Origin of the sequence: Natrinema zhouii (genome assembly GCF_013456555.2) — an archaeon.
In the GTDB taxonomy this organism is placed as follows: domain Archaea; phylum Halobacteriota; class Halobacteria; order Halobacteriales; family Natrialbaceae; genus Natrinema; species Natrinema zhouii.
Window position 1 is genome coordinate 2195644 of sequence record NZ_CP059154.1, and the last position, 55995, is coordinate 2251638.

Annotated in this window: 53 protein-coding genes and 1 tRNA gene (1 of these 54 only partly in view); 24 read left to right on the forward strand and 30 right to left on the reverse strand. The window is 64.7% G+C overall.

Features of this window, described 5'->3' with window-relative positions; genetic code table 11:
* Together cysE and HYG81_RS29540 are read right to left on the reverse strand one after the other, a co-directional pair.
* Window positions 1–16: the start of a serine O-acetyltransferase gene (gene cysE / locus HYG81_RS29535; protein WP_180839682.1), read on the reverse strand. The gene continues 500 nt to the left of window position 1, outside the view; 16 of the gene's 516 nt are visible here — the first part of the coding sequence; its start codon is at window positions 14–16; its stop codon lies off the left edge, out of view.
* Between the two features lie 201 nt (window positions 17–217).
* On the reverse strand, window positions 218–886 hold the full coding sequence (locus HYG81_RS29540) for a metallophosphoesterase family protein (protein WP_180839683.1): 669 nt from the start codon (window positions 884–886) through the stop codon (window positions 218–220).
* Between the two features lie 250 nt (window positions 887–1136).
* Between HYG81_RS29540 and HYG81_RS29545 the strand changes: the two genes are divergently transcribed.
* Together HYG81_RS29545 and HYG81_RS29550 are read left to right on the forward strand one after the other, a co-directional pair.
* A complete protein-coding gene (locus HYG81_RS29545) occupies window positions 1137–1748 on the forward strand; it encodes a DUF1326 domain-containing protein (RefSeq protein ID WP_180839684.1) in 612 nt (203 codons plus the stop codon).
* Window positions 1749–1779: 31 nt separating this feature from the next.
* Window positions 1780–2571 carry a DUF2182 domain-containing protein gene (locus tag HYG81_RS29550; RefSeq protein WP_180839685.1) on the forward strand — a complete coding sequence of 264 codons (792 nt, stop codon included), beginning with the start codon at window positions 1780–1782 and terminating at the stop codon, window positions 2569–2571.
* Between the two features lie 143 nt (window positions 2572–2714).
* On the opposite strand, the gene HYG81_RS29555 is transcribed toward HYG81_RS29550, so the two are convergent.
* Complete coding sequence (locus HYG81_RS29555; RefSeq protein ID WP_180839686.1) at window positions 2715–3305, reverse strand: IMP cyclohydrolase; 591 nt, start codon at window positions 3303–3305, stop codon at window positions 2715–2717.
* A gap of 8 nt (window positions 3306–3313) precedes the next feature.
* On the opposite strand from HYG81_RS29555, the gene HYG81_RS29560 reads away from it, so the two are divergent.
* The 3 genes from HYG81_RS29560 to HYG81_RS29570 all read left to right on the forward strand — a co-directional run bounded on the left by HYG81_RS29560 (window position 3314) and on the right by HYG81_RS29570 (window position 5030).
* Window positions 3314–3985, forward strand: a complete 672-nt coding sequence (locus HYG81_RS29560; RefSeq protein ID WP_226375934.1) for a homing endonuclease associated repeat-containing protein — start codon at window positions 3314–3316, stop codon at window positions 3983–3985.
* 132 nt (window positions 3986–4117) lie between these two features.
* A tRNA-Gln gene (locus HYG81_RS29565) sits at window positions 4118–4190 on the forward strand.
* Window positions 4191–4319: 129 nt separating this feature from the next.
* Window positions 4320–5030, forward strand: coding sequence for a rhodanese-like domain-containing protein (locus tag HYG81_RS29570; RefSeq protein ID WP_180839687.1), 711 nt, complete (start codon window positions 4320–4322; stop codon window positions 5028–5030).
* Between the two features lie 2 nt (window positions 5031–5032).
* On the opposite strand, the gene HYG81_RS29575 is transcribed toward HYG81_RS29570, so the two are convergent.
* From HYG81_RS29575 to HYG81_RS29585, 3 genes are all read right to left on the reverse strand, one after another.
* On the reverse strand, window positions 5033–6409 hold the full coding sequence (locus HYG81_RS29575) for an oxidoreductase (protein ID WP_180839688.1): 1377 nt from the start codon (window positions 6407–6409) through the stop codon (window positions 5033–5035).
* Between the two features lie 99 nt (window positions 6410–6508).
* Window positions 6509–7015, reverse strand: coding sequence for a KEOPS complex subunit Cgi121 (gene cgi121 / locus HYG81_RS29580; RefSeq protein WP_180839689.1), 507 nt, complete (start codon window positions 7013–7015; stop codon window positions 6509–6511).
* Complete coding sequence (locus tag HYG81_RS29585; RefSeq protein WP_180839690.1) at window positions 7015–9375, reverse strand: ATP-dependent DNA helicase; 2361 nt, start codon at window positions 9373–9375, stop codon at window positions 7015–7017. The genes cgi121 and HYG81_RS29585 overlap by 1 nt, the downstream gene beginning before the upstream one ends.
* 420 nt (window positions 9376–9795) lie before the next feature.
* Here HYG81_RS29585 and HYG81_RS29590 point away from each other — a divergent pair, with 420 nt between their 5' ends.
* The gene (locus HYG81_RS29590) at window positions 9796–10245 is read left to right on the forward strand and encodes a universal stress protein (protein WP_180839691.1); all 450 of its coding nucleotides are present in this window, start codon (window positions 9796–9798) and stop codon (window positions 10243–10245) included.
* A 68-nt stretch (window positions 10246–10313) separates the two neighbouring features.
* Here HYG81_RS29590 and HYG81_RS29595 read toward each other — a convergent pair whose 3' ends face one another.
* Window positions 10314–11522 carry an inorganic phosphate transporter gene (locus tag HYG81_RS29595; protein ID WP_180843012.1) on the reverse strand — a complete coding sequence of 403 codons (1209 nt, stop codon included), beginning with the start codon at window positions 11520–11522 and terminating at the stop codon, window positions 10314–10316.
* 224 nt (window positions 11523–11746) lie between these two features.
* Here HYG81_RS29595 and HYG81_RS29600 point away from each other — a divergent pair, with 224 nt between their 5' ends.
* Complete coding sequence (locus tag HYG81_RS29600; protein WP_180839692.1) at window positions 11747–13312, forward strand: alkaline phosphatase; 1566 nt, start codon at window positions 11747–11749, stop codon at window positions 13310–13312.
* Window positions 13313–13375: 63 nt separating this feature from the next.
* Here the strand turns inward: HYG81_RS29600 and HYG81_RS29605 are convergent, their stop codons facing one another.
* The gene (locus HYG81_RS29605; RefSeq protein WP_180839693.1) at window positions 13376–14176 is read right to left on the reverse strand and encodes a class I SAM-dependent methyltransferase; all 801 of its coding nucleotides are present in this window, start codon (window positions 14174–14176) and stop codon (window positions 13376–13378) included.
* A 114-nt stretch (window positions 14177–14290) separates the two neighbouring features.
* On the opposite strand from HYG81_RS29605, the gene HYG81_RS29610 reads away from it, so the two are divergent.
* Window positions 14291–14536 (forward strand): ferredoxin, encoded by a 246-nt coding sequence (locus HYG81_RS29610; protein WP_180839694.1) that lies wholly within the window; start codon window positions 14291–14293, stop codon window positions 14534–14536.
* A 135-nt stretch (window positions 14537–14671) separates the two neighbouring features.
* Here the strand turns inward: HYG81_RS29610 and mdh are convergent, their stop codons facing one another.
* Window positions 14672–15586 (reverse strand): malate dehydrogenase, encoded by a 915-nt coding sequence (gene mdh, locus HYG81_RS29615; protein ID WP_180839695.1) that lies wholly within the window; start codon window positions 15584–15586, stop codon window positions 14672–14674.
* Between the two features lie 169 nt (window positions 15587–15755).
* Here mdh and HYG81_RS29620 point away from each other — a divergent pair, with 169 nt between their 5' ends.
* The 3 genes from HYG81_RS29620 (at window position 15756) to HYG81_RS29630 (ending at window position 18263) form a co-directional block, all read left to right on the forward strand.
* Complete coding sequence (locus HYG81_RS29620; protein WP_180839696.1) at window positions 15756–16214, forward strand: TIGR00725 family protein; 459 nt, start codon at window positions 15756–15758, stop codon at window positions 16212–16214.
* Window positions 16215–16285: 71 nt separating this feature from the next.
* A complete protein-coding gene (locus HYG81_RS29625; protein ID WP_180839697.1) occupies window positions 16286–17089 on the forward strand; it encodes an Sjogren's syndrome/scleroderma autoantigen 1 family protein in 804 nt (267 codons plus the stop codon).
* A gap of 310 nt (window positions 17090–17399) precedes the next feature.
* The gene (locus HYG81_RS29630) at window positions 17400–18263 is read left to right on the forward strand and encodes a phosphatase PAP2 family protein (RefSeq protein WP_180839698.1); all 864 of its coding nucleotides are present in this window, start codon (window positions 17400–17402) and stop codon (window positions 18261–18263) included.
* 18 nt (window positions 18264–18281) lie between these two features.
* On the opposite strand, the gene HYG81_RS29635 is transcribed toward HYG81_RS29630, so the two are convergent.
* Window positions 18282–20738 carry a DEAD/DEAH box helicase gene (locus tag HYG81_RS29635; protein WP_180839699.1) on the reverse strand — a complete coding sequence of 819 codons (2457 nt, stop codon included), beginning with the start codon at window positions 20736–20738 and terminating at the stop codon, window positions 18282–18284.
* 131 nt (window positions 20739–20869) lie between these two features.
* On the opposite strand from HYG81_RS29635, the gene HYG81_RS29640 reads away from it, so the two are divergent.
* On the forward strand, window positions 20870–21367 hold the full coding sequence (locus HYG81_RS29640; RefSeq protein ID WP_180839700.1) for a TspO/MBR family protein: 498 nt from the start codon (window positions 20870–20872) through the stop codon (window positions 21365–21367).
* Window positions 21368–21615: 248 nt separating this feature from the next.
* Here HYG81_RS29640 and HYG81_RS29645 read toward each other — a convergent pair whose 3' ends face one another.
* The 3 genes from HYG81_RS29645 to HYG81_RS29655 form a co-directional block, all read right to left on the reverse strand.
* On the reverse strand, window positions 21616–22200 hold the full coding sequence (locus HYG81_RS29645; protein WP_180839701.1) for a diacylglycerol/polyprenol kinase family protein: 585 nt from the start codon (window positions 22198–22200) through the stop codon (window positions 21616–21618).
* A gap of 174 nt (window positions 22201–22374) precedes the next feature.
* Window positions 22375–24159, reverse strand: coding sequence for a glycine--tRNA ligase (gene glyS, locus HYG81_RS29650; RefSeq protein WP_180839702.1), 1785 nt, complete (start codon window positions 24157–24159; stop codon window positions 22375–22377).
* Window positions 24152–25006: a CBS domain-containing protein gene (locus tag HYG81_RS29655; protein WP_180839703.1), complete on the reverse strand. Its 855-nt coding sequence runs from the start codon at window positions 25004–25006 to the stop codon at window positions 24152–24154. The genes glyS and HYG81_RS29655 overlap by 8 nt, the downstream gene beginning before the upstream one ends.
* A 133-nt stretch (window positions 25007–25139) precedes the next feature.
* Between HYG81_RS29655 and HYG81_RS29660 the strand changes: the two genes are divergently transcribed.
* Window positions 25140–25301: a DUF7556 family protein gene (locus HYG81_RS29660; protein ID WP_180839704.1), complete on the forward strand. Its 162-nt coding sequence runs from the start codon at window positions 25140–25142 to the stop codon at window positions 25299–25301.
* A gap of 338 nt (window positions 25302–25639) precedes the next feature.
* Window positions 25640–26146, forward strand: coding sequence for a hypothetical protein (locus HYG81_RS29665; protein WP_180839705.1), 507 nt, complete (start codon window positions 25640–25642; stop codon window positions 26144–26146).
* Between the two features lie 212 nt (window positions 26147–26358).
* Here the strand turns inward: HYG81_RS29665 and HYG81_RS29670 are convergent, their stop codons facing one another.
* The 6 genes from HYG81_RS29670 to HYG81_RS29695 form a co-directional block, all read right to left on the reverse strand.
* Entirely contained in the window at window positions 26359–26517 is a 159-nt protein-coding gene (locus HYG81_RS29670; RefSeq protein WP_180839706.1) for a hypothetical protein, read from the reverse strand.
* 206 nt (window positions 26518–26723) lie between these two features.
* Entirely contained in the window at window positions 26724–28076 is a 1353-nt protein-coding gene (locus HYG81_RS29675; protein WP_226375935.1) for an ABC transporter ATP-binding protein, read from the reverse strand.
* Complete coding sequence (locus HYG81_RS29680) at window positions 28069–29241, reverse strand: ABC transporter ATP-binding protein (protein WP_180839707.1); 1173 nt, start codon at window positions 29239–29241, stop codon at window positions 28069–28071. Before HYG81_RS29680 ends, HYG81_RS29675 begins: the two co-directional genes overlap by 8 nt.
* Window positions 29242–29243: 2 nt before the next feature.
* On the reverse strand, window positions 29244–30278 hold the full coding sequence (locus tag HYG81_RS29685) for an ABC transporter permease (protein ID WP_180839708.1): 1035 nt from the start codon (window positions 30276–30278) through the stop codon (window positions 29244–29246).
* 2 nt (window positions 30279–30280) lie between these two features.
* Complete coding sequence (locus HYG81_RS29690; protein ID WP_180839709.1) at window positions 30281–31282, reverse strand: ABC transporter permease; 1002 nt, start codon at window positions 31280–31282, stop codon at window positions 30281–30283.
* Window positions 31283–31392: 110 nt separating this feature from the next.
* The gene (locus HYG81_RS29695) at window positions 31393–32976 is read right to left on the reverse strand and encodes an ABC transporter substrate-binding protein (protein WP_226375936.1); all 1584 of its coding nucleotides are present in this window, start codon (window positions 32974–32976) and stop codon (window positions 31393–31395) included.
* Between the two features lie 309 nt (window positions 32977–33285).
* Here HYG81_RS29695 and HYG81_RS29700 point away from each other — a divergent pair, with 309 nt between their 5' ends.
* Both HYG81_RS29700 and HYG81_RS29705 read left to right on the forward strand, forming a co-directional pair.
* The gene (locus HYG81_RS29700) at window positions 33286–33750 is read left to right on the forward strand and encodes a PPC domain-containing DNA-binding protein (RefSeq protein WP_180839710.1); all 465 of its coding nucleotides are present in this window, start codon (window positions 33286–33288) and stop codon (window positions 33748–33750) included.
* Window position 33751: 1 nt separating this feature from the next.
* The gene (locus HYG81_RS29705; RefSeq protein WP_180839711.1) at window positions 33752–37411 is read left to right on the forward strand and encodes a DNA polymerase II large subunit; all 3660 of its coding nucleotides are present in this window, start codon (window positions 33752–33754) and stop codon (window positions 37409–37411) included.
* Between the two features lie 251 nt (window positions 37412–37662).
* On the opposite strand, the gene HYG81_RS29710 is transcribed toward HYG81_RS29705, so the two are convergent.
* A complete protein-coding gene (locus tag HYG81_RS29710) occupies window positions 37663–38574 on the reverse strand; it encodes an alpha/beta fold hydrolase (protein WP_180839712.1) in 912 nt (303 codons plus the stop codon).
* 414 nt (window positions 38575–38988) lie between these two features.
* Between HYG81_RS29710 and HYG81_RS29715 the strand changes: the two genes are divergently transcribed.
* The 3 genes from HYG81_RS29715 to HYG81_RS29725 all read left to right on the forward strand — a co-directional run bounded on the left by HYG81_RS29715 (window position 38989) and on the right by HYG81_RS29725 (window position 40713).
* Window positions 38989–39327, forward strand: a complete 339-nt coding sequence (locus HYG81_RS29715) for a DUF7130 family rubredoxin-like protein (RefSeq protein ID WP_180839713.1) — start codon at window positions 38989–38991, stop codon at window positions 39325–39327.
* Between the two features lie 105 nt (window positions 39328–39432).
* Window positions 39433–39726, forward strand: coding sequence for a DUF7130 family rubredoxin-like protein (locus HYG81_RS29720; RefSeq protein ID WP_180839714.1), 294 nt, complete (start codon window positions 39433–39435; stop codon window positions 39724–39726).
* A 78-nt stretch (window positions 39727–39804) separates the two neighbouring features.
* Window positions 39805–40713: a ketopantoate reductase family protein gene (locus tag HYG81_RS29725; RefSeq protein WP_180839715.1), complete on the forward strand. Its 909-nt coding sequence runs from the start codon at window positions 39805–39807 to the stop codon at window positions 40711–40713.
* A 114-nt stretch (window positions 40714–40827) separates the two neighbouring features.
* On the opposite strand, the gene HYG81_RS29730 is transcribed toward HYG81_RS29725, so the two are convergent.
* Entirely contained in the window at window positions 40828–41196 is a 369-nt protein-coding gene (locus tag HYG81_RS29730; protein WP_180839716.1) for a NifU family protein, read from the reverse strand.
* 80 nt (window positions 41197–41276) lie between these two features.
* The gene (locus HYG81_RS29735; RefSeq protein WP_180839717.1) at window positions 41277–41594 is read right to left on the reverse strand and encodes a DUF5783 family protein; all 318 of its coding nucleotides are present in this window, start codon (window positions 41592–41594) and stop codon (window positions 41277–41279) included.
* A gap of 267 nt (window positions 41595–41861) precedes the next feature.
* Between HYG81_RS29735 and HYG81_RS29740 the strand changes: the two genes are divergently transcribed.
* Entirely contained in the window at window positions 41862–42254 is a 393-nt protein-coding gene (locus HYG81_RS29740; RefSeq protein ID WP_180839718.1) for a hypothetical protein, read from the forward strand.
* Window positions 42255–42281: 27 nt separating this feature from the next.
* Here the strand turns inward: HYG81_RS29740 and HYG81_RS29745 are convergent, their stop codons facing one another.
* Window positions 42282–43091: a DUF7260 family protein gene (locus HYG81_RS29745; protein ID WP_180839719.1), complete on the reverse strand. Its 810-nt coding sequence runs from the start codon at window positions 43089–43091 to the stop codon at window positions 42282–42284.
* Entirely contained in the window at window positions 43088–44020 is a 933-nt protein-coding gene (locus HYG81_RS29750; protein WP_180839720.1) for a DUF7551 domain-containing protein, read from the reverse strand. The genes HYG81_RS29745 and HYG81_RS29750 overlap by 4 nt, the downstream gene beginning before the upstream one ends.
* 1190 nt (window positions 44021–45210) lie before the next feature.
* Here HYG81_RS29750 and HYG81_RS29755 point away from each other — a divergent pair.
* Window positions 45211–45966, forward strand: coding sequence for a PHP-associated domain-containing protein (locus HYG81_RS29755; RefSeq protein WP_180839721.1), 756 nt, complete (start codon window positions 45211–45213; stop codon window positions 45964–45966).
* Between the two features lie 439 nt (window positions 45967–46405).
* Here the strand turns inward: HYG81_RS29755 and recJ are convergent, their stop codons facing one another.
* The 5 genes from recJ to hemC all read right to left on the reverse strand — a co-directional run bounded on the left by recJ (window position 46406) and on the right by hemC (window position 52146).
* Window positions 46406–48010, reverse strand: a complete 1605-nt coding sequence (recJ, locus tag HYG81_RS29760; RefSeq protein ID WP_180839722.1) for a RecJ family nuclease — start codon at window positions 48008–48010, stop codon at window positions 46406–46408.
* 72 nt (window positions 48011–48082) lie between these two features.
* Complete coding sequence (locus HYG81_RS29765; protein WP_180839723.1) at window positions 48083–49189, reverse strand: CapA family protein; 1107 nt, start codon at window positions 49187–49189, stop codon at window positions 48083–48085.
* 242 nt (window positions 49190–49431) lie between these two features.
* Window positions 49432–50175: a uroporphyrinogen-III synthase gene (locus tag HYG81_RS29770; protein WP_180839724.1), complete on the reverse strand. Its 744-nt coding sequence runs from the start codon at window positions 50173–50175 to the stop codon at window positions 49432–49434.
* A gap of 4 nt (window positions 50176–50179) precedes the next feature.
* On the reverse strand, window positions 50180–50992 hold the full coding sequence (gene cobA / locus HYG81_RS29775) for a uroporphyrinogen-III C-methyltransferase (protein WP_180839725.1): 813 nt from the start codon (window positions 50990–50992) through the stop codon (window positions 50180–50182).
* Between the two features lie 14 nt (window positions 50993–51006).
* The gene (hemC, locus tag HYG81_RS29780) at window positions 51007–52146 is read right to left on the reverse strand and encodes a hydroxymethylbilane synthase (RefSeq protein ID WP_180839726.1); all 1140 of its coding nucleotides are present in this window, start codon (window positions 52144–52146) and stop codon (window positions 51007–51009) included.
* Between the two features lie 219 nt (window positions 52147–52365).
* On the opposite strand from hemC, the gene HYG81_RS29785 reads away from it, so the two are divergent.
* The 3 genes from HYG81_RS29785 (at window position 52366) to HYG81_RS29795 (ending at window position 54379) form a co-directional block, all read left to right on the forward strand.
* The gene (locus tag HYG81_RS29785) at window positions 52366–52731 is read left to right on the forward strand and encodes a group I truncated hemoglobin (protein ID WP_180839727.1); all 366 of its coding nucleotides are present in this window, start codon (window positions 52366–52368) and stop codon (window positions 52729–52731) included.
* 194 nt (window positions 52732–52925) lie between these two features.
* Window positions 52926–53093: a hypothetical protein gene (locus HYG81_RS29790; protein WP_180843067.1), complete on the forward strand. Its 168-nt coding sequence runs from the start codon at window positions 52926–52928 to the stop codon at window positions 53091–53093.
* Window positions 53094–53194: 101 nt separating this feature from the next.
* Window positions 53195–54379 carry an ATP-binding protein gene (locus HYG81_RS29795; protein ID WP_180839728.1) on the forward strand — a complete coding sequence of 395 codons (1185 nt, stop codon included), beginning with the start codon at window positions 53195–53197 and terminating at the stop codon, window positions 54377–54379.
* 5 nt (window positions 54380–54384) lie between these two features.
* On the opposite strand, the gene hemL is transcribed toward HYG81_RS29795, so the two are convergent.
* On the reverse strand, window positions 54385–55731 hold the full coding sequence (hemL, locus tag HYG81_RS29800; RefSeq protein ID WP_180839729.1) for a glutamate-1-semialdehyde 2,1-aminomutase: 1347 nt from the start codon (window positions 55729–55731) through the stop codon (window positions 54385–54387).
* Window positions 55732–55995 lie beyond the last annotated feature (264 nt).

The following is a 55995-nucleotide window of genomic DNA, read 5'->3' on the forward strand; positions in this document are numbered from 1 at the left end:
GGATGCGCCTAAACATCGCCCTCTGTCGTCACCCGCACGGAACCGGTCGCGACGCGACGCTGCGTTCGGGTCGACTGACCGGACGACCGACGACACCGGTCCACGGCGCGACGAGGATAGTTCCTGTCGGGGCACGCGGTGGAGCCGGTGGATACCATACCCGAACGTAGCAGTGGGGTGAGTGTAAAACGATTCGTTTCCGCGGTCTTCCGCTTGCTCACTTGCCACGAGCCAGTCGCGTCCCGATGCAGTCGGGCAGTCCGGCCTCGCTGACCGCCTCCTGTACCGCCTCGATATCGTACTCGACGCGGTGGGTCTCGACGGTCAACGCGTCGAGATCGACCACGGCGTAGCCCGCTCGCGGATCGCCGTCGCGGGGCTGGCCGACGCTACCGGGATTGACGACGATCCCCTCCGCGAACCGTTCGACGCCTTGCACGTGGGTGTGGCCGAGCACCAGGACGTCCTCCTCGCCGAGCAGCCGCGGCGAGAAGTCCCTCGGATACGTGTATCGCGTGTACCGGTCCGGATCGTCGGGATGTCCGTGGACGAGTTTCACTCGGTCGTCGCATGCGAGGCGCTCCGCTGGAAGCGACCCGAGCCACTCGAGCTGCTCGTCCGACAGCTCCCGTTTCGCGTATTCGACGCCTGCCTTGGCCATACCGTTGAATCGGAAGGGGGTGTCCGCGACGACGGCAGCGTCGTGGTTCCCCACCACCGTCGGCACGTCCCGCGCTCGCAACTCGTCGACGCAGTCGGCGGGCCAGGGGTTGTAGCCGACCACGTCGCCAGCACAGAGGAGCTCGTCGACCGGGGGCATGTCCTCGAGGACGGCCTCGAGGGCGACCCGGTTGCCGTGGACGTCCGAGATGAGTCCGACCTTCATGCTCGGGGATAACAGTCGCAAGCGGTATGTAGGTTATCCGGCGGCAACCGCTTCGTCGGTACTGGCTGGAGAGCCAGCGAACGCCCGGCCTGAGAAACGGTGTACTGCGTCAGTCACCGATATATCACTTGTCTCCTACAGATGGACACTAAATACAGAGAAGGGATTCAGCAAAAGGATGGATATACTACTCGTTCCGCGTAAAAGATTTATTATGTTATGTGTTGACACACTACATGGTAGTTTCGAAATGGCCGAACAATGGCAACTCGAGGGGGATTACGTCGAAGCCTGCAACTGCGACGTCACGTGCCAGTGCATCTGGCTGGAACCCCCCGACGATAACGTCTGTACGGTGTCGTTAGTGTGGCATATACGGGACGGGCGGTACGGGGACATCGACCTGAGCGATTTGTCCGTCGGTATGCTCGTCTCCACTGAAACTGGCGTCATGTTCGCTCCCGATACCGGGTGGAACGTCGTGCTCCTCATCGACGAGGCGGCCGACGACGACCAGCGGGCCGCACTCGAAGACATCTATTTCGGACGTGCCGGGGGTATCTTCGCCCCAGTCGCCGACACCCACGTGGAAAGCGCCGAGGTCGCAACCGTCCCCGTCACTTTCGACCGGAACGGTGCGGACCTCTCCGTGGAGATGGGAGACGTCGTCTCCATGGCGGTCGTCGGGAAGCGGGGCTTCAACGAGGACCTCGGCACCATCTCTCCCCATCCGCTCACGAAGAGTCGGGAGATGCAGACCGGAAAGTCGACGACAGCCACTGTCACCTACGACGACGAGTTCTCGTGGGACGTCTCGGAGAACAACTCGTACTTCGGTGACTTCGAGCTGGCGAACGCCTAACGATCTCACGTATACCGTTGCCAGTTCTACTATGCGAACGCGTGAATCGCTCCGGAAGCGATTCACCCGCCGACGTATTCCAGCCGTCGCGCTCGTCACGTACGTGATTGCACTGCTCGCGTGGGCGGCGATCATCGGCCGCTGGTTCCCGATGCCGGAATCAGCACGCGGATCGCAGCTGTCCGACCCCGGAGCACCGGAGACGATGGCGCTTTCGAACGGTCCCACCGGTGTCGCTCTCTATCTATTCATGTGGGGCGCGATGATGATCGCGATGATGTACCCGTCGTCGGTACCCCTCTTCCGGCTGTACTACGGGACGCTCGAGGAGACGACGAAAGCGGGAAGATGGGCGCGGGTAGCGGCGTTCATGGGAACGTACGCGCTGATGTGGATGCTAACGGGAGTCATTCCGCTCGTCGTCAACGTCGTGGTTCCGATCGCCGCCATCGCGCGCGAGCACGGTACTCTCTTAGTTGGCAGTGCGCTCCTGCTGCTGGCGGTGTATCAGCTCTCCCCCTACAAGTACCGGTGCCTTCGGTATTGTCGATCTCCGCTCGGTTTCCTCATGGGACACCACCGGCCGGGGATTCGCGGTGCCGTGCGAATGAGCTGGCAGTTCAGCGTCTTCTGTATCGGGTGCTGTTGGGCCCTGTTCGCGTTCGTGGTGGTCGTGGGCTCGATGAATATCGTGTGGATGGCACTGATCGCGGTCGTGCTCTCGCTCGAACGGACAGTCGCATGGGGCGAGCGACTGGCGTACGCAGTCGGCATACTCGCTGGCGCTGCCGGAATCGCTCTCATCGTGATCACCATCCCGTAGAACCATCCCGCCGCGGTCGGTGACTACCGCGTCGCACTCAGCATGACTCGGTGACGGTCATCTGTCGCTGAGAGCACCCGTTCCGACCGGTGTGTCCGCCTACCGAGCAACACAGCTAGCGAAAATACCGGGGCCTGTCTCGATCAGTCGCCGTTCTCGATCGCCGTCTCGAACCCGCTATCGGTCCGAGCCACGCCGGCCGCACAGACCGCGTGCTCGAACTCGAGGTCGTAGACCTCGCTCGCGGCCGCCGCGGCACTCCCCGCCTCGAGATCGATCGCTTCGGGCGCGTTCTTCTCGTAGGTCGCGACCAGCGTCGGTTCGTCGACGGTCTCGACGAGCAGCGCGTCTTTCCGAACCGTCCCGATCAACGCCTCGCTGTCGCCACCGATCGTCGCTGCGATCCGAGGCGTGTCGTAGTCGTCCTTCTCGTAGTCAAGCGCCAGCAGGCTCTCTGCCAGCGCGTCTCGAGCGGGGTAGCCCAACTCGAGTTTCTCCGCGATCGGATCGACGTGCGAGCCGTTGCCGAAGACGGCCGTCTCGCCCGTCGGCGTCTCGACCACCCGCAGGCAGTTGTAGGAGACGTAGGGGTTGTCCGTTGCCGGCGCGTCGTCGGTGGGACCGACGGTGAGCGCCTCGTCTCGAGCGGCGATCTCGCGATTCGGGAACGATCGTGAGGAGACGCGATACGCGCCCACCTCGGGGCCGACGACGACGAACCGTCCGACGTACATACTCGCAGGTGCGCGAGAGAACGGAAAAGGGGTATCGGTTCGCGTTCGTAGCTCGTTTTCGCCGGTGCCGTTTTCCGAACGTGCTCGCGAGGGTTTATATCGGAAGGCGCGGCGAACGTCGGTGTGACGACGGAGGAGGAGTGCCTCGAGGCGCTGAGCGGGCGGCTGAGCAACTTGGTGAGTCACCGACGAAGGCGCAGTACGAGGAATTGGGGCTGACACCGGCTTCTGCGACGATCATCCGGACGTGTGGGGGCTGGAACGACGCGAAAGAGCTGGCCGGGTTAGAAACCTCGTATTCGAGAGGGCCTCGAGTCGGGCCGAAACCCGATGATGTCGAGCTTTCCGAGGGAACGTCCTGGGAAGAGCTTTCCGTAGACCAGCGGTGGCACTATAAAAATGCTGACTGGAATACCGAGCGCTCGATCGAACGACGGGAATCACACAGAGCGTGGGCAAATGAACTTCAGCGAGCACGTGGCGGCTGTGATCGCTGTAGCGAGATGAACCCAGTCTGCCTCGACTTCCATCACGTCGACGAAGACGAAAAAGAGATGGCTGTCGGGAAGATGATCGCCTTCGGATATGCGAAGGACCGAATTCAAAACGAGATCGAGAAGTGCATCGTTCTCTGTGCAAACTGCCATCGGAAAGAACACTATGATCCATTATCGCCCTAATTACGGGCGCATCCGGATCCAATACAGGAATCCATCTATTGGTTCCGAGTCGCAATCGAGTTCGTAACACTCTAATACGGAACCCAACTATGGTGCAGTACACCGTCGGAAGCGGAACCGACGAAACATCTCAGTCCATTGGGGTAGCGGCCAATCCTGAAGCCTTCTGGGGGCTTCGACCCTGGTTCGAATCCAGGATGGACTACTTCTCTCTCGTTTCGACTCGAGCACTTTTCCAGTCCTGTCCATTGATTTCCACCCGAAACGAAGGGGTCTCACGAGTCCCGTTCCGCCACCAGAAGCCCTATCTCTCCCTCGCTACTAGAAGTCGAGTATGAATCGACGGACATTCCTCGCCGTCAGCGGGGCGACGACGGTGGGCGTGGTTGCGGGCTGTCTCGGTGGCGATAGCGACGCGACAGCAGCCAACGAATTCGACTACGAACTGTACTCGACACCCAACGGAGCCGACGTTCCACTCGTCCCGGTCCGAGACGCGTACGAGTGGTACAAAAACGACGAGGCGAAGTTCGTCGACGCGCGCACTCGGACCCAGTACGAGGAACGGCGGATCGAAGGAGCCGTCTTCTCACCGGCGTCCGCCGCCGGCGACATCGAAGACGATCCGGTCGAGGAGTGGTCGACCGATACCCGGATCGTCACCTACTGTGCATGTCCACACCACCTGTCGTCTCAGCGTGCCGCTTCCCTGATCGATGCTGGATACGAACACGCGTACGCGATCGACGAGGGACTCGGCGGATGGATCAACAGCGGCTACCCGCTCGAGGGATCGGATATCGACGCCGAATGGGAACTGTACAAAATCAACGGAACGACCGATTCGGAGTACGCCGGTGAGATGGTTCGCCTCGAGCAGGTCGAAGCGAACCGCATCGAAGTGGCGCCGATCCAGGACGACGGCTCGTACACGCTCCAGTTACACTATGCGGGGTCGACGGACTCGCAGTTCAGAGTCGAAGCGCCGGACTACACGACCGAGGGGACGCTCGAGGAACTGACGAACGAGACAGTTTCCGGCTGATCCTACGATTCGGTGCGGTCGTACGCTCCCTCCCGCTCGAGTTCCCCTCGTCTCCGAACGACATCGGGCGTCCGACAGAGCCCCGGGGCACCCGTCACCTGCGGTACCGTACAGTTGTTGCAGCTCTCACAGAGCACGCGCGGCTTTTCATCTCCCGACCCGGACTCGAGCAGCCGCGCACCCAGCCGCGGTTCGGCGTAGAAGGGACGGGCCATGCCGACCATGTCGCAGGCGGGCGTTGCGTCGCTCGCGTCTGTGCCTTCTACTCCGCTCCGCTCGCTCGAGCCGAGTAACCGATCCATCTGCCCCCGCTCTCGAATCCCGCCCTCCGCGAGGACGGGGATCGACACCTGCTCGCGCACGTACCGACAGAAATCCTCGTTCCATGCGGGTTCGAAATCGTAGTGCAGCGACTCGAGCCGGTTGCCGAGGGCGACGAGCCGCCGTCGCGCCGACCCGCCGAAGGCCGCGTCGTACTCCTCGGGAAACGCTTCGTTGTCCCACGCCCGCTCGGGATACGCCCCGCGGACGATGCTCATATCCCAGACGACCGACGTCTGAACCGGCACGACCGCGTCGTAGCCGATCTTCTCGAGCCGACGAACGATTTCGATCCCGTCCTCGAGCGAGAGTTTTCGACGAACGAGCGGCGACGGCGGCGCTGGCGTTTCGGCCGGGACTTTGGTCATCAGGGGGACGTCCCCTGCCCGCTCGCGGATCTCGTCGTGGACGCGTGCGAGAAACTCGAGGCGGGCCTCCGGCGAGCCGCCGAACTCGTCGTCTCGCCGGTTGTAAAAGGGCGAGCAGAACTGCTGAACGATTCCCATATTGGCGCCGGCGAGGTGAATCCCGTCGTAGCCGGCGTCGACGGCTCGAGCTGCTGCACGACCGAAATCGGCCGCGAGATCGTACACTTCCGCAGTCGTGAGGACGTGCGGATCGTACTCGAGGAATCCCAGTCGATCGAGCAGCCGCAACTGCCACGGCGGCTCCGAGACGGCGAGTTGCTCGAGGTCGGGATGCGCCGCGCGATACTCGGCGTGCCAGGTCTCCATACTTCGGAGCCCGCCGTGCTCGAGCTGAATGAAAATCCGGCTCCCGTGGTCGTGGATCCGATCGGTCAGTCGCGACAGTCGGTCCACGAAGTCGGGATCGTGGACGCGGGTCATCCCCGGCGCGGCACAGCCGCCGTCGCCGCGGACGATCGTCGCTCCCTGACAGATGAGTCCGACGCCCGACGCCGCGGCGGGCTCGAGGTCGTCGATCAACGTCTCGACCGCGTCGGGGCCGTTGCCCGCACACTCGAGCAGCGGCGCGCGGTAGAGCCGGTTGGGGACCGTCACGCCGCCGATATCGAGCGGGTCCTCGAGGGAGGCCATAGATAGACGTCGAGCGGATCGCACAAGAGCGTGGCGTCGACTATCGCCCGTCGACTACCGATGGTTCGACTGTCGGTCGATGTCTCGTCTTCCACGGATTCACTTCTCGACCTCGAGCAGGGCGACCCGCTCGCCGACCAGCGCCGACAGCGGCGCGTCGGTGACCCCGCGCTCGGCGTCGGTGATCTCGAAGAAATCACAGAGCGTCTCCTCATCCCGCGACTCGAGCGTCGGCTCCCGTTCGACGAACGCGTCCAGTTCTTCGAGATCCGCGAGCGCGGCCGCTTCCGCATCGTCGGTGTCGCCGTCGACGAGGACGACCGCCCGATTGTCCCCCTCGCCGACGCCCATCTCGAGCGCCCGATCGATCTGTCGGCGACCGGCGGCGTAGAGCAGAATTTCGACGGCGCGATCGCGGGCGACGTTCTCGCCGCGCTCAATGGCGCGATCGGCCAGTTCGACGGCCCGCTCGAGGTGGTGACGGTCGGCGACGTACCGCGAATCGAACGCCTGGATCGTCACGTCGTGGCGGTCCCCGATCTCGCCGATTTCGGCCACGAACGAGTCCAGATCCTCGATTTCGAGTCGACATTCGAGTAGCTCCATCAGAAGTCACCCAGGCTCGCCTGACTGTCGTCCGCGTCCGTTGGCTCTGCCGTCGTCGCGTCGCCTGCGTCGTCGCTCGAGTTACCCCCCATCTCTCCAGCGGCCGATCCGGACGGCTCCACGCCGTCCATCGAGGGATCCTCGCGGCCGGCGTTCTCGAGGATGTTTTCGGCCGTCTTCTTCCCCTTGAGCACGCTGAGAACGACGCCCTTGTCCGCGGTTCGCAGATCCGCGGGTACCTCGATTCCCGCATCGTAGAGCCGGCGAGCGCGCTTGCGGCCCACCCCGCCGACCCCGACGAGCTCGAGTAATTCCTCGCCAACACCGTGTTCGACGCGGGCGCGGGCCTCCCGGACGGCGACGGTCCACTCGCTGTCGATCTCCGCGGCGAGCGACTCGGCTGCACCGAGTAACCACTCAGCGGTGTCGACCTTCCCGCGGAGGTCGCCCGGGCCGATCTTGTACCGGTCGGTCAGTTGCTCTTCGTCGGTCTCCGCGGCCCAGTCCTCGAGCAGTTTACCCGTCTTGAGCGCGGAGAGCCAGTCCTCGAAGCGCTCCTCCTCGTACTCGCTGGGCGCGTCTCCCAGCAGTTCAGCCTCGCGCTCGTAGTAGAGTTCGCCGAATTTCTCGTCCTCGCCCGAGCGCAGGTAGAGTTCGTACATGTCGGGCGTCCGCGAGACGAGCTGGTAGAGTCCCAGCGCCGTCGGGCGCTCGTCGGCACTCTCGAGTCCGTGAACGATTGTCGCGGCGCTCATCGGATCCAGGTAGAGCCGGGAGACGGTGTGGCCGAGGCTGGTTGCCTCGAGCGTCTCGTCCCGACCGCTCTCCTCGGCGAGGTCGGCTGCAGACGTGAACGCACCTGCAGCGTCTGCATCGTCGCTATCGTCCGTTTCACCGCTGTCTCGTTCGATAAAATCGTTCGACTCGAGGTACGCCAGAACCGTGTCGGTCACCGTCTCGAGCCGACCGGCTTCGGTCGACTGGCTGGCATAGAGGGTGGCCTCGAGGAACTCGAGGAGTCCACCCCGGGTTCGGGCGAAGCCGGAGGCGATGGTCGCCAGCACGTGGGTCCGAAGCGCGGGTTCGGCTGCCAGTTTCGAGCGGACCGGTTCGGGATCGGCCCAGACGTAGCGGTCGAACAGCTCCTCGCTTTCCTCGTGGCTCTTGGCGAGCAACACGGCCTCGCCGTAGGGGTCGAGCCCCGGTCGGCCGGCCCGCCCCATCATCTGGTGGACCTCGAGGACGTCCAGGGGGGCCATCCCGCCGGCGCTGGGATCGAAGCGCCGCCAGTCGCGGACGATAACGCGGCGAGCGGGCGTATTGACCCCCGCTGCGAGTGTCGGCGTCGCCGAGATCACCTTCAGCAGTCGATCGCGGAAGGCGTCCTCGACGATGCTCCGCTGGGTGCTCGAGAGACCCGCGTGGTGGAAGGCCGACCCGCGTTCGACGGTCTCGGCAAGATCCTTGCTCGTCTCGGTGTCGCTGTCGTCTCGAATCTCGTCGGCTAACTCCGCGAGTTCGGTCTGCTCCTCGGCGGTCAGTTCGTTTCGCGAGACCCCACCCAACCGCCTCGCGGCGGCCTCGGCGTTTCGGCGGGAGTTGACGAACACGAGTGAGGAGCCGCCCTCCTGGAGGATGTCGCGGACGAGCGCGGCCTCCTGTTTCTCCGACCCCTCGACCGGCACCTCGCGAGTCGAGCCGTCGTCGAAGTTCAGCGCGTTGCCGTAGTGGACGCCCATCCGGAGGTCGATCGGCCGCCAGTCGGTATCCACGAGCGCGGCGTCGAGCCAGTCCGCGATTTCGTCGGCGTTGCCGACCGTCGCCGAGAGCGCGACGACCTGCATGCGCGGGTTGAGCTTTCGGAGCTTCGCGAGGGTTACCTCGAGCGTCGGCCCCCGATTCCGGTCGTCGATGAGGTGGACCTCGTCGCTGACGACGCAGGTCAGATCCGAGAGCCAGTCGGCCCCGTTTCGCACGAGCGAGTCGACCTTCTCGCTGGTGGCGACGATGATGTCCTTCGTCGAGAGCCAGTCGCTGGTGCTCTCGTAGTTGCCGGTCGTCACGCCCGTCGTCACGCCGAAGCGCTCGTAGGCTTCGAACTCTTCCTTCTTCTCGCTGGCGAGCGCTCGCAGCGGGACGATGTACAGCGCCTTCCCGCCGCGCTCGACCGCCGACAGCATCGAGAGCGCGGCGATCATCGTCTTCCCGCTGGCGGTGGGGACCGCGGCGACGAGGCTCTCGCCGTCGGTCGCGCCGGCTTCCACCGCCTCGGCTTGAGGCGGGTAGAGCTCCTCGATGCCCTCGTTCCGGAAGTGGTCGACGGCACCGGCTGGGAGCCCCGTCAGCTCCTCAATATTCATTACCCGTGCTTGGCGCCGTTTGCGGTTTAAAGTATCGTCTCGCTGGCTGTGGTGATCTCGAGCAGTGCGTTCGTCTGCCTCCCGATCCGTGTCGATCTCTGGCGGCTCCGTGCTTCCCTCGAGCGTTCAACATAGGGGAGTAACATATCGCTCCAGACCGACCATCCGGCATGCTGTGGCGCGCGCTGTACCGCGGCGAACCCGATGGGTGAGCTGCGGCCCGAAACTGCGCGAGGGATGAGTGAGCGCCGCAAGGCGCGAACGAATCGGCTGGGGAGGGCGTGGCGATTCCCTGCTGCCACGATAGCAGAGCGATTTTTCACGACGATCCCATCAGAAGTAGCTGTTACACAAACACGACAGTGAGAGCGATCGTTCGACGGCGATAGACCGATGGGACCGGCGACCGAAGACGACTCTATGGCCGACTCTGCCCACGTCCTCGTCCCGACGCTCGGCCGTCCGCGGGAAGACGAGGCGCTCGCGTACGCCCTCGAGACGTTCCCCGACGCCGAGATCACGCTGCTCGCGGTCGTCACGCCGCTGGACGCGCCGCTCAGCGAGGGCGGCGTCCTCGAGCGAAGCGAGGAACGGACGACGACGGCGCGGGCCAGCGCCGAGGAGGTGCTCGAGTCGGTCACCGATTCCACGGATTCCACCGATCCCGCGGCGGTAGACCGCGTTCGGATCGAGACGACCGAGGGACGACCCGGCACCGTCGTCCCGCAGTACGCGTCCGAGAAGGGGGTCGATCACGTCGTCATCTACGGCTCCCGAAGCGGGTCGACGGGGTTTCTCAGGCGGTTTCTCGGCCGCGGCATCGCCGCCACGGTGGTCGAACGCACTGCGCGGCCGGTGACGGTGCTCTAGCCCCAATTAAAACTCTTTGACAAGAGGCGAGTTCCGCTGTTCCTCGAGTTGCCAACGCTGTCGGAGACTCAGATCCCGATAGCCCTCGCGAACAGTTGATAGAGCCCGTAGCCGACGATAACCGAACTCCCGAGCGTCACCAGCCAGAAGGTGATCGTGACGCCGATCTTGCGCCGCGAGACGCCGGCCGAGCCGCCGGCCAGCCCGCCGCCGATGACCCCCGAGAGGATGATGTTGTTCAGCGAGATGGGGATCCCGAGTGCGATCGCCAGCTGCGCGATGATGAAGCCCGGCACGAGTGCCGCGATCGATCGGCGCACGCCGAGCTGGGCGTATTCCCGAGAGGTCGCCTGCAACAGCCGCGGTGCGCCCATCCAGGCGCCCGCGAGGATGCCGACCGCGCCGATCGCGAGCAGGAGGATCCCCGGCAGACCGAGTTCGGCTCGAAAGAGGTTCTCGAGCGGGCCGGTCGCGAGCCCGACCTGCGAACCGCCCGAGGAGAAGGCGACGATCCCCCCGAGGACGAGCAGGAACGAGCGGATGCCGCTCTCGACGGAGGCGCGGACCCGCTCGCGGACCCAGTAGAACGCGAGAAACCCGGCTCCGATCGTCACGAGGAGCGTTCCGAGGTCGATCCCGGCCGCGAGGGTCGGACCGCCGCCGAACGGCCGGGAAACGAAGCCGGCGAGGGTGCCCTGCTCGCTTGCGGGATCCGGAATCACCCCGAGTCGGACGTTGGCGACGATTGCGCCGACGATCCCGGCCAGCAGTGGGACGCCGACCGTTTCAGGGACGTCGTCGCGTCGCAGGACCGTCGCCGTCGCGTACGCTAACCCGCCGGACATGATCGGGACGAGCAACCAGAAGGTTCCCAGTCGGCGGTAGGTCGCCATCGCCGGGTCGCCGCCCAGCGAGAGGCCGACGCCGACCATCGCGCCCGTCGTCGCGAAGGCTGCGGGGATCGGATACCGCGTGTAGATTCCGATCGCCATGAATCCCGCCGCGGTCAGCAGACCCGCGGTGGCCGCCAGCGGCGTGATCGCGACGCCGTCGATGAGGTCCGCACCGATCGTCTCGGAGATACTCCCGCCCTGCATGAGCGCACCCAACGCCGCGAGCAGTCCGATGACGAACGCCGCCTGCATCGTCGAGATCGCGTTCGCGCCGATCGCGGGGGCGAAGGGCGGCGAGTTGCTGTTCGCCCCGAGCACCCACGCCATGAACAGACAGGTGACGATGGCGGTTCCGACGAGGACGGCGAACGACAGTGCGACCATTCCGTCTGTCACGGTTCCACGACGTAGCGGAAAAGCATTCTTGCGACCTACGCGCCGCTCTCCCATTGCGAGCCACCGCGAGTCCGATCGACACGACCGGTCGGTAGCCTCCAATTTGCGACGCCCCCCGCCGACGAGTATTGTCGGCCACTCACTCCTATTGTGACTTATCGGACAATAATAGTAAAAATAATAACCGAATTCGTGGTGGCTCCCCACGCACTATGCGACGACGGCAATTCATTACGGCCCTGGGTGCGACTGGACTGTTCGGTGCGACCGGCGCGGCCGGCGCACGATCCGACGCTGCCGGCAATCGTCGTGGAAGCGACGTCGAGAACGTGATCGTCCTGATCGGGGACGGCATGGGGTTCGACCCGATCGAGGTCACGTCGGTCGTCCACGGCGACCTGTCGATGCAGTCGATGACCGGCGTCGGGTACACGCGCACGAACTCCCGGAGCGGCGAAGTGACCGACTCGGCGGCGGCCGGGACCGCCCTCGCGACCGGTCACAAGGCGTACAACGGGCAGGTTTCGGTTCGCGGCGAGGAAGACGACGACGATCCGACGCCGCTACTGACCCAGCTCGAGCTCGCACAGTCGCGGGGGAAAGCGACCGGACTGGTATCGACGACTCGGATTACCCACGCCACGCCCGCCGTCTTCGCCTCGCACGTCCCCGACCGCGGCATGGAGGAAATGATCGCCGAACAGTACGTCGAGAGCGAGGTCGACGTGCTCATGGGCGGCGGCCGCCGCGAGTTCGACGACGACCTGCTCGCCCGGGCGCGGGCGGAGGGGTACGAGGTCCTGTTCGACGAGAGCGACCTCCGGGCTGCGAGCGGTGACAGACTGCTCGGACTGTTCGACGACAGCCACGTCACCTACACGCTCGACCGGGACGAGTCGATCCCGTCGCTGCCCGAGATGACCGCCGCCGCGGTCGACCGCCTCGAGGACGACGACGACGGCTTCTTCCTGATGGTCGAAGGCGGACGCATCGACCACGCCGAGCACGGGAACGACGTCCAGTCGACGGTCGCCGAGACCGAGGAGTTCGACGAGGTCGTTAACTGGGCGCTCGAGTACGCCGAGACCCGCGACGACACGCTGGTCGTCGTCGCCTCCGACCACGAGACGGGGGGTCTGGCGACCGGCAATGACTACGGCTCGCCGATCGACGCCGAAGCGATTCGGAACGCGGAGGCGAGCAACGCGGCTATCGCCGCCGCCATCGAGGACGGCGTCCCGATCCGCGAGGCGGTCGAAGAACGCGTCGACGTCGAGCTCACCGACGAAGACGTCGCGCGGATCGCGGACGCCAGAGAGGCCGAGGGTCCCTACGCCCTCTCGAACGAGCTCGGCGCGGTCGTCTCGGAGCATCTCGGCGTCTCGTGGGCCTCGAACGTCCACACCGGTCCGGCTCAAACGGTGATGGCCGCCGGTCCCCACGTCGACCCGTTCAACGGCTGGATCCATCACACCGACCTCTCGGTGACCGTCGCCGCCCTCTTGCTGTTCGGCCGCCTCGCCGACGTCTCTGACGCCCAGCGCGAGGCCTGGGAGCGCGAGGTCGTCAGGAACGGACCGAAGGGGCGCCGCGACGCCTCTCTCGCCCTCGAGTACATCGGTCCCGTCACCGACGACGTGACCGAGGCACTCGACGTCGACGGCAACGGCGTGGTCGACTACCGGGACGTCCTCCTGATTCTCGAGGGAGACGCCCCCTCGTCGTCGGCGGAAGCCGGCCGCCGCCGCGAGCCGATCGGCTCGGTCCACGACCGCTGAACGCGTACCCCATCGCTCGCCGCTGCCCGCCCCGCTTTTCGTGTCGACCCTGAGACCGTCTCGCTACCGATGCGGTTTCGAATCCGATTTCGCCAGGACCGCTCTGTAGTGAGCCTCGGTTCGAAGAACGTCGGTCACCGTCCACGGCGTCCCCGTCGTCGCCTCGCGGAACCGGTCGGGCGAGCACAGCAGGAACTGCAGCGTTCGACCGACCTCGCGGAATCGATCGCCGTCCGCCCGCTCGCCCTCGAACTCGAGGTGGAAACACCGGTGGGCGATTCCCTCGCGGGGATCGGACCGGTAACCGAAGAACCCCTCGTCGAGTCGCGTCGGATCATAGTTGTCGACGACGGCTACCCCCGCGTCACCGACGACGCGAGCGAACTCGACGAGCAGTTCGCGGATGCCGGCCAGTGAGCGGCCGAGGCCGACCTGTGTGCCGACGACGTGAACGGCACCGAACGCGTCTGTCGGCACCGGCAGATCGAACATGTCGCCGACGAGAACGTCCTCGAGGCCGCGTTCACGGGCGGTTCGGACCGCGTTCGGGCTCGCGTCCACGCCCACCGCGTCGACGCCCCGATCGGCCCACCACAGGAGGTGGTTCCCTGCACCACACCCCACGTCGAGGACCGGTTCGGCGTCGGCGACGCGCTCGAGCGCGTCGATCGTCTCCCGGTCCCACGATTCGGGACTCGAGAAGTAGAGCTCGGCGACGTTGCCGTCCCGTCGCTCCGCGCCGTCGCGATAGGTCAACTGTCCCGGGGTATCGCGGTGGTGAGCGAGCATCGCTCGACCGAGCGGATCCGCCTCACTCTGCCGTCGTTCCTCGGCTGCCGACGAGCCGGTTCGGTCCTGGCCCATGCTCGAATCAACGGAACCGACGATAGTAAAATGACGCTGACAATTGGTCCCGTGTAACGCCTCTCACGGTAGACGACCGCTAACGATTTAGGGGGATCGACCCAACTCCCGCTCATGAAGGTCGAATTCGACGAGGACACCTGTATCGGGATGTTCCAGTGCGTCGCCGAGTGGGACGCGTTCGAGAAAGACAAATCGAGGGGCAAAGCAGTACTCGCGGACAGCGAGGAAGTCGAGGACGGAATCTTCGTCCGCGAGGTCCCCGACGACGCCGAACTCGACGCGAAGTTCGCCGCCCGGTCGTGTCCCGTCGACGCGATCGTAATTTACGACGACGACGGCGAGCAGCTGATTCCCTGAGACGGACTCCTGTCAGTTCTCTCCTAGCACACCCGCGACCCGCCATGCGGGTGCGCCGGGACACAGTGACAGCAAACCGTATGACGCCGGCTCGAGCGGCGGACGTGCAAAAAGCCGATCGGAGACGACCGTCGATTACGAGATCTTATCGTACTGGTCCGAGAGCTTCTCGGCGGCCTCGCCGAGCTGATTGCGCTCGAACTCGGTCAGCTCCCACTCGACGATCTCTTCGACGCCGTCGGAGCCGAGCTTGACGGGGACGCCGAAGGCGGTGTCCTCGTGACCGTACTCGCCCTCGAGCGCGACGCTCCCCGGCAGTACTTCGCCGGTGTCTCGGAGGATGGCCTCGACCATGTGGCCGACGCCGGACGCCGGGCCCCACTCGGTCGCGCCCTTCTTCTCGATGACGTTCATCGCAGAGGCCTGCAGTTCCTCGAGCAGGTCTTCCTTCTCGTTCTCGTCGAATTCGGGGTCTCGGCCGTCGACGCGGACCTTCGAGAAGACGGGAACCTGCGCGTCGCCGTGTTCGCCGAGGATGGTCGCCTCGACGTTCTGGACGGGTGCGTCGAAGCGCTGGGAGATCACGTAGCGAAAGCGGGCGGAGTCGAGCCGACCGCCGAAGCCGATCACTTTCTTGCGAGCGCGGTCGCCCGTTTCGTAGAGGTGCCGATTGAGCAGGTCGACGGGGTTGGACGTGGTGACGGTGACGAAATCGTCGTTGTGCTCGGCCAGCGAGGAGCCGATGTCCTCCATGATGGGTGCGTTGTCGCCCGCGAGGTCGATCCGCGTCTGGCCCGGCTGTCGCGGGATGCCCGCCGTGATGACGACGACGTCCGAGCCGGCGGTGTCCTCGTAGCCGCCCTGTCGGATCGTCGTGTTCGAGTCGTAGGCTGCGCCGTGGTTGGCGTCCGCGGCCTGTCCGATCGTGTCGTCTTCCTTGTCCGGAATGTCGACGAAGACGAGCTCGTCCGCAACGTCCCGAAGCGCGATGTTGTAGCCTGCGGCGGCCCCGACCGTCCCGGCCGCGCCGACCACGCTAACTTTCGTCATACCACGTATTGCTTCCCCATCCCACACGTTAAATCCGTCGGACGATGGCGTTCGAACGGTGTTGACGACGCGGACATCACACCTGTCGTACCCAGATACTCGGCATTCGCTCGAGCCACGATCGCCTCGAGACCGAACCGATCATACCGGCTGCCTGTGGAACTCACGTATGCGCGTCAGCGTCATCGGCGGCGGAACGATCACGGACGAACAGGCGACTCGCGCGGAAGCGGTCGGACGCGAACTCGCCGCCCGCGGTCACACGGTCGTCTGTGGCGGCCGCGGCGGGACGATGGAAGCAGTCTGTCGCGGCGCGAAGCACGAGGGCGGCACGACGATCGGGATCCTTCCCGGCGAGCGTCCCGAAGCGGCGAACGACTCCGTCGACATCCCCATCGCGACCGGCATGGGCCACGCCCGGAACGCGCTCGTCCCGCTGAACGGCGATGCAGTCATCGCGCTCACTGGCGGCGTCGGCACCCTTTCGGAGATCGGCTTCGCCAGCATCTACGACCGCCCCGTCGTCGGCCTCGAGACCCACGACGTCTCTCTTCTCGGGATCGATCTCGAGACGGTCGAAACGCCGGAGGCGGCCGTCGATGCGGTCGAATCCGCACTCGATACCTGATAGAATCCGTTCCGATTCGAGGACCGTCGGCTGTCGCAGCTTTTTCGACGCTCCGAAACGTCTAGACGGACATGAGCGACTTCGACAAGGAAGCCGAGCGCGAGAAACTTCGAGAGAAGTACGAGCAGGACAAAGAAGAGCGCAAGGCGACCCAGCGGATGAGCGACCTGCTGCTCAAGGGCGCGACGATGACAAACGCCCACTGTGGCACCTGCGGTGACCCGCTCTTCCAGCACGACGGCACCACGTTCTGTCCGAGCTGTCACGGCAACCCCGACGCCGTCGAGGGAACCGACCTCGAGGCCCAGCCGGCCGACGAAGGGTCCACAACGGACCAGCCTGCGACGGAACGGTCGACCAACGATGATCCCGCCGATGCGACACGGACCGAGACGACTAACGCCACGCCGGACGCTACCGACATCGATCCGGCAGCGAACGCCGACGCAACATCGACCGCTGTGGACCATCAGGTGACCGACGACGAGTCCCCTCACCATCGCGCCGCGACGTCCGCCTCGAGCAGCGAACCGCGATCACAGTCGGCAGCAATGCCGACTCGGAGCGAGTCCCGGCCCGACGCCGCGTCGTCTCCCGCTGACAGTGTTTCGTCCATTTCCGACGCCGCTTCGGCCGCCCCTGACGCATCGAACCGAGCGTCCGATGACCGGTCGGCCGACCCCGGATCGGCCCGTCGTGGCCCTGCAGCGAGCCCCCCGCCGGTTGACGGCGACCTCGAGGCCGCACGCGACGCGCTCGTCCGCACGCTCGAGAAGTTCGCCACGGAGGCCGCCGCGGCCGACGACCCTCGATACGCGCGAGACTGCCTCGAGGCGGCTCGCGAGGCCGGTGAGACGCTATCGACTCTGCGTTGATACTACTTGCAGGTACTGTCGCACCCATGCCGACGCCCGTAACCGGCGATACGACCGATTGAACTCCCCGTTCCGGTCTCCGTTGAGTGCCCTAACGACTCGTTTCGATGTATTCGTCGTTCGGCCACTGATCTGCACATCAATAGATATATATTTAGCAAAAAACGTGTAATCTAATGACACTCACCGACGGGCTATATCGACCGGTTGCGTGCGTCGTGATTCAGGTAGCCGTTTCCCACCGCCCTCCGTGCTACCGGCCTGCATACCGTCGTCACCCGTCGAATTACGAACGTAGGATACACTAACGATGCCACTTGGATTCGTCGTACTGCTGACCGTACTCGCCGTTTGTATCGGACTTCTCGGAACCTGTGCCGTCTGTCTCGATCGGACAGCTATCAGCCGGACGGCGGCCGAACTCGATCACCGACTCCTCGAGGTCGCGCCGTATCTCGGCGCGGCAGCCCTGTTCTTCCTGGCAAAGCGGGCGACGACCGGCCACAGTGAACGGATCTCGCACGCTCTCGACTGGGACATCACCGCGGAGATATACGCAATCGAAGGGGAGTTCGTGGCGGTTCTCCAGAATCTCGTCCCCCAGGCCACGCTGGAGTTCTTCTCGGCGATGTACATGTTTGGGTTCCCGTATCTGCTGGTAACCGCACCGATCCTCTACTTCCTGTTGCCATCCCAGCGCCACCTCAAGGAACTCCTCATCGCGTATCTGTTGAATTACCTGATCGGGACGCTCCTCTACACCCTCTTTATCGCGTACGGACCGCGGAACCACCTGTCGTCCGTCTCCGGGCTGATGTACGACTTCTATCCGGAGGCCCAGACGATGACGGCAGCAGTGTCGTCGAACACGAACGTGTTCCCCTCGCTACATACGTCGCTTGCGGTCGTCGTCTTGGTGTTCGCCTGGCGGTCGCGCAGGGAATACCCGCGGTGGTTTCCGCTCGCGTCGTTCGTGGTGAGTTGCGTCGTCTTCTCGACGATGTACCTCGGGATTCACTGGCTGATCGACGTCATCGCGGGCATCATTCTCGGCGTCGGAGCCGTCTGGCTCGCTGAACGGATCGTCACCCGCGCGGAGGGGAGTCCCGGTCCCGGTCCCGTTCCCATCACCGACGAGAGCGAGGACGGGATCACCTCCGAAGTGAGCGACTGAGACACGGATCAACTGGACTCAGCCGGTATACTCGCTGCCGATAACCTCTCGGATCCGCTCGGCAGTCACCTGCCCGACGCCGTCGGCCGCCTGCAACTCGTCTTCGGTCGCGATCATCACGCCTTCGACCGTGCCGAACTCCTCGAGCAGCGACCGTGCAGTGACGGGACCGATCTCGGCGATCGACGCGACGACGTACTCCTGTTGTTCTCCGAGGGTCTTGGTCCCCTTCTCGCCGTGAACCGACACCTCCCGGTCGGCGGTCGACTGTTCCCGGCCGGCGATCACCGCGAGCAGTTCGGTCGTGTCGTCTTCGCTCTCGGTCCGTAGCACGCTCGCACCGAAGTCGACGGCGAGACTCGAGAGCGCCCCTCGAATCGCGTTCGGGTGGACATCCCGCTGTTCGTACAGCCCCTCGCCCTCGACGACGATGATCGGCCGCGAGTAGTGGCGGGCCATCGCGCCGACCTGTTCGAAGACCGATCGGTCACCCCCGACCAGCGAGTCGACGAAGTCAGCGACGGACTTGCGCTCGACGACGACCCGATCGGAGAGGACGTAGTCGCCGACGGAGAGCGTTTCGAGGCTGATCTCGTACTCCTCGCGCCGCGAGAGGTCGCGCGCGATGTTCGCGTCCATCTCGCGCTGGTCGGCGACGACCGCAACCGTTTCGCCCTCAGCGTGCGGTTCGTGGGTTTCGACCTCTTCGTCGACGTCGGGCCCGTCTTCAGCCTCGTCATCACTACTCGAGTCCGAGTTCTCGGGGCCGAACTCCTGCAATCCGGGCTGCCCTGAAACCCCCTCGCTTCCGCTGGAAGACCCACCGACTGCGTCGGGGTTGCCGTCGCTGTCGTCCACTTCCACTCCGCGCTCTCCGTCCCCCTCGAAATCGGCCAGCGACTGCTGGGAGTCGTCGAGTTCCTCCGCGAGGTCGTCGGCCATTCCCTTCAGTTCGCGTAGTTCCGACTCCATCTCCTTCTCGCGGCGACGCGAGATCCAGAAGTAGGCCTCGTCGCGGGTGTCCTCCGCCATGAGGACGACGACCCGACCCTCGGACTGGCGACCGGTTCGGCCCTTCCGCTGTATCGAGCGGATCGCGGTCGGAACTGGTTCGTAGAAGAGCACGAGGTCGACCTCCGGAACGTCCAGCCCTTCCTCGGCGACCGAGGTGGAGACGAGCACTTCGAACTCGCCCGCCCGGAACTCGTCTAATACCTCCTGTTGCTGTTTCTGGGTCATCCCGTCGGACCCCTCGCGGTCGCCTTGCCCGACGAACCGCTTCGCGTCGAAACTCTGACACAGGAACTCCGTGAGCGCTTCGGCCGTGTCGCGGGACTCGGTGAAGACGATCACCCGCTCGCCGCCCTCGAGTCCCAGCGTTTCGGCGAGCAGCATGCGAGTCTTGCTGTACTTGGGGTGGATCTCGTCGAAACTCTCGGCCTTCCGCATGGCCTCGCGCACGCGCGGATCGGACACCATTCGCTGGCTCGCCTTCGACGCGCCCGACGAGCGGGCCTGATTGCGCTGGCGCTCGAAGTAGCGACAGAGCGCCTCGACGCTCTGGGTCTCCACGAGGGTGACGGCCTGCCGGAGTTTCATCACCTCGGCGTGGATCGACATCCCCTCGAACCCCTCCGACTGGTCGTTGTTGATCAGCTCCTGGAGCTCGGCCCGCATCCGATTCAGGTCCTTCTGGGACTGATCGGGCTGGGTCGAACTCGCGACGCCCAGTTCCTTGAGCTTCTCGAGGCGCTCTTTGATGACCTCGTTCAGCGCGTCACGGATCCCGATGACCTCGTCGGGGAGGTCGATGCGCTCCCACTCGACGTCGGTGTCGTGGGTGAACTCCTCGACGTCGGCGTCCTCCTCCGTCATCACTTCGACCTCGTCCAGCCCGAGGTTCTCACAGACCTCGAGGATGGCCTCCTCGTCACCGCCGGGCGATGCCGACATCCCGGTGACGAGCGGCTGTTTCGCGTCTGCGTGGTAGCGCTCGGCGATGTAGTTGTAGGCGTAGTCGCCGGTCGCGCGGTGGCACTCGTCGAAGGTGATGTGGGTCACGTCCGCGAGCGAGATCCGGCTGCCGACGAGGTCGTTCTCGATCACCTGCGGGGTCGCCATCACGACCGTCGCCGACTCCCACGTCTCGGCGCGGTCGTCCGGGCTCACGTCGCCGGTGAAGACGACGATCTCCTCGTCGGGGATCTGGAGCGCTTCTCGGTAAAAATCCGCGTGCTGCTGGACGAGGGGTTTCGTCGGCGCGAGCATCAGCGACTTGCCGCCGACCTCCTCGAGTCGCCGTGCCGTCACGAGCAGGCTCACCGTCGTCTTCCCCAGTCCGGTCGGGAGACAGACGAGCGTGTGGTGGTTCGCGGCCGTTCCCGCGAGTTTCAGCTGGTAGAGTCGGCGCTCGAGGAAGTCGGGCTCGAGCAGCGGATGCTCGATAGACGCGATTTCCTCGTCCGTCGTAGCCATTACCTGCCGTTCATCGCCGCCGCGAATAAGGGTTCCCGTACCGGGGTGAAAGTGGTCCTGCGGGTGCGATGGCAGCGTCGCCGGGTCGCGGCGGGTCGGCGATATAAACCCAGAGCTGTCATAGAACGCGTATGGAGACCCGATCGATATCCCAGCGCCTCCCGGCCGGGAAGCCGATTCTGACCGCCGTCGCTTTCGTCCTGCTGGTCAATCTTATCGGCGGGCTGCCGGGCGTGTTCTCCTCGCCCGACACGCCATGGTTTCGCGCGCTCGAGAAGCCGTGGTTCTACCCGCCGGGAATCGCGTTTCCGGTCGTCTGGACGCTCCTCTTTACCCTGCTGGGCGTCGCGCTGTGGCTCGTCTGGCGCAGCGACGCCGACGGCCGGCGACTCGCGCTCGGGCTGTTCGTCGTTCAGATGCTGTTCAACGTCGCCTGGACGCCCGCCTTTTTCACGCTCGAGGCACCGCTGGTCGCGCTGGGAATCATCGGCGCGCTCTGGGCGTTCGTCGCCGGGACGATCCTCGCGTTTCGGCGGGTCGACCGCCGCGCTGCGGCGTTGCTAGTTCCGTATCTCGCGTGGGTGACGTTCGCAGCCGCGCTCAATTTCGAACTCTGGCGGCTAAATTAGAGCCAGTTCTTCGGTCGTTCTGTTCCCATTTGTTAAGCCGGTCAGTATAGGGAACGGAGTTACCACAACGAGCATCCGCGAGCGTAGCGAGCGGTCGACCGCCGAAGCGGACGAAGTCCGCGGAGGCGGCCTTTTTCATCGAAGTTTTTGCGCCCAACGAGGGACGTACGGTGTCCCTCGAGCCGTGCGAGCGGCCCGCGAGCAGAGAGTGGTTCGCCGCTGGCGAACCCGAGGCGGAAAAGTTCGTGCTACAACGGCGCGAATTCGAGCGCCAGAAACGCCAGACAGGCCGCGTAGATCGGGATCGTCAGATTGTCGTCGATGATGTAGGTGCGGATCTCGAGGGTCACGCCGTCGGCGATGGTCGCGCCCAGGGCGGCGATCAGCGCCGCGATGATCGGCAGAAACGGGATCGCGATGACGGTCGAGACGAGAAACATCGTGATGAGTACCTTCGGCGGCTTGACCTGCTTGAGAGTGTTGTCCGAGACCATGCCGCTGATCGGATCGCCCAGTGCGAGCATCAACATCGCGGGCAGGGCGATATCCGGCTGGAAGACCACCACGACGGCGGCCATGCTGATCATGTACAGGGCGTATGCAGCGGGGTTGTCCTGTTCGTACTCGCGGGTAAGCACGTCGTAGAGCCGCCAGTCCAGTCCGACCTGGAGCCGCAGAAACTCGAGGACGAGTGCGCCGGTCGCGAGAACGATCATGAGGATCTTGAACCGGGGCCACGTCAGCCCGAGATCGAGATAATCGGCGAGCAGCCAGAGAGCGACGAGTCCCGAACCGCTGGCGTGGACGAGTCGTCGCTTCAGTTCGTCGGCCATCACTTCGTGCCTCGAGAGAGGTGACCTTCAGTCCGTCGGTTAGTTCTCCGTATCACTATATATTATTTAAAGGAATGAACGAGAACGGGTGGGTATCACCCGATAGTGACTGTGGCCGTCTGGTTCCGGACCGACGGACGAGCGTTCTGACGAGGAGGGGAAATCCGACGCTGCTTACTCCCCGAGTTCCTTGAACTCGAGGTCGCCGGCGCGAATCGCCGACAGCGTCTCGGGCAGGTCGTCGATCGGAAGCCGCTTCTGATCGGTCGAGTCGCGTTCGCGGACCGTCACGCCGCCGTCTTCCTGTTCGATGCTCTCGTAGTCCACCGTCACGCAAAACGGCGTGCCGACCTCGTCCTGGCGGCGGTAGCGCCGACCGATGTTCCCCGAGTCGTCGTAGGTGACCGACAGCCCCGCCTCGCGCAGGGCCTCGGCAATGCCCGTCGCTTCGGACTCGAGTTCGTCGTCGCTCTGGAGCGGGAAGACGCCGACGAACGTGGGTGCGACCTCGGGCTCGAGCTCGAGGAAGGTGCGCTCCTCGTCGGCCACCTCGTCCTCGCGGTAGGCGTGGTGGAGCACGGTGTAGACGGTCCGGTCGACGCCGAAGGAGGGTTCGACGACGTGGGGGGTGACGTGCTCGCCCGCTTCGGTCTGCTCCTCGACCGAGAAGCCGGTTTTCTCGACGGGAATCTCGTGGGTTTCGCCCTCGAGGCTGATCTCGACGCTCTCCCCGTCGAACGCCGATCGATCGCGAGCCGCGAGGTCCTCGAGCTTTTGCACGACGGCCTGCGCGTCGCCGCCGAACTCGGGGCCGAGGTAGCTCATGTCGGGATCGACCGTGGCGCGCTCAACGGTCTTGGGTTCGTCGTACTGCCGGAAGATCGTAAACCGATCGCCGGAGTGTTCGGCATGCTTCGAGAGGTCGTAGTTGCCCCGGTGGGCGAAGCCGGCCATCTCGATCCAGTTGCCGTCGATCTCGCTCTCGGCGTCCCAGCAGTCGCTGGCGTAGTGGGCCCGCTCGCCCGAGAGGTGTTGGCGGTAGCGAAAGCGATCCATGTCGACGCCGACCGACTCGTACCACGGTTTCGCGACGCCGAGGAAGTACGCGACCCACAGATCCGTGATGATGTCCTCCTCGACGGCCTCGCCGATCGTCGTCTCGAAGGCCTTGCCGTCTTCGGCGTTCTGTTCGCTGGCCGGGTACAGCGTGACTTCGACGTCCGCGACGCTCGAGAGGTCCGGGTCGTCGGCCTCGGGATCGATGAAGTACTCGAGTTCGGCCTGCGTGAACTCCCGCGTGCGGATGATCGAGCGTCGGGGGCTGATCTCGTTGCGGTAGGCGCGGCCGATCTGGGTCACGCCGAAGGGAAGCTGGTTGCGCGCGTACTCCTTCAGCCGCGGGAACTCGACGAAGATGCCCTGCGCCGTTTCGGGGCGCAGATAGCCGGGGTCGGAGTCGCCGGGGCCGATGTTCGTCGCGAACATCAGATTGAACGAGTCGACGGCCTGCCCCGCCAGCCCCGCGCCGCAGTTCGGGCAGACCAGTTCGTACTCGGCGATGACGTCCTCGACTTCGGGAATGGGGAGGCTCTCGGCGTCCTCGTACTCCGTGTTGTCCTCGACGACGTGGTCCGCGCGGTGACTCTCGCCGCACTCGGGACACTCGACGAGCATGTCGTCGAACCCATCGAGGTGGCCCGACGCCTCGAAGACGGGTTCGGGCATGATAGTCGGCGCGTCGATCTCCATGTTACCCTCCGCGAGCGCGAAGCGCTCGCGCCAGGCGTCCTCGACGTTGCCCTTCAGGGCCGCGCCCTGCGGGCCGAAGGTATAGAAGCCGCCGACGCCGCCGTACGCCCCCGAGGACTGGAAGAAGTAGCCCCGTCGCTTGGCCAGTTCGACCAGTTTCTCGCTCGTGCTCTCGGTGCGCTCGCCGTCCGCCTGTTGCTGTTCACTCATACAGTGCCTCCAGGAGATCGACGTCGCAGACGATGCCGTCGAGGTCCTCGCCCGTGACCATCGGAATCTGTTCGATGTCGTTGCTGATCATCCGCTGTGTGGCCTCCTGAATCGTCGTCTGGCTCGAGACCGTTACGATGTCGTCGCTCATGAACTCCCGAACTGGACTCGTCGGAATCTCGATGTCCCGCGTGGGGAGATAGCGGCTGCCGACGGCCTTGATGCCCTCCCAGGACCACTCGTCGTCCTGGTCGCCGAAGTTGTCGCCCGTCTCCTCTTCGCCCTCGACGATCCGGGCGACCTCGATGATATCGACCTCCGTGAGGACGCCGTTCATCCGACCCTCGTCGTCCAGTGCGACGGTGTAGGGCACGTTCGCGTAGGAGAGTTCCCGCTCGGCGACGGGCAGCGGTGCTCCCTCGTAGGTCGTGTTCACGTTCTCGCTGGCGTGGGACTCGACGGTGCCGTCGGTCGGCTGATCGCCCGTCGCGATCGCGTGAATGACGTCCGTTACGGTCACGATCCCTTCGAACTGCCCGTCGACGACCGGAACGCGGCGCGCGCTCTCCTCGACCATCGTTCGCGCGACGTCCTCGAGGCTCGTCCCGGCGGTCGTCGTCGGCACGTCCTCGTTCATCAGCATGACCAGCTGGTCCTCGTCGGGCTGGTCGATGAGCGTCTCCCGGGAGATCAGCCCCCGGTATTTCGGCCCGTCATCGCTCTCCTCGACGACCGGCACCGACGAGAACGACTGTTCTTGCAGGTACTCGAGCACGTCGGTTCGGGTACCCGGAAGGTCGACGGTTATCACGTCCTCGCGGGGCGTCATCGCGTCGGCTACGTTCATATCTCTCCATTACGGCGAAAATGAGTATAAACCCAGTGTTTCAGCCGTCGGTCGACGTTCACGTTCCGATTAATATCAGAAACGGACAGTCAATTTCGATGAGTTTATATAGCAGTGATTGTCACTCACTAACATGGCGACAAACCCCCACGCCATGACGTCCGACGATCATATCGTCGGTTCGATTGATTCGACGGCTGCGAGCGACGAGTACGTCATTGCAGACATCTCCGCGGACGGGGCCTGGCTTTCTATGCAGGCAGATGACGCACCGACGCTTCTGGCCTGGCGATAACTGGGGGTGGGAAATGGAATTATTCTGTCGCGAATCCGGCTGCGTCACCTGTCGTGGCCGACAACGGCACACCGCCAGTCGTTGCTGCCGTCCGCGCTACCCGCTGTTCGGACGCGTTCCGCGTCCGAAAGGCCCTGACCGACGGACGGATCGCAGTGTACGCGTCCTCGAGCGGTAGGGTTCTGTGAGATACCGACTCGTCAGTCGCACTGCCAAACGGGACGACCGCCGTTGAATCTGCCACTAATCCCTGTGGTTCGGCACGGATCACGCTGCCACAGTGCCGAATGCAGTTGCACACCGATAACAGTTTCATCTCTCGTGTCATATGGTCGCATATGTCGCTCGAGCAGGTGTTCGCGCAGCTTCCGGCCCCGAGTTCGCACACGTTCCCCGACTACTCGCTCTCGCGCGGTGAGCCGGTCATGCCGATCGCGGTTACCCGGGAAGAACTCTCGCGAACGCTCGCGCTGTACGAGACCTTTCAGGGCGTCGATCTGACCGGCTGGGACTCGAACTCGGTTCTCGAGGCGGCGACGACGTACATGCAACGGACGTTCGGACTGCCGCAGTATCGACCGGACGAGCAGTTGCAGGACGATATCGCGGCGATGCTCAACGACTTTTCGGACGGTCTCGGTGGTCGACCGATCGGCGTCGTTGACGCGACGCCGGACCACCATCGGACGCTGTACTTCTTCCTCGTCAGTTGCCGCGGCTATTACGCCGCCCCCCACATTCGGTTCGACCCCGACGAGGCGGCGGTCGAGACGCTCTACGAACTCTATCAGCGGGTGACTGACCAAGATCTGTACGTCAAGCAGTCCTCGTCGGTGCTCGACTGAGGGGGACGGGTCGGACGGAAGCGGTCAGCCGCACCGAACGGGTGCGTAACGGGCTATAGTAGCCACTGAAAGTCATTGCACACCGATCTACACGACAGCTGTGCAATCGGTGTGGAAACCGTTTCAGTTGGCACTATAGTCGACTCGAGTACGGTGAGTTTCCAGGAAGAGAGTGGCACCGCGCCCGCGGGTTCTGTTCATCGACCCGAGCCTCACCCGGTGAGGAAGCCACCGGGTAGAATGCGCGTCGCGGGGCGGCCGTCTTCGTTCGTCGTCTGATCGTCACCCAGTGACGGAGAGTGAGCGATCGTTCGTCGTGCTTTTCCAATTCGCTGCGTGCTTGCCGTGACGGTGGCGAGAATCTTACTCATACAAGAGTAAAGAAGTGCGGCAGACACATAAGTATTTTCGAGATGAAAGATTGTGTTAGTTCGACGGCGACGGTGCCAATTTCTACCATTCGCCGAACGGATCTTTTGAACCGTCTCAATTGGAAATACGTCCGATTACGGAACATGATCTCTCGAATCTCGAGGCCGCTTTCCAAACATATACTATCGGATACGTCTGCGTCCAGTCACCGATGCAGGTGGCACGCGGCGACGTGTTCGCCGTCGCCGTACTCGGCCTCGAGTTCGTACGCCGGCTTCTCGCGCGCACAGATGCTCCGTTCGGCGAAGGACTCGAGCAGCAGGTCTGTCGCCGCCGTCCATCGATCGGACTGGTCGTCACCATCGTCACCCGCCTCGCCTCCCCCACTCCGTTCGCCATCGGTGGCGACGAGTTCGATTGCGTCACTGACGATCGCTCCTGCCTCGCCGCGCGGGGGATTCCCATCGAAGAACTCGGCCTCGACCCGGGCGGCCGGCATCGGTTCGAACGCCCGTCGTTTGACCGCCCGCATGAACGCCCGCGTCTGCGCCCACTTCTCGTCGGTCCAGTCGTATTCGTCGGGGGCGATCAGCCGCGGACACCGCGTTCGAAACCGACAGCCGGAGGGCGGATTAGCCGGGCTCGGAACCTCGCCCTCGAGCACGCCGCGCGCACCGTTTTCCCGCGGATCGGGGACGGGAATCGACTCGAGCAAGGCGCGCGTATAGGGATGCTGGGGGTTCTCGAACAGTTCCTCCTTTTCGGCCAATTCGACGATGTGGCCCAGATACATCACCGCCACGCGGTCAGAGATATGGCGGATCACGGAGAGGTCGTGGGCGATGAAGAGGTACGTGAGGCCGAACTCGTCCTGGAGGCGATCCATCGTGTTCAGCACCTGTGCCTGAATGGAGACGTCCAGCGCGGAGACGGGCTCGTCGCAGACGACGAAATCGGGGTCGACCGACAGCGCCCGCGCGAGGTTGATTCGCTGGCGCTGGCCGCCGGAGAAGGCGTGCGGATATCGGTTGTAGTGTCGCGGATCGAGCCCCACCTTCTCGAGGAGTTCCTTCGCCCGCGCTTCCCGCCCTTCGTCGTCCAACATGTCGTGGGCTCGCATCGGCTCCTCGATGATCTGGCCGACCTTCATCCGCGGGTCGAGCGACGACTGGGGGTCCTGGAAGATCATCTGCATGTCCGAACGCGTCTGCCGCAACGCTTCGCCGCCGAGGTCGGCCAGGTTCTCCCCCTTGAAGTAGATGTCTCCGTCCGTGGGCTCGAGCAGGCGCAGGATCGTCCGTCCGAGCGTGCTCTTGCCGCAGCCGGACTCGCCAACGAGCCCGAGCGTCTCGCCGGGCTGGATCTCGAGAGAGACGTCGTCGACCGCCTTCACGGTACTCCGATCGACGCTGATCGGCGGAAATTGGCTCGGATCGAACTGCAGCCCCGCGAGCAGCCCCGACTCCTGTGCGAAGTACTTCGTGACGCCCTCGAGTTCGAGCAGCGCTTCGTCACTCTCGTAGCCGCTCTCCTCGTCCAGCCGGATGCCGCTACTCACGGCCCTCACCTCCGCTCTCGTCGCCGGCCGGGTTCGGCGCGATCGATTCCGCCTCGTCGATGTCTCCGGCTGCCGCCGTCCGATCGGCCTCCGTCCTCCCCTCGAGCGGCGGACTCTCGTCGTAGCCGACGTCGAAGGCGTCGTGTTTCACGCAGGCCGCCCGATGCGGTTCGCCGTCGGCGTCGGCGACGATCCTTGCGTCGGGATGGACCCGCTTGCAGACCTCGCGGGCGTCGGGACAGCGCGGATGGAACCGACAGCCCGACGGCGGGTCAATCGCTTCCGGCATCACCCCCTCGATCGCCTCGAGGTCGCTCACGGTCCGGTCAGGCCGGGGGATCGAGTTCAGCAGGGCGTTCGTGTAGGGGTGTTTCGTGTCGTAGAACAGCTCGTCGACCGGCGCTTGCTCGACGATCTCGCCGAGGTACATGACGTTCACCCGGTCGCAGATCTCGGCGACGACGCCGAGGTCGTGGGTGACCCAGAGGAAGCTCGTCCCGTACTTCGCTTGGAGGTCGTCGACGAGGTCGATGATCTGCCCCTCGACGGTGACGTCCAGGGCCGTCGTCGGCTCGTCGGCGATGATGAGGCTGGGTTCGCAGGCCAGCGCCATCGCGATGAGCACGCGCTGGCGCATTCCGCCGGAGAACTGGTGAGGGTACTCCTCGTAGCGCTCTTCGGGGTCCGGAATGCCGACCTCTCGGAGCATGTCGATCGCTGCCGCCTTCGCCTCGTCTTCGGAGAGCCCGCGGTTGAGTTCGATGAACTCTCGAAGCTGTCCGCCGACGGTGAAGACGGGGTTGAGCGACTCCATCGGGTCCTGAAAGATCACCGCGATCTCGTTGCCCCGGATCCGGGTTCGTATCTCCTCGTTCGAGAGCATGTCGTCGCGCTCCCGACGCTCGCCGTCCGGCCCTTCTTCGAAGCCGACGATCGTCTCGCCCTTGTAGGTGATTTCGCCGGCGACGATCTCGCCGGGGCTCTCGACGAGCCGCAGCAGGCTCATCGAGGCGACCGATTTGCCGGCCCCGCTCTCGCCGACGAGACCGACGATCTCGCCCTTGCGGACCTCGAAGGAGATGCCGTCGACGGCGCGTACTGTGCCTGCCTCGGTGAAGAACTGTGTCGTGAGGTTTTCGACGCGAAGGAGTGGTTCTGAACTCATTGTTAGTCGTCGATTCGGGGGTCGAGGGCGTCCTGCAGGCCGTCGCCGAACAGGTTGAAGCCCATGATGGTGATCATGATCGCGATGCCGGGCCAGATCGAGAGCCAGACGTTCGAGTGCATGTAGCCGTGCGAGATGTTGAGCATCTGGCCCCAGTCGGGGGTCGGCGGCTGTGCGCCGTAGCCCAGGAAGGAGAGCCCGGCGACGATGAGGATCGTGACGCCGATCTGGAGCGTCGCGTACACCAGCACCGGCGCGAAGCTGTTCGGCACGACGTGTCGCATGATGATGTTGCGATCCTTCACGCCGGCCGCTCGAGCCGCTTCGATGTAATCCATCTCGCGGATGCTCAGCACCCGGCTCCGGATGATCCGAGCGAAGACGGGAATGAACGCGATTCCGACGCCGAGGACGGCGTACCAGATGTTCGCACCACCGACGAAGACGGTGAAGACGATGATGAGGATCAGCGGCGGAATCGAGTAGACCGTCTCGACCATCCGCATCAGGACGTCGTCGATCTTGCCGCCGTAGTAGCCGGCGACGGCACCGATGATCGTCCCGCCAGTCAGCCCGATGAACGTCGAGACGAGCCCGACGAACACCGACACCTGCGTCCCGTAGACGATTCTGGTGAAGTAATCCCGGCCGGTGTGGTCGGTTCCCAGCGGGTGCTCGATGGTACCGCCCGCCGGAAGCGGGTTCCACGACTGCTCGGCCAGCGGGAAGTACGGCGGCATGTGCTGCGTTCCCTCGCCCGGCGGCGGGATGTGCGTCGGGTGGTCGAAGATCGGTAGCAGCTGCGCGAACGTGTAATCCGACACGTATCCGAATGTGAGCCGCGAGAGGTTGCTGTCCACCACGGCGTACACCGCGACGAACAGCACGACTGTCACGATGTACAGTCCCCAGCGGGCCGTCGTGTCCCGTTTGATCCGCGCCACGGTATAGCGCCAGCCGACGCGGGCCTCGACCGACTCCTCGTCCTCGGACGCCGGTTCCCGGCCGCTCTCGAGCTGTGATTCACCGACTGCCATAGTTACTCCCTCTCACCGTAGGTGACTCGCGGGTCGACGTACGCGTACGAGATGTCGGTGATGATGACGCCGAGCACGAACAGGAAGCCGAGTAGCATCGTAATCCCCATCACGAGCTGGTAGTCGTTCGTCGAGATCGCGTTGATGAACAGTCGTCCCATACCGTTGATGTTGAACACCGTCTCGACCAGCACCGCGCCGCCGATGGCCGTCGACAGGTTGAGGCCGACGATCGTGATGATCGGCAACTGGGCCACCTGGAAGGCGTGCTTTCGCAGGATTGTCCGCTCCGGAACACCGTATGCGCGGGCGAGTTTGACGTACTCGCCCTGCAGCGACTCGATCATCTGCGTGCGCTCGACGCGCATGATCGTCGCCATCTGCAACGTTCCCAGCGCGATCATCGGCAACAGCAGGTGTCTCGCCGACTCGTAGTACAGCTCGAGGTGGCCGTCGATACCCGGATAGGAACCGGGCGGTCGCCACGGGTAGACAAGCCCGCTCGAGGGGAGCCAACCGAGCTTGACCGCGAAGATCAGGATCAGAACGATCCCGATCCAGAACGACGGGGTGCTGACGCCGACGAGCGCGGCGATCCGCGAGGTGTGATCGGTGGGTTCGTTGCGCCGGTCGGCGGCCACGATGCCGAGCGGAATCGCCGTCACCAGCGCGAACGCGTACGCCGAGAGGACTAACAGGAGCGTCGGCCCGATCCGATCCATCATCAGCGCGGCGACCGGTCGCTGGTAGTGGATGCTCTGGCCGAGATCTCCCTCGAGAAGGCCGGCCATGTACGTCACGTACCGTTCGTGTAGCGGTCTGTCGAGTCCGTATCGCCGTTCGATCGCTCTGACCAGTTCCTCGCTGTGTTCCTGCCCCTGCAGCATGAGGCTGACCGGATCGCCCGGGCCGAGGTTCGCGAGCAGGAACGTGATGACGGAGATCCCGATCAGGACGGGGATCGCCTGCAAGAGCCTGTATATGGTGTACTTGAGTAGCTTCATTGGTCCGCGAGTCAGTCCGTTCGCTCGTTGATCTGTCCCGATTCGATGCCACTGCTACCGGACCAGCGGGGATTCGTTCCCCACCGATCCAGCTATCGCCGTCCGCCGGCTCACTCCATCGACACGTTCGTGTAGTCCGCGACGAGGGTCGGGTTTCTCGTCACCTCCGGGTGGGCCTGGAGGTCCTGAACGTAGTCGCGCGAGGCCATCGTGTTGTCCTGCGTGAACGCGGGCAACGCGGGGAGCTGTTCGACGATCTCCCGGATGACGGGCTCGTAGATGTCGTAGCGCTCCTCCTGATCGGCCGAGTTGCGCCCCTCAGCGATCGCGTCGTGGAAGCCGTCGCTGCCATCGTAGAAGTGGCCCTGATTCAGTTCCTCCTGGCTCTCGTGGAAGAGCGAGTAGAGGTAGTAATCGGGGTCGGGACCGCCGGTCCATCCCAGCAGATACATCTGGTAGTCGTCGGCGCTCCCGCTGGTGTACGTGTCGACCAGGGTCGCGAAGTCCAGCACATTGACGTCGGCCCCGTAGCCGATCTCGTCCATTCGAGTGGCGATCCGTTCGGCCAGTTGTGCGCGGATGCCCTCCGGCGTGATAATGATCGGCTCGAAGTCGTCCGGCGCGTGTTCGTCGAGCAGCGACTGAGCCTGATCAGGGTCGTACGACGGCAACATGTCCTGGTACTCGTCTTCCGGGAACCCCCAGACCTCGTTGACGACCGGCGGAATCGGGCTGTACATCGGCGAGTTCACGTTCGCGCCGTTGGACTCGATGAAGTCCTGCATCGAGAACGAGTGAGCGATGGCCCGTCGCACCTCGGGGTTGGTCGTCGGCCCCTCGTTACAGTTAAAGGCCATGTACATGAACGTCGGACTCTCCGCCGAATGCAGACTCACGCCGTCCTCGCCCTCGAGGACGTCCCAGTCGTCGTTCGGGATGCCCGCGATGACATCGGTATTCGATGCCCGAATGTCGGAGACGCGACCCGCCGGGTCCTCGTGGGCCTCGAAGCGAATCTGCTCGAGGTTCGGCTCGAGGTCGTCCCAGTAGTCGTCCCACCGTTCGATCTCGACGTACTCGTTCTCCTGCAGTTCGGCGAAGGTGAACGGCCCGGAGCCGACCGGATCACTGTTGAACGCGTCGCGGTCGTCGGTTCGGACGCTCTCGGGTACGACCGTTACGCCCATCGTCGCGAGTTCGAACGGGCCGTAGGGGTCCTCCCCGAGGTCCACCTGGAGCTGGTAGTCGTCGATGACCTCGGTGCTCTCGATCATGTCGTACTCCGAGGCGTTCTCCGTCTCCTCCTCGACTGGGGCGGTAAAGGAGTGAGCGACGTCCGACGCCGTCACGTCGTCGCCGTTGTGGAACTCGGCCGCCTCCTCTATTTCGAAGATGTACCGCGTGCCGTCGCGCTCGACGGTCGGTTCGCCCGTCGCGAGTTTCGGCTGCAACTCGAGGCCCTCGTCGAACTCGTAGAGCCCGTCGAAGACGAGTTGAATCACCTGAAAGCTGTAGGCGTCGTTCGAGACGACGGGATCGAACTGCTCTTCGCGCGATTGTTCTTGTGTGAAGTGGAACTGGTCCCCACCACCGTTGCCACCACCGCCGATGCACCCTGCGATCGTTGCCGCGGAGACGGCAGCTCCTGACGTGAGCAGCTGCCGTTTGGTAAGCTCTGGCATGTCTCGTGCCATACTATGACAAGTGCTGTCACCCGTGTATTATATCTTTTGGTGTTTGACGAATTATTACGATAATCTCTTCGCATATAGTTCGGAAAAATACGCTAACGGCCATAGTTGGTACTCTATGTGCTTTCTTGATCGTTATTTAACATACTCGGGCAGTAGTGAGTCCCTACCGTTATCAACGCCGCCATTGTGGCCGGCTGCGCGTTCCTATGCGCGTTCACGAAACGCGTTTCGGATCGCGTCGGATACTCGATCCGTGTTGCCCGTAACCGACCGGAGGGCTTTTTCTATCGGCCGACACAGTTGTTCGGTATGAACTATCGCGCCGTCGAGACCACGGACGAGTACGTCGCCAGCCTCGAGAACGGTGCCGACTGGCGGGCCGAGATCGAGTCGCTCGCGGACACGGTCGACGCCGACGCCGCCTGGTTTACCGCGCTCGGCGCGGTCCAGGACGCCGAACTCTGGTTCTACGATCAGGACGAGTGCGAGTACTATCCGATCGAGTTCGACGAGCCGCTCGAGGTCGCCAGCTGCGTCGGGAACGTCTCCTGGCTAGACAGCGAGGAGCAAAGCTCCTCGAGCAGTCGGACGCAGTCCGACGACGACGAACGGTTCGCCCACACCCACGCGGTCCTCTCGGACGACGAGGGAACCACCTACGCCGGTCACCTGAACGAGGCGACTGTCTGGGCCGGCGAGGTCCACATGCGCGTCTTCGAGGAACCCCTCGAGCGCGAGTACGACGAAACCACCGAACTCGACCTCTGGCTCTAAGATGCGTACAGAAGACGAACAGTACTTCCAGGGGCTCGAGGACCAGCTCGAGGACGCCCTCGCCGTCGCCGAGCGGGCCAAGAAACGGGGCGGCGATCCGAAACCCGAAGTCGAGATCCCGGTCGCCAAGGACATGGCCGACCGCGTCGAGAACATTCTCGGCATCGACGGCGTCGCCGAGCGGGTCCGCGAACTCGAGGGGCAGATGAGCAGGGAGGAGGCCGCCCTCGAACTCGCCGAAGACTTCGCCGAGGGACGCGTCGGCGACTACGAGACGAACGCCGGCAAGATCGAGGGGGCGGTCCGCACCGCGGTCGCGCTCCTGACGGAGGGCGTCGTCGCCGCGCCCATCGAGGGGATCGACAGGGTCGAAATCCTCCAGAACGACGACGGGACGGAGTTCGTCAACGTCTACTACGCCGGCCCGATTCGGTCCGCGGGCGGGACGGCGCAGGCCCTCTCGGTGCTCGTCGCCGACTACACGCGCGCACTCGTGGGTATCGAACAGTACGACGCCCGTCAGGAAGAGGTCGAACGCTACGCCGAGGAGCTCGGGCTCTACGACAAGGAGACGGGACTGCAGTACTCCCCGAAAGACTCGGAGGCAAAATTCATCGCGAAGAACCTCCCGATCATGCTCGACGGGGAGGCCACCGGGGACGAGGAGGTCTCGGGCTTTCGCGACCTCGAGCGGGTCGACACCAACAGCGCCCGCGGCGGGATGTGTCTCGTCCTCGCCGAGGGGATCGCGCTGAAAGCACCGAAGATCCAGCGCTACACCCGCAACCTCGACGAGGTCGACTGGCCGTGGCTGCAGGACCTCATCGACGGCAACTACTACGACGACGGCGAGGACGCGGACGCCGCGGACGACGAGTCCGGCGGCGAGGACGACGAGGGCGACGAGGAGTCGTCCGAAACCGACGCGAACGACCCGGGCGACGGCGGCGACGCTCCCGGCGACGACTCCGAGGGGCCGCCGCGCGTCGAGACCTCCGAGAAGTTTCTCCGGGACCTGATCGCCGGTCGGCCCGTCTTCTCCCATCCGTGTGCGAAGGGTGGCTTTCGGCTGCGCTACGGCCGGGCGCGCAACCACGGCTTCGCGACCGCCGGCGTCCACCCCGCCGCGATGCACCTCGTCGACGACTTCCTCGCGACAGGTACCCAGATCAAGACCGAACGCCCCGGAAAGGCCGCCGGTGTCGTCCCCGTTGACTCCCTCGAGGGGCCGACGGTCAAACTCGCCAACGGCGACGTTCGGCGGATCGACGATCCCGAGGACGCCCTCGAGATCCGAAACGGCGTCGAGGCGATCCTCGATCTCGGCGAGTACCTGGTCAACTACGGCGAGTTCGTCGAGAACAACCACCCGCTCGCCCCGGCCTCCTACACCTACGAGTGGTGGATCCAGGACGTCGAGGCCGCGGGCGTCGACATCCAGGCCCTCGAGGACGACCCTCGTATCGACCTCGAGTTCCCCGACCCCGGCGAAGCGCTGGAGTGGGCCGTCGAGTACGACGCGCCGCTCCATCCCGAGTACACCTTCCTCTGGCACGACATCTCCGTCGACGCCTTCTGTACGCTCGCCGAAGCCGTCGCGGACGGACGGATCGAGGGCGACGGTGACGGTGACGACAGCGTGCTCGTCCTCGAGTACATGGAGCCCGTCCGCGAGGCCCTCGAGACGATCGTCATCGAGCACCGCCAGCGGCCGGACGAGGACCGCCTCGAGATCGACGGCTGGCGGCCGTTCGTCCGGACGCTGGGCTGTGAGCCGCGACGGGCGGTCGCCGACGGCTCCGCGCTCGAGTCCGAATCCGGGAACGAAGCGCAGGAGCCGACCGTCGAACTCGAGCGCACCTGGTCGCCCGAGGACCTCTCGGAGCGAGCGCGAACGTGGGGCCACGAGACCGAGGGCGACAACGCCATCGAGGCGGTCAACGAAGTCGCTCCCTTCCGGGTTCGCGAGCGGGCCCCGACCCGGGTCGGCAATCGGATGGGGCGGCCGGAGAAATCGGAACGCCGCGACCTGAGTCCGCCCGTTCACACGCTGTTCCCGATCAGCGAGGCCGGCGGCGCACAGCGCAACGTCGCCGACGCCGCCAAACACGCCGAGACGATGTCGGACACGCCCGGGGTCGTCGACGTCCAGATCGGTCGCCAGCGCTGTGAGTCCTGTGGGACGGAGACGTTCAAGAACCGCTGTCCGGACTGCAACGCCCGCACGACGCCGGACTACCGCTGTTACGACTGCGACGTGCAGGTCGACCCCGACGAGGCCGGCCGCGTCGAGTGTCCCCGCTGCGAGCGGCAGGCGACCTGCGTGGACACCCGTGAGATCGACATCCACGAGGAGTACCGCGACGCCCTCGAGGAGGTCGGCGAACGCGAGAACGCCTTCGAGATCCTCAAAGGCGTCAAGGGCCTCTCCTCGCAGACCAAGGTCCCCGAACCGATCGAGAAGGGGATCCTGCGCGCGAAACACGATGTCTCCACGTTCAAGGACGGCACCGTCCGCTACGACATGACCGATCTGCCGGTCACGTCCGTCCGCGCGAGCGAACTCGACGTCGACGTCGGCCAGCTGCAGGCGCTGGGCTACGAGGAGGACATCCACGGTGAACCGCTCACCCACGAGGACCAGCTGGTCGAACTCCGCGTCCAGGACATCGTCCTCTCTAACGGCGCGGCCGAGCACATGCTCCAGATCGCGGACTTCATCGACGACCTGCTCGAGCAGTACTACGGCCTCGAGCCCTACTACGAGTTCGAGGACCGCCAGGAGCTCGTGGGGGAGCTCGTCTTCGGGATGGCACCCCACACTTCCGCGGCAACTGTCGGGAGGGTGATCGGGTTCACGAGCGCTGCCGTGGGATACGCCCATCCGTACTTTCACGCCGCGAAACGCCGGAACTGCGACGGTGACGAAGACTGCGTAATGTTGCTACTTGACGGACTACTTAACTTTAGCAAGTCCTTCCTCCCCGACCAGCGCGGCGGGAAGATGGACGCGCCCCTCGTCATGTCCTCGAGAATCGATCCCTCCGAGATCGACGACGAGGCCCACAACATGGACGTCGTCAGGCAGTACCCCCGAGAGTTCTACCTCGCCACCCTCGAGCAGGCAGATCCGGAGGCGGTCGACGTCGAGATCGCCGAGGACACGCTGGGCACCGACACGGAGTACACCGGTTTCGACCACACCCACGACACCACCAACATCGCGATGGGGCCGGACCTCTCGGCGTACAAGACGCTGGGCTCGATGATGGACAAGATGGATGCCCAGCTCGAGCTCTCGCGAAAGCTCGCGGCCGTCGACGAGACGGACGTCGCCGAGCGGGTCATCGAGTACCACTTCCTGCCGGACCTCATCGGGAACCTCCGGGCCTTCTCCCGGCAGGAAACCCGCTGCCTCGACTGCGGCGAGAAGTTCCGCCGGATGCCCCTGACCGGCGACTGCCGGGAGTGTGGCGGCCGCGTCAACCTCACCGTCCACAAGGGCTCCGTGAACAAGTACATGCAAACGGCCATCCAGGTCGCTGACGAGTACGACTGCCGCCCCTACACGAAACAGCGGTTAGAGGTCCTCGAGAAGGCGCTCGAAAGCGTCTTCGAGAATGATAAGAATAAGCAGAGCGGGATCGAGGATTTCATGTAGCCGACCTTTTGCTCTGCGCTCCCTCACTCCGTTCGGTCGCTCGGCAAAAGGTCGATCAAAAGCACTCCTCCCTCCTCTCCACTCACTTCGTTCGTTCCGAGTCGGTCGTCGGCCCGCTCGCTCACCCTTCGGGTTCGCTCGCGGTCGGTGTTTGGGCAACGGCCTGCCCTTCCCCGGGTCGTACGGCTCTCGCGTTGCTCGAGCCGTACTCCCGGCCAGATGACTAACAACGGAGAACGAACGAGACGGCCCTAATCGCTGCTGACTCGAGTGACGCCGGGCATCCTCGCCTTGGTGTACTTCGGGGTCGGGACACGCTGTGGGTCCGGCAGCCAGTCCCGAAGGCTCTCGTTGAACTGATCGGGGCGCTCTCGAGGCGTCCAGTGACCGCAGTCCTCGATCACGTCAAGTTCCGCGTTCGGGATCAGCTCCGCTGCTCGCTCCGACCACTCGAGGGGGACCAGCGGGTCATCCTCGCCGTGGACGAGTAGGGCCGGCACCGTCAGTGACTCGAGATCGTCGACGAAGTTCGTCGCGACGCGGCCGCTGAAAGAGAGCTCGTTGTCCTGGAACGCCGAAAACGCCCGTATCGAGCCCGGTTCCATCAGTTTCTGTCTGACGTCGTCGACGAACTGTTCGGGCAACGTGCCGGCGTCCGCGACGAGCGAATCGAGAACCGTGCGAACGCTCCGCGTGGTCGTACTGGCGGCGATTTTCCCGAACTCGGTCATCCCGGGAATCTGCGAGAGGAACTTCCACTGGAGCGCGTTGGGCAACCGGGCTCCGAGCCCGTAGCTGTCGACGAGCGCGAGGCGCTCGACGCGGTCGGGGTTCGCGAGCGCGTAGCCGAGTGCGACGCCGCCGCCCATCGAGATGCCGGCGAGCGAAACGCGCTCGAAGGGCAGCGTCTCGAGGAAGCCCTCGAGGATGTCGACGTACGTTTCGACGGTGTGTTCGATGTCCCCGGAACTGTTCCCGTACTCCGGCCAGTCGAGCGCGTAGACGCGGTAGTCGTCCGCGAGGGCGTCGATCGCGTGTCGCCACGAGACGGTCGCGTCGTCGATACCCGCCCCGTGGCAGAGGACGATCGGCGGGCCGCTCGTCCCCGCCCGTCGATAGGCGATCCGACAGTCACCGATCGTCGCGACGCCGGTCCCGCTCATGATCGAATCACGTCGTCAGTGCAACGGCCCGCATCCGTATGAGCAATCGGATCGCGACTGCGGGCCCTTTTTGCCCACGGCAGTACCGAATCCGACGCTACCGCCTGTCCAGCGCCTCCGTTGGCCGCTCTCGTCCTCTCGTCCGGTGTCTGTCCTCGTCGATGTGACTCGAGATCACGTGAACCGCCCCGAATGACATCGCCCCCCGGCTCAGATATGAGATAAGCTATCATATCACGTGTCTCTGTTCGGGGGGTGTATATTGGTTTCTATTACCATGTTACAACCTCACATAAGAGCGTCTCGTAGCTGATTGCGATCACGCTTCCCGGCGGCACCCCTCTAACGCCCTCGAGCGGGCACTTGCACAATGCGCGCTGTGACTTTATCGCCGTCGCGAGTGTGAATTCAGCCATGGTCGAAACTGGTGAGACACCGTCGAAGGAGGGCGAGGACGAGGCCGTCGAGGAGGTACGGAAGCTCAACTTCGGACAGACGGTCTACGACGAGGACGGCAACGAAATCGGCCGTATTCGGGGCTTCGAGCAGAGCGGCTTCTTCGTCACGACCCGCGAAGGTGCCGAGGCGATGAGCGTCGAGCACGCCCGTTCGGGCCACGAATTCGGCGAGGCACACCTGATGTGGCGCTGTATGGAGTGCGGTGAGATGGGCGAGATCGACGAAGGCCTCCCCGATGAGTGTCCGAACTGTGGCACCGAACGCGAGGACCTGATGTACTGGACCGAGGACTGAATCGTCGGTAGCGTCGGTCGGACGATCGTCGCGGACCTGGCCAATTCTATATAGCATGTAGGGATTTATCACCGCCCACAGCGTAGGTTCGTGCGGGTAGTTCGCATGGCAAAAGAACGACCACGACTGGGGTTCGGAACGACGGTCTACACCGAGGACGGGACGGAGATCGGCCGAGTTCGCGGGGTCGACGAGAACGGGGTCTACATTACGCTTCGAGAGGGGATCGAGGGACTGAGCGTCGAACACGTCCGCTCGGGCCAGAAGTTCGGCGAAGCCGAGCTCATGTGGCGCTGCTGGGAGTGTGGCGAACTGGGGCGGCTCGATCGCGACGTGCCTAACGAGTGCCCGAACTGCGGGGCCGACCGCGAGGACCTGTACTACTGGACGGAGGACTAAGCGCGGCTTCCGGAACCGCGAGCCGAGACCGACCATCGGACGATAACCGTTTTCACCCCGCTCGTTCCACCTCGAGTCATGGAAATCGTCGTCTTCGGGGCCGGTAGCCTCGGCAGTCTCATCGGCGGGCTGCTCGCACGCGAACACGACGTGACCCTCGTCGCCCGCGAGGCTCACGTCTGCGCCGTCCGCGAGTCGGGACTGCGTCTCGAGGGTGCGATCGACGGCGGTCCCTCCCGCATCTTCCCCGCTGCGACGACCGACGGAACCGGCCCCGAGGCCGACCTCGTCGTCGTGACTGTCAAATCTTTCGACACCCGTTCGGCCGCCGAAACGCTCGCAACGGGCTCCGTCGACGCGATACTCTCACTGCAAAACGGCATGGGGAACGAGGCGACGCTCGCGGCGCGACTCGAGGTCCCGGTGCTCGCCGGGACGGCGACCTACGGAGCAATCCTGCAGGAACCGGGCGTCGTCGAGTGTACGGGTCGCGGTGAGGTGGTTCTGGGCGCTCGAGCGGGCGGGCCCTCGCCTCTCGCGGACCGGATCGGCGAGGCCTTCGTCGCGGCCGGCCTCGAGGCGACCGTTGCCAAAGACATGCCCCGCCGGCTGTGGGAGAAACTCGCGGTTAACGCCGGTATTAACCCAGTAACTGCCCTGACCGGGACGGAAAACGGGGCCGTGCTCGAGGAGCCGGCTACCGACCTCGCGCGCACAGCCACACGCGAGACGGCACGCGTCGCTCGCGCCTGCGACGTCTCGCTCTCGAACCGCGAGGCGCTGGCCGCGATGGTGGACGTCGCCGAGGCGACGGCCGCGAACACGTCCTCGATGCGCCAGGACGTCCTGGCCGAGCGGTACACCGAAATCGATGCCATCAACGGCTACGTCGTCGACCGCGCTGGCGAGGCCGGACTTGAGGCGCCGACGAACCGGTTGCTCACGTCGCTGATCCGAACGTGGGAACGCGGGCGTGGTCTCCGGTGAGTCGTCGTCGACAGTGGTGTGAGCGTCTACCGACCGCGGCCTTCGAGACCAGTGCCGCAGCTCTCACGTCGAAAATAGCAAAAAGTATCCTTCGAATCCGCGCGAAACGACGGCTCAGAACGGCGCTTCCGGTCCTTCGTCGATGTCGCCGCCGTCGTCGTCGACGGTTTCGCCGGGGAAGGACGGACTCGCGCCGCCCATTTCCGCTTCGCCGCCCTCCATGCCACCGGTGGAGGCGTTAACCTTCTCGATCTCGGGAATCTCCTTGACCATTCGGCTCTTGATCGCCTGAATCGTCATCGGCGAGATCCCACAGCCGCTGCAGGCGCCACCGAGGGCGATGCTGACTTCGCCGCTCTCGCGATCGATGTCCTGAATCGCTGCGCTGCCGCCGTGCATCTGAATCTGCGGGAAGTTCCGGCGCAGGAAGTTCGTCACGCGGTCCTCGAGGTCGTCCCCGTCGTTCTGGGTCTCGGTGCTCATGGAATTCCCTTGGGTATCAGCCCCCCTAAACCTTCCGTCCTTCATGTTCGGCTGCTGGCATCGACGACGGCTCTCTCCGCTCAGGCGAACCCGAAGACGCGCTGCAGTTCGGTTTCGATTTCCTCGATGTGTTCCTCGAGTACGGTTTCGAAGCGCTCCTCCTCGACGAGCACGCCGTCGAGTCGCCCGTGGGGATCGTCGGGGAGTTCGATACGGAACTCGCCGTCGCCTTCGTAGAACGGTTCGCTCTCGTTCAACACCTGCTGGTCGATCGCGTGGACGAGTTGGGAGTCGTAGCGGTCGTTCATCCGGTTGAACGCGTTCTTGTACGCCTGCTGGAGTTCGGGGAAGTAGTTGGCGTACTTGTCCTCGAACTTCTCGGGATCGAAGTCGGCCATACCCGAACTGAGGGCGAGCGGTGACAAAAGTCGGACGATCGTCCCCGTCGAGGCCGATCCGTCAGTGCTGGGGGAACGCCCCTCTCTCACTGTCCGCTGGGCTCTCGAGTAGCGGGCCGTCTTGAGGGCCGATTCGGACTGCGATCGGTCCGCTGGAACCCGGTAATTGGTTCGTGTACCAGGTCACTGACACTGTAGGGGTACCCTATATAGGAGCAAGCGCTCGCAGGCGGAACGGACACCCCCGTTCTCGGCGACTCCGAGAACATGATCACTGACCAGGACCCCATTCCTCCCGAGGCGTTGCCACCGAGGTGGGGACTGGCGGAGCTCTGCGACGATCAGTTCGTCTACCGACACAGACGACCACCGATCGAACTGATCGCGGACTGCACCCTCGCCGATCGATCCCATCCGGGACTCGGCCTCTGTCGGTGCTGGGAGCTTCGCTACCGGTACTTCCTCACGGATCGCACGATTTGCCGATCGATCGGCCGCGTCTCGACCCGCCGAGCCGCCGTCGATGGCCTGCTCGAGTGCATGCAGCGAATCCACGAGACCGTCGCGGCGGCCGACGACCCGGTCGCGGTGGGAGAGGTGCTCGAGAACGTCTCTCTCGGCGACCTCATCCCGGACGGACTCTCCCGACCGTCAACGTAGTCGCGCTCGCACTACCGTCTGGAACGTCTAGACGCGTCGCGTCAGCTGCGAGCGAACCGTACGTTGACAGCCACCACAGACGCCGTACAGTCGTGTTGCTGTCGACAGTAACGGATATCGAACCGGACGGTTCGAGTAAATCGATTCGACCACGGATCGGTATCTGGCTCCGCCCGGTCCGTACCGGTTCGTCGACTCGGTAAACTGCGCTTGCCGCCGTTCGATGCTCGTCTCGAGTCGGTCTCGGTACGCCTCGAGTCGCTCGTGTTTCGCCTGCAACGCGTCGAAATCACACTGCAGTAGTGACTCGTCGGCCGTCGCCTGCAGCCAGTCGACGATCTCGTCGATCTCCTCGATCGCCGTCTCGAACGTGGACCGCTCGCGTCGGAGGAGTTCCTGGAGCCATTCGACTTCGCGTCGTCTGGTCGAGACCGCCTCGAGGACGGCGGATTTGAGCGCCGGCGTCCAGCCGACGTTCGTCGCGAGTGCCACGGCGATGTCCTCGGTTAACTCCGCTGCGATCGTCTCGACGAGCGATTCGTCGGTTTCGCGGTCGGCGATACTGTGGGGCCGGACCGTCTCGGCGAACGCCTCGCGGACGGTGACACAGCGACCCGTTGGCGTCGCTGGCGTCGTTTCCTGCACCTGATTCACCGTCGCCACCGTCGTCGCCGTAGCCGTGGTCGTCTGCTGAGGGCGGGCCAATCCGGGCCGTACCGCCGAGATCGTCCGAACGCGCCGTTCGAACGTTTCGAACGCCGTCCCTCGGTCCGCGACTGCAACCCGTTCCTCGTCGACGTACTCGAGTGCTCGGTGGACGGCCGTCGATCCCGTCACGGACGTTCCCCCGGGGTGCAGACGAGTCCGCCCGTCGTCCCCTCGTCGCTCGTTACGACGAACTGCCAGTCGCCGTCACCGAGCGCGGTAACGTCCGTGACGCCGAGCGCGGCGGTCGGGGATGCCGTCCGACGCAGGATGTCTATCCCGATCGGGAGCGTCGGAAACCGCCGCTCGCCGCACTCGATGGCGTACCCTCGCAAGGAGACGGTCCAGACGTTCCCGCCGGTCGCGTCGGCCGAATCGCGCGTGACGCCGTACGCCCGCATCAGGGACAGCGAATCCAGGAAGTCGAGGCTCGTCGCAACCGGATCGTCAGCCGGGTCGACCGGCGATAGTTTCACCGCTGCCGCCCGGAGCAACCGCGTTCGTTCGGCGGCGTCGAGGTGACACTCGAGTTCCGACGCCATCGCCTCGAGCAACACCAGACAGAGCGTGTTCCGGTCGGTCGTCGCCTCGGCCGCGGCCAGATACGTCTCCATGATCGCGCGTTCGGCGGCGTCGTGATCGCGGGCCGAGAGCGTCTCGAAGACGGCTCCGGAGACGTCGTGACAGAAACTGATTAGCGGCGTGTCGTCGCTGTCCAATCGCGCTCGAGCGGATGGTGCCTCTCCTCCAGTTCCTGCAGCCAATCGATCCGAATCGCGATGACGTCTGTTTCCACGAGGAGCTGCGTTCGCATCCACCGCTGGACCCTGACAGACGATCGGATCGTAACACGGGAGCTGCGGATCGTACCGTCTGAGCGCAGCGCGGTACTGTTCGGTCGCGTGCGCGGCGTCCGCCGCGTCCTGACGGGTCGCGAACCGCTGGCCGGCGACCGGGACGGGCCGTTCACCGGAGCGAGCACAGATGACGGAATACTCTCCGTCGTCGCTAGCCAGTCGCTCGATGTGGTGGCGAATCTCTCTGAGTGTCGTTCCAACCATGGGTTTCCTCCAGTCGGTTTCTGTCGTGGGTCCCGCGCTGGACCGCTCACGCGAAGGAGAGCTCCGTACTGACGGCCGATCCGCCGCTGTCGGGCTCCCGTCCGCGTCGTTGGGGTCCGTTCACCTATTATTTAGGCCAACCTAAAACATGATAAGTCCACCGAATTTTGGGCTAATCTACTCATAGTTCGATACGACTCCGTCGCCAGGTATCATTTCGTATACCACGATATGGTTTGTTATTTAAGTATCCTCTCCGATGTCTCGTAAGGGGACGATCGAGAGCATACTCTCTGCACGCCAATTCACCCTCACAACGGATTTCGAGGAGCGGATACCGCGTGGTACCTAGGTACGTACCGATTCGCGAGACTCGTTCCGAACCCGTCGAACGACTCGGTGTGTGAACGGCCTGCTTTTCGGAACGATGGAACCGGACGACTCACGATGGCACCACTCGAGCGCAGCGACTCCAGTACCGGCGTCTCGCAAAGCGGCCAGATCGACGCCATCGAACACCACGATTTCGAGGCCATCACCGAGAGACGATCGGCCCGGATACAGCCGCGAAACCCGCTGCCGGCCGCGATACCGTCGCGTCTGCTTTCGGATCGAGGGACGACCAGGACGTCGACGTTCTACACGGATCCGGCTACTTGTCTCGTAGCCGAACTGCGGCGGCAGACGTCGATCGGTTGCTCTGGGTCGCCTTGCGCGCTATCTGTGGTTGTCGAGCCTGGGCGAACGGAAACGTAGCGCGTGACCGAGGGCGAACCCGTCCCGACGAGGACGGCAAAGGCACATTTCCATGGTGAACGACGCGGTCACGTTCGTCGACGAACTCGAGAACGGCGATGCAATCCACACGCAGCTCGGAATCGGCTATCCGCTGAGTCCAGTATCGATCACTGTTGCCGAGCGCGAGACGCAATTTCGATATCGCTGTCGGAGACGGAGTAATCCAATCGTGAGTGCCTCCGACTCGGGATTCCCGCTCGTTTTCGCCGGTCTGATTGCGTCTCGCGCCTTCGACCGATGGATCCCTCGAGCGGGCGATTTCGACTCACAAACTGTATAATGATATATTGAATACCGGCCAGCCCGCTGCCGTCAGCCAGCAGCACAGCGTTTATGCTGGGCAACGAGCTATTGGTGGTAGCGACCCCGCTACCCTGCCCCTGGTACCCTCTATGACCACCCAGATTCCGTTCGCGATCGACTTTCACGTCCACTCCGACGACTCCTACGACGGACACGAACCGATTGAACTCATCCTCGAGCACGCCGCAGATATCGGACTCGACGGCGTGGTCATCACCGACCACGACGAGATCGACGAATCGCGGCGAGCCGCCGATCTCGCGCCCGACTACGGCCTGATCGGCATTCCCGGTGTCGAGGTTTCGACCCAACACGGCCACCTGCTGGCGATCGGCGTCGAGAAACGGCCCGATCCCGGCCAACCATTCATGGACACCGTCGCGCGAGTCCGCGAGCTGGGCGGAGTGGCGATCGTTCCTCATCCGTTCCAACGCAGCCGCCACGGCGTCCGGAAACGGTACATAGACGACGCCGACGCGATCGAAACCTACAACTCGATGGTCTTTACGGGCTACCGCAACCGGCGGGCCCGAACCTTCGCCAGCCGCCGGGACTATCCCCAGATCGGTTCCAGTGACGCCCACTACCTCCCCAACGTGGGCAAAGCCTTCACCGAGGTTATCGTCACACCCGACGTGGCGACCCCGACGAAAGCCGATATCGACGGCGACGAGCTCATCGACGCCATCCTCGAGGGCCGAACCCAGATCCGCGGCAAGCGAACGCCGATCCGCAAGAGCGCCGTCCAGTACGGGAAGGGTGCGGTGCGCAAGACGGCGTACATGTTCACTTCGCGCGCGCCGCTGTTGCCGACGGTGCCGGCCTCGATGGACAGATCGACCTAGTAACGGACGCGGGATAGACCGGCTGATTTCGTCGATTTCGACGCTTTTCGGAGACGGGGGCTAACTCACTAGTTCGATCGAACGGACTCCCTGAGCGTCCTGCTATCGTGGCAATAGGGAATCGCCACGCCCTCCCCAACCGATTTCTACTCACGGCGGCGGAGCCGCCGTCTGTTCACGGGCTTTCTGCCCGTTCACATGGTATGCGAGACCTCCGGTCTCGCACTATTCGTATGGTTCGCGGAACCGAAGGTTCCGCGCTAACGCTCGCTCATGCTTCCCTCGCTCATCCACCGGAAGACGCGTATGCGTCTTCCGAGCCGTTCGCTCACGATGTTCGCGAAGACCTCGCACGATTTCGTGCCGCGGTTCATTGGCATTCACCGCGGCCCAGCGCGCGCCACCGCGTGCCAACTCTTTCCTCTCGAGAAAGCGGCCGTTAGGAGAGCTGTTCGCCGACGATCTCGTCGGCGCGTTCGACGAACGTTTCCTCCTCGCCTTTCGGGACCGTCGCCCCCGCCGCGACGTCGTGGCCGCCGCCGTCGCCGCCGACGGCTCGAGAAGCCTCGCCCATCACGGCCGAGAGATCGAGCCCCTGCCGGACGAGCGAGTGGGTGCCCCGCGAGGAGACCTTGACTTCGTCGTCGTTTTTGTCTGCAAAGGCGATAATCGGCTTCGAACGGCTGATTCCCGCGTTTCCCATCGCCATTCCCGCGACGATGCCGACGATGGTCTCGCGGATTTCGTCGCTCGCGTGGAACCACTGAACGTGTTCCTCCTGGGTCGCCCCCTCGCGAGTGACGAGATCGATCCCGTTCGAGAGGTTGCGTCGATGCTCGCGCAGGAGCTGTCGGGCGCGCTCGAGTGCACCGTCCCGATCACCGAGACAGACGCCCAGCCCCACGTCGGCGCGCTCGTAGCGGGCAGTCGCATTGAGGAGCGTCGAGAACTCGCTGGCGTCCCGGAGCTCGGTGCCGACGGGCTCCTCGCTGAGGACGTAGGCCGTGCTCACGAGCTGGTCGATTTTTTTCGTGGGGACGCCGCTCGAGACGGCCCGCTGGACGAGCGCGCTGGCGACGGTCCGTTTCTCCTCGTTCGTGAGCCCGGCCCAGCGCCGCCAGTCGCCGTCGCGTTTCAACTCGAGGTCGAGGCCGTCGAGAAACCGCAACGCGCCGTTCGCGTCGTTCGAGATGCCCGGGATGTGGACGTCGGTGGCGTACTCGAGCAGTTTGGGGAGCGGCCGGGTCTGTTTGCCGTACAGTGCGAGGTCCTTGCCGGTCTCGAGGACGCCGGCCGCGACGCCTTCCGCGACGATGCCCTCGTTCGCGCCGTGGAGTTCGCCGCCGGCGGCCTGCATGTCGCCGACGGCGCCGACGACCGCGAGGGCTGCGAGATCGCAGTTGTCGGCGCGGGCGTTCGCGGCTCCCGACGCGGTGACGGTGCTGCCGTCGGAGCGCGGCTCCGACGTAGATCGCGGTCCGTCGGACCGCTCACCGCCGTCAGAGCTTAGCTCTGACGAGGTTCGCCTCGTTTGACTCGACTCACCACCGCCGGTTTGCTTCCCACCGTCGGCCGCAACCGACGGATCCGGATCGTGGTCCGAAACGTCCGCCAACGCCCGCGCGAGAACGTAACTCGCGCCGGCACCGGAGAGTTCAGAGGAGCCGTTGATCCCGAACAGCAGCGGATTGAGGTGGTACTCAGTTTCCCGGTCGGCGGGCTGGTGGTGATCCGCGATTACCGGGGTGAAGTCGCCCGCGTCCTCGTGGTCGCCGATGATATCGAGCTGGCCGCTCCCGAAGTCAGTGAACAGAACGGTGTCGTAGTCGGTCGCCGCGATGTCGGCGACCGCGTCCTCGTCGAGTTGTTTCTCGAAGACCGTCTCGAACGGGATCGCCGCCCGCTCGAGGGCTTGCGCGGCGATCGCCGCGCTGGTGAGTCCGTCGGCGTCGATGTGCGAGGCGAGCAGTACTCGGTCGGCCTCGCACAGCCGCTCGGCGCACGCTACCGCACGATCCTCGAGTTCGGGAACCGGCCCTGCCATCGAAGAATGGTGGGGCGGCTTCGCCCATAAACCCGCGGATCGTCCCGCTCGCCCGACCGGGAACGAAACGGCTTACAGCGAGACCACGAGACCGTCGCCATCCCGTTCGTACGTCGTCTCGAACGGAGCTGACCGAGCGCGCATCGTCTCCCGGAGCCAGGCCGCCTCGTCCTCGTCGGCGCGAGAGACGCCGTCGTCGATCGCGATGGGGACGAGCCGTATCTCCTCGAGACGCCCGTCCTCGAGCGTGACTTCGAAGAGATAGCTTCGGTCGTTACCCAGGTCGCCTTTGATCCCGAAATCGTCGACGAAGTTGCCGGTGTCGTGGAGGACGACCCCGTCGCCGTACTGCTCGATCGCCTGAACGACGTGGGCGCTGTGGCCGTGAACGAGGTCCACGCCCCGATCGACGAGCCAGTGGCCGAAATCGACGAGCAGTTTGCTTGGACGTTCGACCCAGTTCGGCCCCCAGTGGACCGATGCGACGAGCAGATCCGGATCGTGTGCTCGCGCGCGCTCGATTGCGTCTCCGACGACCCGCTTGGTGTCGGAATCAGTCGGATCTGGCTTGATATGGGCTATTCCGGGCCGGTCGTCGGTCGCGCTGTAGCCGACGTAGCGATCCGCAACGGAGACGACGGCGACGTCGACCGCGCCGACGGAAAACGTGGCCGGCTCGCGGGCCGCCGCCGGCGACTCACCGGCACCCGCGACGTCGATGTCCGCCGCCTCGAGCGCGTCGATCGTGTCGGTCAGCGCCACCGCTCCGTAATCCATCGCGTGATTGTTCGCCAGCGACGCGAATCGGACGTTTGCAGCGCTGAGTGCAGGCACGGCCCACTCGGGATCGCCCCGGAAGTGGTACGTTCGGCCGGGAAACGGTTCGCCGCGCGTCGACAGACAGCACTCGAGGTTACAGCAGACGCCGTCGAGGGACTCGAGCCGGGGCCGGAGATCGCCCCAGACGGACGCGGGATCGACGTCGTCTCGCCCGTAGTGCCCGTTGAGGCTCCGTCCGAGCATCGTGTCGCCGGCGAACCCGATCGTCGTTTCGGTGTGCTCGCGATCGTCGGACGAATCGAGATCATCGGGTGAGACCGGATCGGCTTCGGGTGCGGTGCAGCTGCCGACTGCCACCGTTCCCGCGGTCGCGAGGAACGCTCGGCGATGTCGACTCATCGATTCGGTGGCTGCGTGTCTGCTCTCGGCTGTAAGTCAGAGTGGTGGATTCGCCGAAGTCTCGGCGAATCCCACAACCAGTTACAGCCGAGGGTATCTGCGGCCTTTCCGGGGCCCAGGCGCGCGAACGATTGACTCCACTGAACTCGTCTCATAGATCTATTGTCAGGTAGGCTGATTAAAACAGTTGCCCTTATTGGAGCGGTTACCAGCCGTCAGTGGACACCACCGTGCGGCGGCCCTTATTCTTCACGAACCGGTGTCGCTGTGACCGTCTCGTGTGCGAGCGCGTCGAACGTCGCCTCGTTGGGGACCACGTCGACCTCGATCCCCTGCTCCTCGGCGGTTTCCGCCGTCGGTTCGCCGATGACACCCACGGTGGCGTCCGCGAGTCCCGTAACTGCCGCCTCGCGGATGCCCTTCTCCGCGGCAGCTGCGAGGAAGTGCTCGACGGTCAACGACGAGGTGAAGCAGACGGCATCGAGTTCGCCCTCGGCGGCCAGCTTAGCCGACTCGCCGCTACCGCCGGGCCGAACTAACTGATAAAGAATCGTTTCGTGGACGTACGCGCCCGCGTCCTCGAACCCCTCGAGCAACACTGGGCTGCCGTGATCGCTGCGGGCGACCTCGACGCGCGCGCCGTCGATCTCCCCCTCGAGTCTCGCAACGAGGCCGCTCGAGGTGAACTCCTCGGGAACGATATCGACCGCGTAGCCTTCCGCTCGGAGCGCGTCCGCCGTCGCGGGGCCGATCGCACAGACGGTCGCATCGCCGGGAGCCCACCCCGCTTCGGAGACGAGTTCGGCCCCGGTCTTGCTCGTGAGAATCACGTATTCGGCGTCGGTTCGCGGCGTCGCGTCGGTCGGTTCGACGGCCAGCATCGGATCCGCGACCGGCTCGGCGCCGAGCTCCGCGAGCAGGGCGACGGCTCGCTCGAGGCGATCGTCGTCGGGCCGGAAAACGGCCACTGTGGGTGCGTCACTCATCGGCTCATTCCCCACTCTGGGCCGTCTCGTCGACGGTCGCGCCGTAATCGTTTTGCAGAAAGTCGACGACCGACTCGCGGGTCCCCGCCACGTCGCCGATCACCGTCACCGCGGGCGGCGAGATGTCCGCCTCGTCGCGAGCGTCGACGATGGTCTCGAGGGTGCCCGTCGCGACCCGCTGGCCGGGCCAGGTACCCCGCTCGACGAGCGCGACCGGCGTTTCGGCGGCCATCCCGGCCTCGAGCAGCGCCGTGGTGTAGTCCGGAAGCCGGCCGACGCCCATCAGGACGACGATGGTGCCACCGGTCGCGGCTAACGCCTCCCAGTCGACCGCCGACTCCTCCTTGGTCGGGTCCTCGTGGCCCGTGACGAAGCTCACTGAGGAGGCGTGGTCGCGGTGCGTCACGGGGATGCCAGCCACCGCCGGCGCGGCGATCGCCGAGGTGACCGCGGGCACGACCTCGAAGGGCACCTCGTGGGCCGCGAGATACTCCGCCTCCTCGCCGCCGCGGCCGAAGACGAACGAGTCGCCGCCCTTGAGCCGGACGACGGACTTGCCCTCGCGGGCGAGTTCGACCAGTCGCTCGTTGATTTCGGACTGGGGTGTGCGCTCGCCGCCGGCGCGCTTGCCGACGTCTTCGCGGCGGTCCTCGGGAAGCGTCTCGATGATCTCCGGGCCGGGAAGCTTGTCGTGGAGGATGACGTCGCTCGCCTCGAGCAGGCGTTTCGCCTTGACGGTCAGCAGTTCGGGGTCGCCGGGGCCGCTGCCGACGAGGTAGACGGTGCCGGGGTCGGCGTCGATATCGGTTCCTGACATTCGATACGTCCTCGCTATTTCCCCGCGGGCTTATCTTCCTCGGAGACGCCGTCCGCGTCGCCGTCGCTCTCCTCGCGGGCCTCCTCGATCAGTTCGGCTGCACCGCGGTCCGCGAGGTCTCGCGCGAACTCGCGGGCGGCGTCGGCGTGGCTCTCGATCGGGAGGTCCCTGCTGGCGGCCACCGAGCTCTCGCCGTCGCGGTCGAAGACACTCACGGTCGCGTGGACGTACTCGCCCTGCACGACCGCGTAGATGCCGACCGGGGCGATACAGCCCCCGCCGAGTTCCGCCAGAATCGTTCGTTCGACGGTCGTCTCGACGCGGCTCCGCGGGAAATCGATCGCGCTCTGGATCTCGTGGGCCGTCTCGTCGTCCCGTGCGGTCACCGCGAGCGCTCCCTGCCCCGGCGCGGGAACGAACGTCCCCGTCGGCAGCTCCTGATAGTCGACGTAGTGGGCGAGCCCGCTGCGCTCGAGGCCCGCCTCTGCGAGGACGATCGCGTCGTACGCCGTCTCGACCTCGCGGCCGAGCGCGCCCTTCTCGAGCTCCGAGAGGTCGTCGAACCACTCGTCGGTGGTGCGGTCGTACTCGGGTTCGAAGTCGTCGTTACCGGTATTCCCCTTCCGCTCCTTGTCCGCTTCCGACCGCTCTTGATGTTCTTCCTGGAGCGCGGGCGCGAGCAGTTTCTCGAGTCGCGTGTCGACGTTCCCCCGCAGGGGCTCGACCGTGATGTCGTCGCGTTCCGAGAGGAGCTGGGCGCGCCGGCGGAGGCTCGAGGTGCCGACGGTCGCGCCCGAGGGAAGCTCCGCGAGCGTCGCCCCGTTGGGCGTGACGAGTGCGTCGCCCGGCCGTCCTCGCTCGGGAACCGCGGCGGTCACGAGTTCGTCGGGCTGTTCGGTCGGCATGTCCTTCATCGAGTGGATCGCGCCGTCGACGTCGCCCTCGAGGACGCGCTCGTCGAGTTCGCGGACGAACGCGCCGGTCTTCCCGAGTCGGTGGATCAGCTCGTCCGTGATCTGGTCTCCCGTCGTCTCCACGGTGACGAGTTCGACCTCGTACCGCCGTTCCTCTAGGGCCTCCGTCACCAGCGAGGCCTGTCGCCGGGCGAGTGTGGACCCCCTCGTCGCCAGTCGTAGCGTCCCGCGCGTTCTCATAGGAGTCAGTCGGTGCCTCGAGTTGAAAAGCGCACGCTTGTCCGATGCGAGAGCAGCGTGAGCCGTCGACACTGAGGGGCGTTGTCACGAACAGCGTTACACGGCGAGCCAGGCCGAATCCGACGCGAAACTCCGACTGTGTGGGTATCTCACGCAAGATTTTTGCGACACACGTTCGGCATGCTGTTTATATTATGCGGGGCGAATAGATCCGATCGGATGACAAAGACCCTCTACGAGCGACTCGGTGGCGAAGGCGCGATCGCGGCCGTCGTCGACGAGTTCTACGACCGCGTCATGGCTGACGAACAGGTCGCCGGCTACTTCGACGACGTCGACATGCAGAAACAGCGCGCCCATCAGGCCCAGTTCATCAGTTCGGTCACCGGCGGTCCGGTCGAGTACTCGGGCGGGGAGATGGAAACCGTCCACGCGGACATGGGCATCACCCCGTCGGAGTTTCGGGCGATCGCGACCCACCTCGACGACGCGCTCGCCGAATTCGACGCCGGCGAGGACGACCGTGAGGCGGTGCTCGAGGAGATCGCGAGCTACCAGGGCGCGATCGTCACGGCCGCGGACTGAGCCTGCCGACGGATCGGTCCGTGACGGCGAGCGATGCGCCGTTCCTTCTCCTGTCTCGATTGGGAGGTAGCGGGTGTACGACGGCTACGAGTTTTGGCCCCCTAATCGCTGTCGCGAATCCGTTCGCCCTTTTTTCCAGATCGTAGGAATTCACGGGCCGTTTGAGGGGGCTTTCGACTCGAGTTGTGGCCGTCATGCAGGTATTCAGAAAGCAACTCGCTACGTCCCTCGCGACGATTTTCGTCGTAAATCTCGTCGTCATGGGCGGCGGAGCGTGGCTGTCCTACGCGAACGAACCGGAGATTTCGGATACGATCGTCGGGCCGGACGGCGAGACGGTCGCGACGAGCGACGACGTCTGACCTGCGCTCGCCGTTTCTTTCGCCCACGTAGACCGGCGATACACGGCAGTTCGAGGGCCGTTGGCCAGAAATACTATCCGATCTGATGGGTATTAGCGGCTATGCAACGGCACGAGAACGTCGGTGGCCGTCCCGCGGACCGGCTCCCCGCGTATTTGGTCGGCTTCGGATCGGGGCTCGCGTTCGTGTTACTCGCCGAAATCGCGCTCCTCGTCGCGCTCAACTCGGCGTTCGTCGCCAGTGGCAGATTTCTGGTCGGGGTGCTTACGACGATTCCGTTTCTCGTCGGGATCACGTACGCCGGTTACTGGCTCCGTTCGTCCGCGCTCTCGCCAGCGCGGTACCCGCGTATCGGGTGGTGGTGTCTGGGCGGTCTCGGTACCTTTCTGGTCGTCAACGTCGCTCTTATGACTGTCTTCCCGACCGAATCGCTGGCTGTGATCGTCTCGTGGCTTCGATGGGCCGTGGCGTTCGGTGCCGGAACCGGCCTGCTCATCGGCTGCATCGAAGGCCGCGCGGTCGAGCGCGCGTTGACCGCCGAGCGAGCGTCCCTCCGAACGGAACACCTCGAGCAGCAGCGTGATTACCTCGACTACCTCAACGGCATCCTCCGCCACGAGGTGTTGAACACCGCGACGGTCATCGACGGCTACGCGTCGCGGGTCCTCGAGACGGAGTCAGCACTGGACGACCGCAGCCGTCGCTGGCTCGAGATCGTCATCGACGAGTCCGAGGACATGTCGACGGTGATCGACGACGTCCGCGTACTGCTGCAGACGACTGAAGGGAGCTACCGGCCCGAGCGCGTCGACGCCGCTCGAGTGCTGGCCGACGAAGTCCGAAAACTGGAGCACAAGTGGGATCCGATCGACGTGGAGACGTCGATTCCGGACCACGTCTTTGTCCGGGCCGACGACTTACTCGCCCGTATCTTCGCTAATCTCCTCTCGAACGCGATCGAACACAACGATGCCGCGACGCCACGCGTCGAGATTACGGCCGAACCGGGACCCGAAACCGTCCGGTTCGAAATCGCGGACAACGGCCCCGGAATCCCCGAATCGAAAGTCGACTCCCTCTTCGACCGCGTCGAAAGCTACGGGAGCACGCACGGACTCGGCCTCTATCTGGTCTCCCAACTGGTCGCTCGCTACGACGGGAGCGTCGAACTCACTGAAACCGGTTCGGACGGAAGCCGTTTCGCGGTCGAACTCCCGGCGGCCTCGAGCGAACGGGACGGCGAAGCGCTCGAAGAGATGCCGACGGCCGCGCTCCTACTGACGTAGGTCGGCTACAGCGCCTCCTTGTACGCCTCAAGCGTCTCCTCGACGTCTTCTTCGGTGTGGCCGTAACTGACGAACTGACATTCGAACTGGTTCTGCGAGAGGAAGACATCCTGTTCTTTCATTGTCCCCCAGAAGATGCGCCGCCAGCGTTCGGTCTCGGCGTTTTTCACGTCGCCTGCGTTCTTCGGTGAGTAGTCGTAGCGCGGACAGGTCGGATCCTGCCGACAGCCGGCCAGGCACTGCTCCTCGAGCGAGTCCGGGCCCGGCCCCTCCCGCGTGAAGATCACTTTGAACATGCTGTCGGTGCCGGTGACGGTGTAGCTGGGGGCCTGATCGGCGACGATTTCGGTCAGCCCGCGGCGCAGTCGGTCACCGAGCCCGTTGACGTGGCTGTAGACGTCGTTTTCCGCGGCGAATTTGAGGGTCTCGAGGCCGGCGGCCATCGTGACGGGGTGGCCCGAAAAGGTGCCGGCCTGGAAGACATCGCCCGTCGGCGCGAAGTGCTCGATAATTTCGGCGCGGCCGCCGATTGCGCCGACTGGGAAGCCGCCGCCGACGATCTTTCCGAAGGTGGTCAGATCGGGGGTGACGCCGAACTCGCTCTGAGCGCAGCCGAGGCCGCCGACGCGAAAGCCCGTGATGACCTCGTCGAAGATCAGCAGGGAACCGTGGTCGTCGGTGATCTCTCGGAGGGACTCGTGGTAGCCCTCTTCGGGGTAGACGATGCCGTAGTTGCCCAGAATGGGTTCGGTGAGGACGGCCGCGATGTCGTCCCCGTGTTCCTCGAACACTTCGCGGATCGCGTCCTCGTCGTTGAACGGTACCGGGAGAGTGTGGTCGGCGAAGGACTGCGGAATTCCCGCGGAGGACGGTTTCGGATCCTCGGCGTCGCCCTCGACCAGCGTCGACTCCTGTGCACCGTGGTAGCCGCCCTGCATGACAACGATCTTGTTCCGGCCGGTATATCCCCGCGCGAGTCGCACGGCGGAGGTTGTGGCCTCGGTGCCCGAGTTGACGAAGCGGATCTTCTCGACGCTGGGGACGTGGCGGACGACGAACTCCGCGAGGTCGACTTCGACCTCGGTCGGGGTGCCGTACATCGGTCCCTCGCTGGCCTTCTGCTGGATGGCGGCCTGAACGGGTTCGGGAAGATCGTGGCCCAGCAGCAGCGGGCCGAGTCCCATCACCCAGTCGATGTAGCGGTTGCCGTCGGCATCGATAACGTGGCCGCCCTCGCCCTTCCGGACGAAGAACGGATAGGGCTCGATCGCCGCGCGAACCGCGGAGTTGACGCCCCCCGGCAGCACCGACAGCGCCCGATCGTACAGCTCGCGTGAGTTGTCCTCGGTCATGGACGGGGGTTGGATTTCGGGCGGGAAAGTTGTACCGAGGTCAGTCTCCGAGCCGCCGGCCGAACCGCCGAACGTGTGCGTCTTCGGCTCGAGTCCTCACCGGGGACGGGAAACCAACCGGTTCGCGAGGCGAAGTACCGACGAGAAAAGCGACGAACCCGAACCGGACCCGGGACAGCGTGACACGATCGAACCCACAGCGGACTGCACCGGTGTCGGTCGCGGGCCAGATGGCCTCCGATCAACGCGACGTCCGGTTCGGGC

Excerpts from the sequence above, each read along its gene's own strand:
- cobA (WP_180839725.1), bottom strand. The coding sequence starts at position 50,992 with ATGTCAGGAACCGATATCGACGCCGACCCCGGCACCGTCTACCTCGTC.
- HYG81_RS29750 (WP_180839720.1), bottom strand. The coding sequence starts at position 44,020 with ATGGTTGGAACGACACTCAGAGAGATTCGCCACCACATCGAGCGACTG.
- hemL (WP_180839729.1), bottom strand. The coding sequence starts at position 55,731 with ATGACCGAGGACAACTCACGCGAGCTGTACGATCGGGCGCTGTCGGTG.
- HYG81_RS29705 (WP_180839711.1), top strand. The coding sequence starts at position 33,752 with ATGCGTACAGAAGACGAACAGTACTTCCAGGGGCTCGAGGACCAGCTC.
- mdh (WP_180839695.1), bottom strand. The coding sequence starts at position 15,586 with ATGACGAAAGTTAGCGTGGTCGGCGCGGCCGGGACGGTCGGGGCCGCC.
- HYG81_RS29655 (WP_180839703.1), bottom strand. The coding sequence starts at position 25,006 with ATGAACGTAGCCGACGCGATGACGCCCCGCGAGGACGTGATAACCGTC.
- HYG81_RS29725 (WP_180839715.1), top strand. The coding sequence starts at position 39,805 with ATGGAAATCGTCGTCTTCGGGGCCGGTAGCCTCGGCAGTCTCATCGGC.
- HYG81_RS29620 (WP_180839696.1), top strand. The coding sequence starts at position 15,756 with ATGCGCGTCAGCGTCATCGGCGGCGGAACGATCACGGACGAACAGGCG.
- HYG81_RS29730 (WP_180839716.1), bottom strand. The coding sequence starts at position 41,196 with ATGAGCACCGAGACCCAGAACGACGGGGACGACCTCGAGGACCGCGTG.
- cgi121 (WP_180839689.1), bottom strand. The coding sequence starts at position 7,015 with ATGGAGCTACTCGAATGTCGACTCGAAATCGAGGATCTGGACTCGTTC.
- HYG81_RS29695 (WP_226375936.1), bottom strand. The coding sequence starts at position 32,976 with ATGGCACGAGACATGCCAGAGCTTACCAAACGGCAGCTGCTCACGTCA.
- HYG81_RS29765 (WP_180839723.1), bottom strand. The coding sequence starts at position 49,189 with ATGAGTCGACATCGCCGAGCGTTCCTCGCGACCGCGGGAACGGTGGCA.
- HYG81_RS29795 (WP_180839728.1), top strand. The coding sequence starts at position 53,195 with ATGCAACGGCACGAGAACGTCGGTGGCCGTCCCGCGGACCGGCTCCCC.
- HYG81_RS29660 (WP_180839704.1), top strand. The coding sequence starts at position 25,140 with ATGGCGACAAACCCCCACGCCATGACGTCCGACGATCATATCGTCGGT.
- HYG81_RS29720 (WP_180839714.1), top strand. The coding sequence starts at position 39,433 with ATGGCAAAAGAACGACCACGACTGGGGTTCGGAACGACGGTCTACACC.
- HYG81_RS29595 (WP_180843012.1), bottom strand. The coding sequence starts at position 11,522 with ATGGTCGCACTGTCGTTCGCCGTCCTCGTCGGAACCGCCATCGTCACC.
- HYG81_RS29630 (WP_180839698.1), top strand. The coding sequence starts at position 17,400 with ATGCCACTTGGATTCGTCGTACTGCTGACCGTACTCGCCGTTTGTATC.
- HYG81_RS29540 (WP_180839683.1), bottom strand. The coding sequence starts at position 886 with ATGAAGGTCGGACTCATCTCGGACGTCCACGGCAACCGGGTCGCCCTC.
- HYG81_RS29555 (WP_180839686.1), bottom strand. The coding sequence starts at position 3,305 with ATGTACGTCGGACGGTTCGTCGTCGTCGGCCCCGAGGTGGGCGCGTAT.
- HYG81_RS29665 (WP_180839705.1), top strand. The coding sequence starts at position 25,640 with ATGTCGCTCGAGCAGGTGTTCGCGCAGCTTCCGGCCCCGAGTTCGCAC.
- HYG81_RS29605 (WP_180839693.1), bottom strand. The coding sequence starts at position 14,176 with ATGGGCCAGGACCGAACCGGCTCGTCGGCAGCCGAGGAACGACGGCAG.
- HYG81_RS29690 (WP_180839709.1), bottom strand. The coding sequence starts at position 31,282 with ATGAAGCTACTCAAGTACACCATATACAGGCTCTTGCAGGCGATCCCC.
- HYG81_RS29680 (WP_180839707.1), bottom strand. The coding sequence starts at position 29,241 with ATGAGTTCAGAACCACTCCTTCGCGTCGAAAACCTCACGACACAGTTC.
- HYG81_RS29770 (WP_180839724.1), bottom strand. The coding sequence starts at position 50,175 with ATGAGTGACGCACCCACAGTGGCCGTTTTCCGGCCCGACGACGATCGC.
- HYG81_RS29670 (WP_180839706.1), bottom strand. The coding sequence starts at position 26,517 with ATGAGTAAGATTCTCGCCACCGTCACGGCAAGCACGCAGCGAATTGGA.
- HYG81_RS29545 (WP_180839684.1), top strand. The coding sequence starts at position 1,137 with ATGGCCGAACAATGGCAACTCGAGGGGGATTACGTCGAAGCCTGCAAC.
- HYG81_RS29645 (WP_180839701.1), bottom strand. The coding sequence starts at position 22,200 with ATGGCCGACGAACTGAAGCGACGACTCGTCCACGCCAGCGGTTCGGGA.
- HYG81_RS29755 (WP_180839721.1), top strand. The coding sequence starts at position 45,211 with ATGACCACCCAGATTCCGTTCGCGATCGACTTTCACGTCCACTCCGAC.
- HYG81_RS29600 (WP_180839692.1), top strand. The coding sequence starts at position 11,747 with ATGCGACGACGGCAATTCATTACGGCCCTGGGTGCGACTGGACTGTTC.
- HYG81_RS29740 (WP_180839718.1), top strand. The coding sequence starts at position 41,862 with ATGATCACTGACCAGGACCCCATTCCTCCCGAGGCGTTGCCACCGAGG.
- HYG81_RS29640 (WP_180839700.1), top strand. The coding sequence starts at position 20,870 with ATGGAGACCCGATCGATATCCCAGCGCCTCCCGGCCGGGAAGCCGATT.
- HYG81_RS29610 (WP_180839694.1), top strand. The coding sequence starts at position 14,291 with ATGAAGGTCGAATTCGACGAGGACACCTGTATCGGGATGTTCCAGTGC.
- HYG81_RS29625 (WP_180839697.1), top strand. The coding sequence starts at position 16,286 with ATGAGCGACTTCGACAAGGAAGCCGAGCGCGAGAAACTTCGAGAGAAG.
- HYG81_RS29790 (WP_180843067.1), top strand. The coding sequence starts at position 52,926 with ATGCAGGTATTCAGAAAGCAACTCGCTACGTCCCTCGCGACGATTTTC.
- HYG81_RS29785 (WP_180839727.1), top strand. The coding sequence starts at position 52,366 with ATGACAAAGACCCTCTACGAGCGACTCGGTGGCGAAGGCGCGATCGCG.
- HYG81_RS29635 (WP_180839699.1), bottom strand. The coding sequence starts at position 20,738 with ATGGCTACGACGGACGAGGAAATCGCGTCTATCGAGCATCCGCTGCTC.
- HYG81_RS29715 (WP_180839713.1), top strand. The coding sequence starts at position 38,989 with ATGGTCGAAACTGGTGAGACACCGTCGAAGGAGGGCGAGGACGAGGCC.
- HYG81_RS29710 (WP_180839712.1), bottom strand. The coding sequence starts at position 38,574 with ATGAGCGGGACCGGCGTCGCGACGATCGGTGACTGTCGGATCGCCTAT.
- recJ (WP_180839722.1), bottom strand. The coding sequence starts at position 48,010 with ATGGCAGGGCCGGTTCCCGAACTCGAGGATCGTGCGGTAGCGTGCGCC.
- HYG81_RS29575 (WP_180839688.1), bottom strand. The coding sequence starts at position 6,409 with ATGGCCTCCCTCGAGGACCCGCTCGATATCGGCGGCGTGACGGTCCCC.
- HYG81_RS29590 (WP_180839691.1), top strand. The coding sequence starts at position 9,796 with ATGGCCGACTCTGCCCACGTCCTCGTCCCGACGCTCGGCCGTCCGCGG.
- HYG81_RS29550 (WP_180839685.1), top strand. The coding sequence starts at position 1,780 with ATGCGAACGCGTGAATCGCTCCGGAAGCGATTCACCCGCCGACGTATT.
- HYG81_RS29685 (WP_180839708.1), bottom strand. The coding sequence starts at position 30,278 with ATGGCAGTCGGTGAATCACAGCTCGAGAGCGGCCGGGAACCGGCGTCC.
- glyS (WP_180839702.1), bottom strand. The coding sequence starts at position 24,159 with ATGAGTGAACAGCAACAGGCGGACGGCGAGCGCACCGAGAGCACGAGC.
- hemC (WP_180839726.1), bottom strand. The coding sequence starts at position 52,146 with ATGAGAACGCGCGGGACGCTACGACTGGCGACGAGGGGGTCCACACTC.
- HYG81_RS29585 (WP_180839690.1), bottom strand. The coding sequence starts at position 9,375 with ATGAATATTGAGGAGCTGACGGGGCTCCCAGCCGGTGCCGTCGACCAC.
- HYG81_RS29570 (WP_180839687.1), top strand. The coding sequence starts at position 4,320 with ATGAATCGACGGACATTCCTCGCCGTCAGCGGGGCGACGACGGTGGGC.
- HYG81_RS29700 (WP_180839710.1), top strand. The coding sequence starts at position 33,286 with ATGAACTATCGCGCCGTCGAGACCACGGACGAGTACGTCGCCAGCCTC.
- HYG81_RS29735 (WP_180839717.1), bottom strand. The coding sequence starts at position 41,594 with ATGGCCGACTTCGATCCCGAGAAGTTCGAGGACAAGTACGCCAACTAC.